The sequence below is a fragment of the Streptomyces sp. SID9727 genome (assembly GCF_010550605.1).
GTDB lineage: Bacteria > Actinomycetota > Actinomycetes > Streptomycetales > Streptomycetaceae > Streptomyces.
The window spans coordinates 1-40445 of the sequence record NZ_JAAGNI010000480.1 but is presented as its reverse complement, the minus strand read 5'-3'; the positions used below and the strand labels follow the sequence as shown (position 1 = coordinate 40445).

37 protein-coding genes, 1 pseudogene and 1 riboswitch are annotated in these 40445 nt (G+C 72.2%); of the genes and pseudogenes, 26 read left to right on the top strand and 12 right to left on the bottom strand.

The features are described from left to right. Positions 1-29: 29 nt before the first annotated feature. The gene (locus G3I41_RS33420; RefSeq protein ID WP_343242275.1) at positions 30-953 is read right to left on the bottom strand and encodes an FAD-dependent oxidoreductase; all 924 of its coding nucleotides are present in this window, start codon (positions 951-953) and stop codon (positions 30-32) included. A 73-nt stretch (positions 954-1026) separates the two neighbouring features. Between G3I41_RS33420 and G3I41_RS33415 the strand changes: the two genes are divergently transcribed. The 3 genes from G3I41_RS33415 (at position 1027) to G3I41_RS33405 (ending at position 4690) form a co-directional block, all read left to right on the top strand. Beyond that, complete coding sequence (locus G3I41_RS33415; RefSeq protein ID WP_164404277.1) at positions 1027-2664, top strand: ABC-F family ATP-binding cassette domain-containing protein; 1638 nt, start codon at positions 1027-1029, stop codon at positions 2662-2664. 101 nt (positions 2665-2765) lie between these two features. Then, complete coding sequence (locus G3I41_RS33410; protein ID WP_164404276.1) at positions 2766-3482, top strand: GntR family transcriptional regulator; 717 nt, start codon at positions 2766-2768, stop codon at positions 3480-3482. After that, positions 3476-4690, top strand: a complete 1215-nt coding sequence (locus tag G3I41_RS33405) for an amidohydrolase (protein ID WP_164404275.1) — start codon at positions 3476-3478, stop codon at positions 4688-4690. The genes G3I41_RS33410 and G3I41_RS33405 overlap by 7 nt, the downstream gene beginning before the upstream one ends. A 154-nt stretch (positions 4691-4844) precedes the next feature. Here the strand turns inward: G3I41_RS33405 and G3I41_RS33400 are convergent, their stop codons facing one another. After that, on the bottom strand, positions 4845-7202 hold the full coding sequence (locus G3I41_RS33400) for a Tex family protein (protein ID WP_164404274.1): 2358 nt from the start codon (positions 7200-7202) through the stop codon (positions 4845-4847). A gap of 153 nt (positions 7203-7355) precedes the next feature. Then, positions 7356-8213: a hypothetical protein gene (locus G3I41_RS33395; protein ID WP_164404273.1), complete on the bottom strand. Its 858-nt coding sequence runs from the start codon at positions 8211-8213 to the stop codon at positions 7356-7358. A gap of 134 nt (positions 8214-8347) precedes the next feature. On the opposite strand from G3I41_RS33395, the gene G3I41_RS33390 reads away from it, so the two are divergent. Next, positions 8348-9307: a GlxA family transcriptional regulator gene (locus tag G3I41_RS33390; protein WP_164404272.1), complete on the top strand. Its 960-nt coding sequence runs from the start codon at positions 8348-8350 to the stop codon at positions 9305-9307. Between the two features lie 30 nt (positions 9308-9337). Beyond that, a complete protein-coding gene (locus G3I41_RS33385) occupies positions 9338-9973 on the top strand; it encodes a DJ-1/PfpI family protein (protein WP_164404271.1) in 636 nt (211 codons plus the stop codon). On the opposite strand, the gene G3I41_RS33380 is transcribed toward G3I41_RS33385, so the two are convergent. Then, positions 9960-10721 (bottom strand): enoyl-CoA hydratase/isomerase family protein, encoded by a 762-nt coding sequence (locus tag G3I41_RS33380; RefSeq protein ID WP_164404270.1) that lies wholly within the window; start codon positions 10719-10721, stop codon positions 9960-9962. The two genes, G3I41_RS33385 and G3I41_RS33380, sit on opposite strands and share 14 nt — an antisense overlap. Positions 10722-11000: 279 nt before the next feature. Here G3I41_RS33380 and G3I41_RS33375 point away from each other — a divergent pair, with 279 nt between their 5' ends. Beyond that, positions 11001-11456 (top strand): ATP-binding protein, encoded by a 456-nt coding sequence (locus tag G3I41_RS33375; protein WP_164404269.1) that lies wholly within the window; start codon positions 11001-11003, stop codon positions 11454-11456. A gap of 13 nt (positions 11457-11469) precedes the next feature. Here the strand turns inward: G3I41_RS33375 and idi are convergent, their stop codons facing one another. The 3 genes from idi to G3I41_RS37755 form a co-directional block, all read right to left on the bottom strand. Further along, complete coding sequence (idi, locus tag G3I41_RS33370; RefSeq protein ID WP_164404268.1) at positions 11470-12063, bottom strand: isopentenyl-diphosphate Delta-isomerase; 594 nt, start codon at positions 12061-12063, stop codon at positions 11470-11472. Between the two features lie 157 nt (positions 12064-12220). Further along, on the bottom strand, positions 12221-13159 hold the full coding sequence (locus tag G3I41_RS33365; RefSeq protein ID WP_164404267.1) for a cation diffusion facilitator family transporter: 939 nt from the start codon (positions 13157-13159) through the stop codon (positions 12221-12223). A 406-nt stretch (positions 13160-13565) separates the two neighbouring features. Further along, positions 13566-13700: a hypothetical protein gene (locus G3I41_RS37755; RefSeq protein WP_343242274.1), complete on the bottom strand. Its 135-nt coding sequence runs from the start codon at positions 13698-13700 to the stop codon at positions 13566-13568. On the opposite strand from G3I41_RS37755, the gene G3I41_RS33360 reads away from it, so the two are divergent. The 18 genes from G3I41_RS33360 to G3I41_RS36570 all read left to right on the top strand — a co-directional run bounded on the left by G3I41_RS33360 (position 13638) and on the right by G3I41_RS36570 (position 33611). Further along, positions 13638-15347 (top strand): DUF5941 domain-containing protein, encoded by a 1710-nt coding sequence (locus tag G3I41_RS33360; RefSeq protein ID WP_343242276.1) that lies wholly within the window; start codon positions 13638-13640, stop codon positions 15345-15347. The genes G3I41_RS37755 and G3I41_RS33360 overlap by 63 nt on opposite strands. Continuing rightward, entirely contained in the window at positions 15344-16081 is a 738-nt protein-coding gene (locus tag G3I41_RS33355) for a phosphocholine cytidylyltransferase family protein (RefSeq protein WP_164404266.1), read from the top strand. The genes G3I41_RS33360 and G3I41_RS33355 overlap by 4 nt, the downstream gene beginning before the upstream one ends. Then, positions 16069-17130 (top strand): iron-containing alcohol dehydrogenase family protein, encoded by a 1062-nt coding sequence (locus G3I41_RS33350; protein ID WP_164404265.1) that lies wholly within the window; start codon positions 16069-16071, stop codon positions 17128-17130. Before G3I41_RS33355 ends, G3I41_RS33350 begins: the two co-directional genes overlap by 13 nt. Beyond that, entirely contained in the window at positions 17108-17887 is a 780-nt protein-coding gene (locus tag G3I41_RS33345; protein WP_164404264.1) for a CDP-alcohol phosphatidyltransferase family protein, read from the top strand. The genes G3I41_RS33350 and G3I41_RS33345 overlap by 23 nt, the downstream gene beginning before the upstream one ends. 8 nt (positions 17888-17895) lie before the next feature. After that, positions 17896-18768 carry a glycosyltransferase gene (locus tag G3I41_RS33340; RefSeq protein ID WP_203602028.1) on the top strand — a complete coding sequence of 291 codons (873 nt, stop codon included), beginning with the start codon at positions 17896-17898 and terminating at the stop codon, positions 18766-18768. Positions 18769-18874: 106 nt separating this feature from the next. Further along, complete coding sequence (locus G3I41_RS33335) at positions 18875-19804, top strand: ABC transporter permease (RefSeq protein WP_164404262.1); 930 nt, start codon at positions 18875-18877, stop codon at positions 19802-19804. Then, the gene (locus tag G3I41_RS33330) at positions 19797-20582 is read left to right on the top strand and encodes an ABC transporter ATP-binding protein (protein WP_164404261.1); all 786 of its coding nucleotides are present in this window, start codon (positions 19797-19799) and stop codon (positions 20580-20582) included. Before G3I41_RS33335 ends, G3I41_RS33330 begins: the two co-directional genes overlap by 8 nt. A gap of 439 nt (positions 20583-21021) precedes the next feature. Then, positions 21022-21942, top strand: coding sequence for a squalene synthase HpnC (gene hpnC / locus G3I41_RS33325; RefSeq protein WP_164404260.1), 921 nt, complete (start codon positions 21022-21024; stop codon positions 21940-21942). Between the two features lie 29 nt (positions 21943-21971). Further along, positions 21972-22892 carry a presqualene diphosphate synthase HpnD gene (gene hpnD / locus G3I41_RS33320; RefSeq protein WP_203602025.1) on the top strand — a complete coding sequence of 307 codons (921 nt, stop codon included), beginning with the start codon at positions 21972-21974 and terminating at the stop codon, positions 22890-22892. 149 nt (positions 22893-23041) lie between these two features. After that, positions 23042-24430 (top strand): hydroxysqualene dehydroxylase HpnE, encoded by a 1389-nt coding sequence (hpnE, locus tag G3I41_RS33315; RefSeq protein ID WP_164404258.1) that lies wholly within the window; start codon positions 23042-23044, stop codon positions 24428-24430. After that, entirely contained in the window at positions 24427-25530 is a 1104-nt protein-coding gene (locus G3I41_RS33310; RefSeq protein ID WP_203602021.1) for a polyprenyl synthetase family protein, read from the top strand. Before hpnE ends, G3I41_RS33310 begins: the two co-directional genes overlap by 4 nt. Positions 25531-25636: 106 nt before the next feature. Then, entirely contained in the window at positions 25637-27640 is a 2004-nt protein-coding gene (shc, locus tag G3I41_RS33305; protein ID WP_164404257.1) for a squalene--hopene cyclase, read from the top strand. Beyond that, the gene (locus G3I41_RS33300; protein WP_164404256.1) at positions 27640-28290 is read left to right on the top strand and encodes a 1-hydroxy-2-methyl-2-butenyl 4-diphosphate reductase; all 651 of its coding nucleotides are present in this window, start codon (positions 27640-27642) and stop codon (positions 28288-28290) included. Before shc ends, G3I41_RS33300 begins: the two co-directional genes overlap by 1 nt. A 5-nt stretch (positions 28291-28295) precedes the next feature. After that, the gene (gene hpnH / locus G3I41_RS33295) at positions 28296-29312 is read left to right on the top strand and encodes an adenosyl-hopene transferase HpnH (RefSeq protein ID WP_164404255.1); all 1017 of its coding nucleotides are present in this window, start codon (positions 28296-28298) and stop codon (positions 29310-29312) included. Between the two features lie 86 nt (positions 29313-29398). After that, entirely contained in the window at positions 29399-31327 is a 1929-nt protein-coding gene (gene dxs / locus G3I41_RS33290) for a 1-deoxy-D-xylulose-5-phosphate synthase (RefSeq protein ID WP_164404254.1), read from the top strand. Further along, positions 31324-32721 (top strand): aspartate aminotransferase family protein, encoded by a 1398-nt coding sequence (locus G3I41_RS33285; protein ID WP_164404253.1) that lies wholly within the window; start codon positions 31324-31326, stop codon positions 32719-32721. Before dxs ends, G3I41_RS33285 begins: the two co-directional genes overlap by 4 nt. Before the next feature lie 61 nt (positions 32722-32782). After that, on the top strand, positions 32783-33391 hold the full coding sequence (locus G3I41_RS33280; RefSeq protein ID WP_164404252.1) for an XRE family transcriptional regulator: 609 nt from the start codon (positions 32783-32785) through the stop codon (positions 33389-33391). Between the two features lie 43 nt (positions 33392-33434). Further along, positions 33435-33611, top strand: coding sequence for a DUF6126 family protein (locus tag G3I41_RS36570; protein WP_203602020.1), 177 nt, complete (start codon positions 33435-33437; stop codon positions 33609-33611). A gap of 11 nt (positions 33612-33622) precedes the next feature. Here G3I41_RS36570 and G3I41_RS33275 read toward each other — a convergent pair whose 3' ends face one another. Next, positions 33623-34435, bottom strand: a complete 813-nt coding sequence (locus G3I41_RS33275) for a tyrosine-protein phosphatase (protein WP_164404251.1) — start codon at positions 34433-34435, stop codon at positions 33623-33625. A gap of 467 nt (positions 34436-34902) precedes the next feature. Further along, positions 34903-35058: riboswitch (cyclic di-AMP (ydaO/yuaA leader) on the top strand. Between the two features lie 3 nt (positions 35059-35061). Between G3I41_RS33275 and G3I41_RS33270 the strand changes: the two genes are divergently transcribed. After that, a complete protein-coding gene (locus G3I41_RS33270) occupies positions 35062-35976 on the top strand; it encodes a LysM peptidoglycan-binding domain-containing M23 family metallopeptidase (RefSeq protein ID WP_164404250.1) in 915 nt (304 codons plus the stop codon). A 183-nt stretch (positions 35977-36159) separates the two neighbouring features. After that, positions 36160-37014, top strand: a complete 855-nt coding sequence (locus G3I41_RS33265; protein ID WP_164404249.1) for an SGNH/GDSL hydrolase family protein — start codon at positions 36160-36162, stop codon at positions 37012-37014. A gap of 25 nt (positions 37015-37039) precedes the next feature. Here G3I41_RS33265 and G3I41_RS33260 read toward each other — a convergent pair whose 3' ends face one another. From G3I41_RS33260 to G3I41_RS33245, 4 genes and pseudogenes are all read right to left on the bottom strand, one after another. Beyond that, on the bottom strand, positions 37040-37933 hold the full coding sequence (locus G3I41_RS33260) for an STM4011 family radical SAM protein (protein WP_164404248.1): 894 nt from the start codon (positions 37931-37933) through the stop codon (positions 37040-37042). A 7-nt stretch (positions 37934-37940) separates the two neighbouring features. Continuing rightward, the gene (locus G3I41_RS33255) at positions 37941-39296 is read right to left on the bottom strand and encodes an STM4012 family radical SAM protein (RefSeq protein WP_164404247.1); all 1356 of its coding nucleotides are present in this window, start codon (positions 39294-39296) and stop codon (positions 37941-37943) included. Continuing rightward, a complete protein-coding gene (locus G3I41_RS33250) occupies positions 39293-40105 on the bottom strand; it encodes an STM4013/SEN3800 family hydrolase (RefSeq protein WP_164404279.1) in 813 nt (270 codons plus the stop codon). The genes G3I41_RS33255 and G3I41_RS33250 overlap by 4 nt, the downstream gene beginning before the upstream one ends. A 19-nt stretch (positions 40106-40124) precedes the next feature. After that, positions 40125-40445, bottom strand: a pseudogene (locus G3I41_RS33245) (hypothetical protein); the annotation flags it as partial.

The following is a 40445-nucleotide window of genomic DNA, read 5'->3' as shown; positions in this document are numbered from 1 at the left end:
GCCGCACCGTGCCGTCGCGCGCCGGCCCCTCACCCCACCAGCCGGGCCGCCTCCCGCGCGCAGCCCAGCGCCACCGTCACACCCGCGCCCCCGTGCCCGTAGTTGTGCACCAGCCGCCCGCCCCCGGCCAGGGGCTCCGCCTCGATGCGGACCCCCGCGTCCCGGGCCGGGCGGAGGCCCACCCGGTGGCCGATCACCTTCGCGTCGGCGATCTCCGGACGTACCCGGGCGCAGCGCTCCACGATCTCCTCCGCCGTACGGGGATCGGGCCCCGCGGTCCAGTCGTCGGCCGTCGCCGTGCCGCCGAGCACCAGGCGGCCCGGTTGCGGGAAGAAGTACGTGGTCTCGCTCGACGCCGGGTCCGCCTCCGTGTACCACTCCCGTATCCCCGGGTTCTCCACCAGCACCAACTGCCCGCGCACCGGGCGCACCCCGGCATCCGGGACCAGGTCGCGGGCACCGAGCCCGGCGCAGTTGACCACCGTCCCCGCCTCCGCGGCGGCCTCGGCGAAGGAGGCGACCGTGCGGCGCTCGACCGCGCCCCCGGCCGCCCGTACCCGGTCCTCCAGCCACGACAGGTGCGCCGGCATGTCGATCAGCGGCAGCCGGCACCGCAGGCCCTCGGCCGTCTCCACGGCCTCCGCCAACTCCCCGGCCCACGGGCCGAGGTGCGCCAGGCGCTCGCCCCGGTGGAGCCCGTCGACCAGGCGTACGCCGGTCTCCTCCGGGCGGGCGGCCAGCTCCTCGTACCACCGCAGCGCGGCCAGCGACCAGCCGCCGACGCGGTCCAGCGGCTCGATCCGGTAGGGCCACCACAGGGCGCCCGCCACGGCCGAGGTCGTGTCGCCGGCCGGCTCCCGCGACCACACCCGCACCCGGTGCCCCCGTTCGGCCAGCACCTTCGCCGTGGTCAGTCCGCTGACCCCGCCGCCCACCACGATCACGTCCGCCACCACTGCCGCCTCCCGGTCCGCCTGCTTGCCCCGGACCCTAGACGGTGTCCCGCCGATTAGGATCGGCCCCCTGATGACTGCCACTCTCGTCGCCAAGGATCTCGCCGCCGGACACGGCGACCGCACGCTGTTCGCCGGGCTCGACCTCGTGGTCGCCCCCGGGGACGTGATCGGTCTCGTCGGAGTCAACGGCGCCGGAAAATCGTCCCTGCTCCGGCTGCTCGCCGGTCTCGACCAGCCGGAGGAGGGCGAGCTCCGGCTCTCCCCGCCCACCGCGACCGTCGGCCACCTGCCCCAGGAGCCCGAGCGGCGCCCCGGCGAGACCGTACGGGAGTTCCTGGCCCGCCGGACCGGCGTCGCCGACGCCCAGACCGCCATGGACGCCGCCACGGAGGCCCTGGTCGAGGGCGCTCCCGGCGCGGACGACGCGTACTCCGAGTCCCTGGAGCGCTGGCTCGCCCTCGGCGGCGCGGACCTGGACGACCGGGCCGAGGAGACCGCCGCCGAACTCGGCCTCACCGTCGGCCTCGACCTGCCGATGACCGCGCTCTCCGGCGGCCAGGCGGCCCGCGCCGGACTCGCCTCGCTCCTGCTGTCGCGCTACGACGTCTTCCTGCTCGACGAGCCCACGAACGACCTGGACCTGGACGGCCTGGAACGCCTGGAGAGGTACGTCTCCGGACTGCGCTCCGGCACCGTCGTCATCAGTCACGACCGCGAGTTCCTGATGCGGACGGTCACCAAGGTCCTCGAACTCGACCTGGCCCAGCAGCAGATCAACCTGTACGGAGGTGGCTACGCGGCCTACCTGGAGGAGCGCGAGCGGGCCCGGCGGCATGCCCGCGAGGAGTACGAGGAGTACGCCGACAAGCGCTCGGCGCTGGAGGGCCGCGCCCTGATGCAGCGCTCCTGGATGGACAAGGGCGTCAAGAACGCCCGCCGCAAGGCCACCGACTCCGACAAGATCGGCCGCAAGTTCCGCAGCGAGTCCAGCGAGAAGCAGGCCGCGAAGGCCCGGCAGACGCAGCGCATGATCGAACGGCTCGACGTGGTGGACGAGCCGCGCAAGGAGTGGGAACTGCGGATGGAGATCGCCTCCGCGCCGCGCTCCGGCTCGGTCGTCGCCACCCTCCGCGAGGCCCGCGTCGTGCGCGGCGACTTCGTGTTCGGCCCCGCCTCGCTCCAGATCGACTGGGCGGACCGGGTCGCCATCACGGGCGCCAACGGCTCCGGGAAGTCGACCCTGCTGGCCGCGCTCCTGGGCCGCCTGCCGCTGGACTCGGGGCACGCGAGCCTGGGCTCCGGCGTGGTCGTCGGCGAGGTGGACCAGGCGCGCAAGCTCTTCCACGGCTCGGAGACGCTCCTGGAGGCGTTCTGCGCGGCCGTCCCGGAGACGGAGCCCGCCGACGTGCGCACCCTGCTCGCCAAGTTCGGTCTGCGCGCCGACCACGTGATGCGCCCGGCGACCACCCTCTCGCCGGGCGAGCGCACCCGGGCGGCGCTCGCCCTTCTCCAGGGGCGGGGCGTCAATCTCCTGGTGCTGGACGAGCCCACGAACCACCTGGACCTCCCGGCGATCGAACAGCTGGAGTCGGCGCTCGACTCGTACACCGGAACGCTGCTCCTGGTGACGCACGACCGGCGGATGCTGGAGGCGGTGCGCACGACGCGCCGCGTCGAGGTGGCGGAAGGCAGAGTGACGGAGGTCTGAGGGTCCGCGTCTGGTATGCCAGACGCCCGATATTCGCCCCAGCCATCCGTATCGATGCCCGCGACCGTAGCGTTTGGCATACCAAGTGCTACGGTCGTCTGGTGACGACTCAAGCGGGCGACGACTCCGGCGCCTCGCACGCCGACCGGGCCGAGCGGACGATCCGCGCGGGCATCCTCTCCGGGGCGCACCCGCCCGGCTCACGGCTGCGCGAGCGCGAGCTCTCCGAGAACCTGGGCGTCTCGCGCATCCCGGTCCGCGAGGCGCTCACCCGGCTGGCCGGCGAGGGCCTGGTCGTCATGTCCCCGCGCCGGGGCGCCTCCGTACGCGACCTCTCGCTGCGGGACGTCGCCGAACTCTTCGACCTCCGCCTCAGCCTGGAGGTCTTCGCCGCCCGCCGGGCCGCCGAGGCCTGCGCGGCCGGGGGAGACGGGGAGCGGTTGCGGGCGGCGATGGAGGCGGCGGAGGCCGCCACCGCACGGGGCGACGCGGCGGAGATCCCGGCGGCCAACACCGCCCTGCACGCGGAGATCGTCGCGATGACCGGCAATCGGCTGCTCCGGGACGCGTGGCAGCCCTCGCTCGGACTGGTGCAGTGGCTGTTCAGCCTCACCGGTGGCCGCGACCCGCACGTGCAGTGCGCGGAACACCGGGACATCTGCGCCGCGATCCACGCGGGCAAGCCGGACCTGGCCGCGGCACTCGCGTACGCGCACATCGAACGGGGGAGGGAGCCGTCCCTGACGGCGTTGGCGGGAATCCTCCCGCCCGATGGAGAGAACCCCACACACCCGCACAGGAGAAGCACCGGATGCTGATCAGCGACGTCCGTCCATGGGGCGGAGAGCCCAGCGACCTCACCGTCGAGGACGGGGTGATCACCGCGATCACCCCGCACGACCCGGCCCGCGCAGCCGCGGAGGACACGGTGGCCGGGCGGGGACGGCTCGCCCTGCCGTCGTTCTCGGACGTCCACTGCCACCTGGACTCCACGCGCATGGGCCTGCCGTTCCGCCCGCACACGGGCGCCCCCGGCGTCTGGGGCATGATGATGAACGACCGCGAGCACTGGCGCGAGGACGAGTGGGACGTGGCCCGCCGGGCCACGTACACCCTGGGCCGCATGATCGAGCGCGGCACCACCCGCGTACGGAGTTACGCCCAGATCGACGCGGACTGCGGCCTCGAACGCTTCGAGGGCGTCCTCGCGGCGAAGGAGGCGCACGCCGGGCGGTGCGACGTCGAGATCATGGCGTTCCCGCAGGCGGGCCTGGTCCGCGAGAAGGGCGTGCCGGAGCTGATGGACCGGGCCCTGTCCTCCGGCGCCGCCGTGGTCGGCGGCATCGACCCGTGCACCCTGGACCGCGACCCCGTACGCCACCTCGACATCGTCTTCGGCCTCGCCGAGCGCCACCACGCGCCGGTCGACTTCCACCTCCACGAGCCGGGCGCGCTCGGCGTGTTCAGCGTCGACCTGATCCTGGAGCGCGTGCGCGCCCTGGACATGGCCGGCCGGGTGACGATCTCGCACGCCTACGACCTGGGCTCGGTGGACGAGGCGACGACGCGCCGCCTGACCGAGGAGTTCGCCGAACTGGACATCGCGATGGCGACCGTGGCACCCGCCCGGCACCACTCCCTCCCGCTGGCCGACCTGACCGCCGCGGGCGTCCGGGTGGGCCTGGGCGAGGACGGCCAGCGCGACTTCTGGTCCCCGTACGGCAACGGCGACATGCTGGACCGCACCTGGCAGCTGGCCTTCACGAACGGCTACCGCGCGGACGACCTGATCGAACACGCCGTGGCCGTGGCCACGGTGGGCGGGGCGTCCATCCTCCAGGGAGGACCGCCTCGTCTGGCCTCCACGACGGACCGCCCGGGCGTGACGGTGGGCGCGCGGGCGGACCTGCTCCTGCTCGCGGGCGAGACCGTGACATCGGCGGTGATGGACCGCGGGGAGGACCGCACGGTGCTGCACGAGGGCCGCGTGGTATCGGACGGTCTGACCCTCAGCCCTGCTGCGTAGAACCCACCCCGGCACGAAGTCCCGGCGCGAAACCAAGCCTCGCCGGCGTTCGAGGCGCGGGGTCCGGGGCAGAGCCCCGGTTTCGGGAAGGGGCGGGGTGGGGAACGGGCCCGCCGCAGGCGCAACGAACCCGCACCCCACCCCCGACCCCCATCTACTCGCCCTTCAGCAACCCCGCCCGCCGCAACGCGTCAGCCATCGCCCCGCTCGCCGGAGCCGCCGCCGGCGCGGACCGACCCCCGCCGCCACGGGACTGGCGGCCACCACCCCCGCCCCCTTGCCGAGGCCGAGGCGGCCGCCCACCCCGCTCACCCCCCGAAGAGGTCTCGCGGCCCCCGGCCGCCTCGTCGTCCAACCGCAGCGTCAACGAGATCCGCTTCCGCGGGATATCGACCTCCATCACCTTCACCCGCACCACGTCCCCCGGCTTGACCACGTCCCGGGGATCCTTCACGAACGACCGCGACATCGCCGACACGTGCACCAGCCCGTCCTGATGCACCCCGATGTCCACGAACGCCCCGAAGGCGGCGACGTTCGTCACGACGCCCTCCAGCACCATCCCGGACTCCAGGTCGCCGATCTTCTCGACGCCCTCCTTGAAGGTGGCGGTCTTGAAGGCGGGACGCGGGTCGCGGCCCGGCTTCTCCAGTTCCTTCAGGATGTCGCTCACCGTCGGCAGCCCGAACTTCTCTGAGACGAAGTCGTCGGCCCGCAACGACCGCAGGACACCCGTGTTGCCGATCAGCGCGGCCACGTCCCCGCCGGTCCTCTTCACCATCGCCCGCACCACCGGGTACGCCTCCGGGTGCACGCTCGACGCGTCGAGCGGGTCTTCGCCGCGGATCCGGAGGAAGCCCGCGCACTGCTCGTACGCCTTCGGGCCCAGCCGGGCCACGTCCTTCAGGCTCCTGCGGGACGCGAACGGCCCGTTCGCGTCGCGGTGCGCCACGATGTTCTCGGCGAGCCCCGAGCCGATGCCGGAGACCCGGGACAGCAGCGGAGCGGACGCGGTGTTGACGTCGACGCCGACCCCGTTCACGCAGTCCTCGACGACCGCGTCCAGCGACCGCGAGAGCTTCACCTCGGACAGGTCGTGCTGGTACTGCCCGACACCGATCGACTTCGGGTCGATCTTCACCAGTTCGGCCAGCGGGTCCTGGAGCCGCCGCGCGATCGAGACGGCACCACGCAGGGAGACGTCCATGTCGGGGAGTTCCTGCGAGGCGAACGCCGAGGCGGAGTACACGGAGGCACCCGCCTCCGAGACCATCACCTTGGTCAGTTTCAGCTCGGGATGCTTCGCGCACAGCTCACCGGCGAGCTTGTCCGTCTCCCGGGACGCCGTGCCGTTGCCGATGGCGATCAGCTCGACCCGGTGCTCCCGGGCCAGCCGTTCCAGCGTGGCGAGCGACTGGTCCCACTTGTTGGCCGGGACGTGCGGGTGGATGACGTCGGTCGCGACGACCTTGCCGGTCGCGTCCACGACGGCGACCTTCACTCCGGTACGGAAACCGGGGTCGAGGCCCAGCGTCGCCCGCGTCCCGGCCGGCGCGGCGAGCAGCAGATCCCGCAGGTTCGACGCGAAGACGCGTACCGCCTCGTCCTCCGCCGCCGTGCGCAGCCGCAGTCGCAGGTCGATGCCGAGGTGCACCAGGATGCGGGTCCGCCACGCCCACCGCACCGTGTCGGCCAGCCACTTGTCGCCGGGGCGTCCCCGGTCGCCCACGCCGAAGCGCCGGGCGACCATGTTCTCGTACGAGGAAGGACCGGGCGTCTCGGACGGCTCCTCCGGCTCCAGGACCAGGTCGAGCACGTCCTCCTTCTCGCCCCGGAGCATCGCCAGGACCCGGTGCGAGGGCAGCGCGGTGAACGGCTCGGCGAAGTCGAAGTAGTCGGCGAACTTGGCACCCGCCTCCTCCTTGCCGGCCCGTACCCGGGCCACCAGCCGCCCGCGCGTCCACATGCGCTCGCGCAGTTCGCCGATCAGGTCGGCGTCCTCCGAGAAGCGCTCGGTGAGGATGGCGCGGGCGCCCTCCAGCGCCGCCGCCGGGTCCGCGACCCCCTTGTCCGCGTCCACGAACGCCGCCGCGGCGGCGAGCGGATCGACCGTAGGGTCGTCGAGCAGGCCGGAGGCGAGCGGTTCGAGGCCGGCCTCCCGGGCGATCTGCGCCTTCGTCCTCCGCTTCGGCTTGAACGGGAGGTAGATGTCCTCCAGGCGCGCCTTCGTGTCGGCGGCCCGGATCCGCGCCTGCAGAGCCTCGTCCAGCTTGCCCTGCTCCCGTACGGATTCGAGGACCGCCGTCCGGCGCTCCTCAAGCTCCCGCAGGTACCGCAACCGTTCCTCGAGCGTGCGCAGCTGCGCGTCGTCGAGCATCTCGGTCGCTTCCTTGCGGTAGCGCGCGATGAACGGCACGGTGGACCCGCCGTCGAGCAGCTCGACGGCCGCCTTCACCTGCCGCTCGCGTACGCCGAGCTCCTCGGCGATCCTGCCTTCGATGGACGTCGTCACGGTTCTACCGACTCGCCTTCTCCTGCTGGCTGTGCTGGTCGGGCCCCCGGCCGCCGCTGGGACGGTCCCGGAGCCACACGTCCTGCATTGTGCCGGGTGGCCGGGTGCCGTGTCGCCCGGCCACCCCAGGGAGCGGTACGCCGTTTTCGCGGGTCAGCCCGTCGCGCTCGCCGGGAAGGCGCCAGCCGCCGCGGCCGTGGCGAGGAAGCCGCGCCCCAGCTCGGTCAGCCGGGCCACCCCCAGTCCGCCCAGGTGCTCGTACGGGCCGAGGTCCATCCGGTCCGTGGTCTCCTCCAGTTCCTTGCGCAGCGCGGCGCCCTCCTCTGTCAGCTCGCCCTCCGCGGTGAGCAGCCCGCGCCCCCGCAGCCGCTCCGACGCGTCCTCCCAGTCGGCGCGCCGCCAGCCCCGGCTGGACAGAAGCCAGCGGATCGCCATGCCCTTCCCGGTCGCGGTGTGGCTGACCAGCGCTTCGAGCGGGTCGAGCCCGGCGGTGAGGAGCGCGGCGAGGTGGGCGTCACCCCGGTGCTCGCGGAGCAGCGTCGCCGCGTGCCAGTACGCCAGGTGCGGTTCGTCGGGCACCGGCAGACCGGCGTGCGCGGCGTACAGCGGCCGGGCGTGCCGGGTGCAGCCCTCCGTGGCGCGCAGGGCGAGCCGCGCGGCCTCGGCCATCTCGGGGGAGGCGATGATCTCCTCGCCGAGCAGCCGGCGCAGCGTCGCGTCGGCGGCGCGCAGCCGCGCGTCCAGGACCTTCGCGGGCGGGGCGATGTCCCAGATCGCGGGCACGTGCCGGGCCACGAGCGCGTGGTTGAAGTTGTAGAAGGTCGCGGTCACGGTCTCCGCCCCGACCGCGCCCATCGCGGCGGCGCGGGTGGCGAAGTAGGCGGCGGAGGGGTCTTCTATCCCGATCCCGCCGAGCTCCTTGCCGAGGTCGGGGGAGAAGTAGAGCGACGAGTGCAGCGGGTTCAGGGCGTTGTGGCAACGCCGCCCGGCACGAGGCGGGAGAGTACTCATACCGGCACGTTACCGACTGGTTGGTACGGGCAGGAACCCCCTGGCGCACGTGAGCTGCGCCGCAGCCGGTGAGGGCAGAAAAGGTGGGGAACCCGTCATTGCGGCCATCGCGGGGGCCGCCCAGGATGGCGGACATGCAGCAGCGATCCGTGCTCGTCGTCCTCTTCGACGGCATCCAGAGCCTCGACGTCACCGGCCCCATGGAGGTCTTCGCCGGGGCCTCGCGCTTCCCGGGCGTCTCGTACGGGCTGCGCACCGCCTCGCCGGCCGGCGCCCCGGTCCGCACCTCCTGCGGCCTCACCCTCGTCCCCGACGGCAGCCTCGCCGACGCGCCGACACCCCACACCCTCCTCGTCCCCGGCGGTGCGGGCACCCGGGATCCCGACCCCGCGCTCGTCCACTGGCTGCGCGCGCACGGGCCGCTGCCCGAGCGGCTGGTCTCCGTGTGCAGCGGGGCGCTGCTGCTCGCGGCGGCCGGACAGCTGGACGGGCACCGGGCGACGACGCACTGGAACGTGTGCGAGAAGCTGGCCCGCGAGTACCCGGCCGTCGAGGTCGATCCCGAGCCGATCTTCGTACGGGACGGCAGGATCGCCACCTCCGCCGGGGTCACCGCGGGCATCGACCTCGCGCTGGCCCTGGTCGAGGAGGACCACGGGCGGGACGTCGCCCTGACGGTCGCCCGGCATCTGGTCGTCTTCCTGCGCAGGCCGGGCAGCCAGTCCCAGTTCAGCGCCCAGCTCAGCGCCCAGACGGCACGGCGGGAACCGCTGCGCGAGGTGCAGCACTGGATCACCGAGCACCCCGGCGCCGACCTCTCCGTCGAGGCCCTGGCAGCCCGCGCCCGCCTCTCGCCCCGCCACTTCGCCCGCGCCTTCCAGGCGGAGACGGGGACCACGCCCGGCCGGTACGTCGACCGGGTCCGCCTCGAACACGCCCGACGGCTCCTGGAGGACACCACCGACGGGGTCGCCGGGATCGCCCGCAGCTGCGGCTACGGCACGCCGGAGGCGATGCGGCGGGCCTTCGTCAAGGCGCTCGGCGCGGGCCCGGCCGAATACCGCCGCCGCTTCGGCACCGCCGACCACTCCTGACCACCCGTACGACAGACAGGGAGCAACCCCATGCAGATCGCCATCGCCCTCTTCGACCGCTTCACCGCGCTGGACGCCGTCGGCCCCTACGAGATCCTGTCCCGCGCCCCCGGCGCCGAGACGGTCTTCGTCGCCGAACGGGCGGGCGCGGTACGCAACGACAGCGGCACGCTCGAACTGGTCGCCCACCGCACCTTCGAGGAGACCCCCGCCCCCGACCTGGTGATCGTCCCCGGCGGCCCGGGGCAGCACCACCAGATGGAGAACGAGAACCTGCTCGGCTGGCTGCGCCGCGTGGACGAGACCACCACCTGGACGACTTCCGTGTGCAGCGGATCGCTGCTGCTGGCAGCCGCGGGACTCCTAAAGGGACGGCGCGCGACCTCGCACTGGCTGGCGCTCGACCAGCTCAGGGACCACGGCGCCGAGCCCACCGGCGAGCGCGTGGTCCTCGACGGCAAGTACGTCACCGCCGCCGGGGTCTCGTCCGGCATCGACATGGGCCTCACCCTCCTCGGCCGCATCGCCGGCGACCGCACCGCCCAGGCCGTACAGCTGCTGACGGAGTACGACCCCCAGCCGCCCTACGACGCCGGGTCGCCGGACAAGGCTCCGGCCGACCTCGTCGAGGAGTGGCGGGGCCGGAGCCGCTTCATCCTGCGGTAGGCGCCCAGCCGAAGCGGGGCGTGCGGCGTTCCAGGAAGGCGGCGACCCCCTCCGCGGTGTCGCCGCAGCCCCGCGCCTGCCCGGCCCAGTGCTCGTCCCGGTCCTCGCGCCCGGCCGCGAACTCCTTTGCGGCGGCCTGGGTCAGCCGGGACCGGGACACCAGGGTGCGTACGTAGGCGGCGACCCGCTCGTCCAGCCCGTCGGCCGGGAGCACCTCGTCCACCAGGCCCGTCCGCAACGCCCGCTCCGTGTCGATCAGCTCACCGGAGAACAGCAGGTGCTTGGCCGTCGCGGGCCCCGTGAGGGCGACCAGGCGGCGGGTGGACGACGCGGGGTAGACGATGCCCAGCTTGGCCGGGGTGACTCCGAACAGGGCGCCCTCGGCCGCGAAGCGCAGATCGCAGGCGGCGGCCAGCTGGCTCCCGCCGCCCACGCAGTGGCCGCGCACCGCCGCGAGGGTCGGCAGCGGAAACGCGGCCAGCGCCTCCTCGGCCGCGACGGCCAGCTTCTGCGGATCGCTCCCCGGGTCCCGGAGCGAGGAGATGTCGGCGCCCGCGCAGAAGGTGTCGCCCGCGCCTCTGAGGACCAGGGCCCCCACGGAAGGGTCGGCGGCCAGCTTGTCGAGCAGGACCGGCAGCGCCTCCCACATGGCGGCCGTCATCGCGTTGCGTTTGGCGGGGTTGCTGATGACGACGGTGGCGACACCGTCGGCGACGGTGTGCTCCACCCGGGGTTCCGTACGGTCCATGGCCGGATGCTATCCGTGGTGTCCGAACCTACGAGCAGCAAGGGGGCGCGCGACGGTCACGCACGAAGAGCCGGCCCCGGGTGGACGGTCCGGACACGAAGACGGACCCGCTCACCCAGGACGGGCAGAAGCGGTCTGAAAACCGACACATGTGCGCGATTGAAGTCGAGTTCGGTCAATAGGGCTCGACTTGTGTTCAGTAGCACAGGCCGAAGCAACCGCGCCCGCCACCCTGTACTCGATGTGAAGTCCCTACGAGTGGAGAGCGGGTGCCGGACTATGGAGAGCCGCGGGAGTGTCCCCGCCCGGCCCGTGCCGTACGAAGGGGTCTGGCGGTTCACCGCCCCGGCCTCGGACGTCTCCGTACCCCGGGCCCGGCACGCCGTGCGTGATCTGCTGAAGCGCCAGAACGTGCCGATCGAGGACGACATCACCCAGGGCCTGCTGCTCATCGTCTCCGAGCTGGTCACCAACGCCGTCAAGCACGCGGCGCTGCTCTCACCCGAGCTCGCCGTGGAGGTCGCCGTGGGCGCGGACTGGGTCAGGGTGTCCGTCGAGGACAACCACCCGTACCGCCCGACCGCGCTGGAGACCGACTACGCGCAGACCGGCGGCCGGGGGCTGCTGCTGGTCCGCGAGATCACCCGGGAGGCGGGCGGCACCTGCGACGTCGAGCACACCGCGGGCGGCGGCAAGGTCATCTGGGCGGCCCTGCCGCTGAGCACCGCCCTCTGACCGCTCCGCGGACCTACCAGCCGGCGCCGTCCCCGGTCAGCTCGCGGATCGCCGGACGCGCGGCGTCCAGCACGGTCATGAACCACGCGGAGAACGGCTCACGCCCGTGCCGCTCCGCCAGCTCCGCCGCCGTCACGAAGGCCGTCCCGCCGACCTCCTCCGGATCGGGCCGCAGCCGCGTCTGCGCGAGCCCCACGAAGAGGTGGTTGAACTCCTGCTCCACCAGGCCCGACGCCGGGTCCGGGTGGTTGTAGCGGACGGTGCCCGCCTCGGCCAGCAGCGAGGGCGAGATCCCCAGCTCCTCGTGCGTACGCCGGGCGGCGGCGGCGAACGGCGCCTCTCCCGGGTAGGGGTGGCCGCAGCACGTGTTGGACCAGACGCCGGGGGAGTGGTACTTGCCCAGGGCGCGCTGCTGGAGCAGCAGCCGGCCCTGCTCGTCGAAGAGGAACACGGAGAACGCGCGGTGCAGCCGGCCGGGTGCCTGATGGGCGGAGAGCTTCTCCGCCGTGCCGATGGTGGTGCCGTTCTCGTCGACCAGTTCGAGCATGATCGCTTCCGCTGTGCCGTTCGACGAGGTGTTCGCCGCGGTGACTGGTGTGGTCGGCATACCCATCCTTCGCTGTGGTCCCGGCCCCGTGCAGCCGGTCCCGTCGAGTCTGCTCAAGTCTGCCGTACAAAAGCAGCTTGTCCGTACTCGAGGGCCTGGCATGTCCGCCCGCACACGTCCGCGAAACCCTACACCTCGGGCCGCGCCGGACCGGTGCTCAGCGGCAGAGCCTCGCCTCGTGCTCCGCGTGCCCGCTGGGCTCCAGCTGGAAGGTGCAGTGCTCCACGTCGAAGTGGTCGCCGAGGCAGCCCTGGAGCTCGTGCAGCAGCTTCTCGTGGCCGATCGAGTCGAGCAGGTCCTGCTGCACCACTACATGCGCCGAGAGCACCGGCATCCCGGAGGTGATGGTCCAGGCGTGCAGATCGTGCACGTCCAGCACGCCGGGCAGCGCCGTGATGTGGTCGCGTACCTCGCCCATGTCGACGCCCGGGGGCGCCGCCTCCAGGAGCACGTTCAGCGTCTCGCGCAGCAGCCGCACCGTACGCGGGACGATCATGAGCCCGATGACCAGCGAGGCGATGGGGTCCGCGGCCTGCCACCCGGTCGCCATGACGACGCCCGCCGAGATCAGCACGGTCACCGAACCCAGCGTGTCCGCCAGCACCTCCAGATAGGCGCCGCGCACATTGAGGCTGTCCTGCTGCCCGCGCGTCAGCAGCGACAGCGACACCGCGTTCGCGACGAGACCCACCAGGGCGAAGGCGATCGTGAGCCCGCCCCGGGTCTCCGCCGGGTCGATGAAGCGCTCCACGGCCTCGAAGAGCAGATAGCCGCCCACCCCGAGCAGCAGGCAGCAGTTGGCCAGGGCGGCCAGGATCTCCGCCCGGGCGTAGCCGAAGGTGCGGTTCGGGCCGGCCGGCCGGTTGGCGAAATGGATCGCCAGCAGCGCCAGCCCCAGCCCCAGGGCGTCGGTCGCCATGTGGGCCGCGTCGGCGATCAGCGCCAGGGAGCCTGACAGCACACCGCCGACGATCTCCATGACCGTCACGGCCAGGGTGATGCAGAGCGCGATGCGCAGCCGCCCTCTGTGCGCGGCGGCGGCCGTGCCGGTGAGGGCCGGCCCGTGCGCGTGTCCGTGATCGTGCCCTGCCCCCATGGGGACGCCTCCCGGTCGTCTCGCGGACCCGGGCGTCCGGCCCGGGCCCTGCCAGTCAACTACGGGTGGGGGGTATCGGGCAACACGGCACTGAACACCGTTGTCATTGGCTCTGACCTGCGTAAACGCACGCAGGTCAGAGCCCTGGCGCGGTACGCAGGCGCCCGGTTTTGTCAGGCGGGGCGGCCATCGACGATGATGATCGCGGGCGGAGCGCGGGGACCGGCCCCGCCCGGAACGGAGCACGAACGGGCGGTGAACTCGCGCTTCCGTTCATCCGATAGCCTCTGCCGACATGCCGCCGGCCGCTTCTGGCCGCACTGTCGCGTGCCGATCCGTGTCAGCACCCAAGGAGTGAGTTCGTCTGTCGACCGCCATTCTCACAGGTGCTCCGCTGCCCGGATCGTCACTGGAGGACGATCTGCGGTCGCTGGGCTTCGACGTTCGGGCAGCCGCCGACGTCACCGAAGCGGCCACCCTGCTGGCCGCCGTCCCGGCGGCCCACCGCGTAGCCCTGGTCGACCCCCGCTTCGTCGGCCACCGCCACGCCCTGCGGCTCGCGCTGACCGACCCCCGCTTCCCCGCGGCGACCGTGCCCGGCGCCCTCACCGCACAGGCCGAGGCACGCCCCGCCCTGCTCGGAGCCTTGCGCGCCACCACCGACGCGGTCGGCGCCGGAGTGCCCGCGGGCGGCACCGCCACGGTCACCGACCGCACGGTGCCCGGCAGGCTCGCGGCGGCCATGGAGGCCGGGGGCACCCAGGTGCAGCGCCCCGAGCTGGGCTCACTCGTCGCCACCGTGCCCACCGACGAGACCGGCCGCGCCGCCGCCCGGTCGGACGTCGAGGCCGTGGACGACGAAGCGGTCCGGCTGCGCAGCGCGGTGAAGGCCCGCGACGGCTTCTTCACCACCCACTTCATCAGCCCGTACTCGCGCTACATCGCCCGCTGGTGCGCGCGCCGGGGACTCACCCCGAACCAGGTCACCACCGCCTCCCTGCTGACCGCGCTGATAGCGGCCGGCTGTGCGGCCACCGGCACCCGGGGCGGGTACGTCGCGGCGGGCCTCCTGCTCCTGTTCTCCTTCGTACTGGACTGCACCGACGGGCAGCTCGCCCGCTACTCGCTCCAGTACTCCACGATGGGCGCCTGGCTGGACGCCACCTTCGACCGCGCCAAGGAGTACGCCTACTACGCGGGCCTCGCCCTCGGCGCCGCCCGCAACGGCGACGACGTCTGGGCGCTGGCGCTCGGCGCGATGGTCCTCCAGTCCTGCCGCCACATCATCGACTTCTCGTTCAACGAGGCCAACCACGACGCGGTGGCGAACAGCAGCCCCACGGCCGCCCTCTCCGACAAGCTCGACAGCGTCGGCTGGACGGTCTGGCTGCGGCGCATGATCGTGCTCCCGATCGGCGAGCGCTGGGCGATGATCGCCGTGCTCACCGCCGTCACCACCCCGCGCGTCGTCTTCTACGCCCTGCTCATCGGCTGCGCATTCGCCGCCTGCTACACCACCGCGGGCCGTCTCCTGCGCTCCCTGACCCGCAAGGCCCGACGCACCGACCGCGCCGCCCAGGCCCTCGCCGACCTCGCGGACTCCGGCCCGATCGCCCAGCTGATCGCCGCCCGGGGGCCCAGGATCGGCGGCGCCTGGACCGCCCCCGTGGTGGCCCTCGTCGGCACCGGCGCGCTGATCGCCGCCGCGCTCCAGCAGCCCTTCGGCAGCCGCCAGACGGTCATCGCCGCCGCGTTCTACGCCATCTGCTCCGGCATAGCCGTGGCCCGCCCCCTCAAGGGCGCCCTCGACTGGCTCGTGCCCCCGGTCTTCCGGGCCGCCGAGTACTGCACGGTCCTGATCCTGGCCGCCCGAAGCGACATCGACGGGGCGCTCCCCGCGGCCTTCGGACTGGTCTCGGCGGTCGCCTACCATCACTACGACACGGTGTACCGCATCCGAGGCGGCACCGGCGCCCCGCCCCAGTGGCTGGTGCGCACGATCGGCGGACACGAGGGCCGGACCCTGGTCGTGGCCGTGCTCGCCGCCGCACTCACCGGAGCCTCCGGTTTCACCACGGCGCTCACCGCGCTCGCCGTGGCCGTGGCAGTGATCGTGCTGGTGGAGTCCATCCGCTTCTGGGTGTCCTCCGGGGCGCCCGCCGTTCACGACGAAGGAGAACCCGCATGATCGGCCTCGTACTGGCAGCCGGCGCAGGACGGCGCCTGCGCCCCTACACCGACACGCTGCCCAAGGCGCTCGTGCCGGTGGACGGCGAGAAGACGATCCTCGACCTCACGCTGGCCAACTTCGCCGAGATCGGGCTCACCGAGGCCGCGATCGTCGTCGGCTACCGCAAGGAGGCCGTCTACGCCCGCAAGGAGGAGCTGGAGGCCGCCTACGGCCTGAAGCTGACCCTTGTGGACAACGACAAGGCCGAGGAGTGGAACAACGCCTACTCCCTGTGGTGCGCCCGTGACGTGCTGAAGCGCGGCGTGCTTCTCGCCAACGGCGACACCGTGCACCCGGTCTCCGTCGAGAAGACGCTGCTGGCCGCCCGCGGCGACGGCAAGAAGATCATCCTCGCCCTCGACACGGTGAAGTCCCTCGCCGACGAGGAGATGAAGGTCGTCGTGGAGGACGGCAGGGGCGTCCGGCGGATCACCAAGCTGATGGACCCGGCCGAGGCCACCGGTGAGTACATCGGCCTCACCCTCATCGAGGCCGAGGCGGCCGAGGAGCTGGCCGACGCGCTGAAGGCCACCTTCGAGCGCGACCCGGACCTCTACTACGAGGACGGCTACCAGGAGCTCGTCAACCGCGGCTTCACCGTGGACGTCGCCCCCATCGGTGACGTGAGCTGGGTCGAGATCGACAACCACGACGACCTCGCGAAGGGCCGGGAGATCGCGTGCCGGTACTGACCCGACTCATCCCGTCCCCGGTCTTCGTCGACATCAGCCGGGGTGCCATGCACGATCTGGCCGGGCTCCTCGCCGACCAGCGGATCTCCGCCTCCGGCAAGCTCGCCATCGCGATCAGCGGCGGCTCCGGGCTGGCCCTGCGCGAGAAGCTGGCCCCGGCCCTGCCGGGCGCCGACTGGTACTGCGTCTCCGGCGGCAACATCGACGCCGCGGTGCAGCTGGCCGACGACATCAAGGGCAAGCGCTACGACGCCGTGGTCGGCCTCGGCGGCGGCAAGATCATCGACGTGGCGAAGTACGCCGCGGCCCGGGTCGGCCTGCCGCTGGTCTCGGTCGCCACGAACCTCGCCCACGACGGCCTCTGCTCGCCGGTCGCCACCCTGGACAACGACAACGGCCGGGGCTCCTACGGCGTGCCCATGCCCATCGCCATGGTGATCGACCTGTCGGTGATCCGTACCGCCCCCGACCGCTTCGTGCGGTCCGGCATCGGCGACGCGATCTCCAACATCTCCGCCATCGCCGACTGGGAACTCTCGCACCAGGTCAACGGTGAACAGATCGACGGACTCGCCGCCGCCATGGCCCGTACCGCCGGCGAGGCCGTCCTGCGCCACCCCGGCACCGTCGCCGACGACGAGTTCCTCACCGTCCTCGCCGAGTCGCTGGTGCTCTCCGGCATCGCCATCTCGATCAGCGGCGACACCCGGCCCTCGTCCGGCGCCTGCCACGAGATCAGCCACGCGTTCGACCTGCTCTTCCCGAAGCGGGCCGCCAGCCACGGCGAGCAGGTCGGCCTCGGCGCCGCCTTCGCCATGCACCTGCGCGGCGCCGTGGACGAGTCGGGCCTCTTCGCCGACGTACTGCGCAGGCACGGCCTGCCGGTCACGCCCGAGGAGATCGGCTTCACCGCCGACGAATTCGTCCAGGCCGTCGAGTACGCCCCCCAGACCCGCCCGGGACGCTTCACGGTCCTGGAACACCTCAGCCTCTCCACCGACCAGATCAGGGACGCGTACGCCGACTATGCCAAGACCATCAGTAGCTGAACTCCGCCCGGTCGTTCACCCGCCGGGCGTCAAGGACCGGCGCAGCGGTGAACACTGGGCGGGCCGGATATACATGCGCGAGGTCTCCCTGCGCATCGACCGGTACCTGGTGAACACCAAGGTCACGCCCAACCAGCTGACCTACCTGATGACGCTGGCCGGTGTGCTGGCCGCGCCCGCCCTGCTCGTCCCGGGCATCTGGGGCGCGGTGCTCGGCGTCGTGATGGTCCAGCTGTACCTGCTGCTCGACTGCGTGGACGGCGAGGTCGCGCGCTGGAAGAAGCAGTTCTCGCTCGGCGGCGTCTACCTCGACCGGGTCGGCGCCTACCTGTGCGACGCGGCCGTGCTCGTCGGCTTCGGCCTGCGCGCCGCCGACCTGTGGGGCACCGGCCGCATCGACTGGCTGTGGGCCTTCCTCGGCACGCTCGCCGCGCTCGGCGCGATCCTGATCAAGGCCGAGACGGACCTGGTCGGCGTCGCCCGCCACCAGGGCGGACTGCCGCCGGTCAAGGAGTCCGCCTCCGAGCCGCGCTCCTCCGGCATGGCGTTCGCCCGCCGGGCCGCCGGCGCGCTCAAGTTCCACCGGCTCATCCTCTGCGTCGAGGCGTCCCTGGTCATCCTGGTCGCGGCCGTCCTGGACGAGGTGCGGGACGACTTCTTCTTCAGCCGCCTCGCGGTCGCGGTCCTGGCGGGCATCGCCCTGCTCCAGACCCTGCTGCACCTCGTGTCGGTCCTGGCATCGAGCAGGCTGAAGTGAGCACACCCATGAAACTCGGCGCGGTCATCATCACCATGGGCAACCGCCCGGCCGAGCTGCGCGCCCTGCTCGACTCGGTCGCCGCCCAGGAGGGCGACCGGATCGAGGTGGTCGTCGTCGGCAACGGCTCGCCCGTACCCGACGTCCCCCCGGGGGTCCGCACCGTCGAGCTGCCCGAGAACCTCGGCATCCCCGGCGGACGGAACGTCGGCATCGAGGCGTTCGGGCCCTCCGGCGCCGACGTGGACGCCCTGCTCTTCCTGGACGACGACGGGCTGCTGCCCCTCACCGACACCGCGGAACTGTGCCGGCAGGCGTTCGCGGACGACCCCCGGCTCGGCATCATCAGCTTCCGCATCGCGGACCCGGAGACCGGGGTCACCCAGCGCCGGCACGTGCCGAGGCTGCGCGCCGCCGACCCGATGCGCTCGTCCCGCGTGACCACGTTCCTGGGCGGCGCCAACGCGGTGCGCACCCGGGTGCTGGCCGAGGTCGGCCCGCTGCCGGGCGACTTCTTCTACGCGCACGAGGAGACGGACCTCGCCTGGCGGGCGCTGGACGCCGGCTGGCTGATCGACTACCGCGCGGACATGGTGCTGCACCACCCCACCACGGCCCCGTCCCGCCATGCCGTCTACCACCGCATGGTGGCCCGCAACCGGGTCTGGCTGGCCCGGCGCAACCTCCCCGCGCCCCTCGTGCCGGTGTACCTCGGGGTGTGGATGCTGCTGACCCTGCTGCGCCGGCCGTCCGGCGAGGCGCTCAAGGCGTGGTTCGGCGGCTTCCGGGAGGGCTGGCGGACTCCCTGCGGACCGCGCCGCCCGATGAAGTGGCGTACGGTGTGGCGACTGACCAGGCTGGGCCGCCCTCCGGTCATCTGAGAGGCTCCCCTCTGGGAGCATGAGGCGTATTTTTCTTGTCGGGACCTGTCCGCCCTGAGCCGCGCCCGCGACTGGCTGCGCATTTCGAATACGAGAGTTTCTTCTGGTGAGTGACACAACCCATGGTGGCGCGGTTGCGGTGAGCAGCCCGCCATCGGCCGACGACGGTCTGAGCGCGGCCGAGCTGGCCGCGAAGTACGGCCTTGCGGTCAGCGGTGCCCGGCCCGGACTCCTCGAGTACGTGCGCCAGCTCCAGGGGCGACGCCATTTCATCCTGGCGTTCTCCCGGGCCAAGCTGACCGCCCAGTACAGCCAGGCGAAGCTGGGCCAGCTGTGGCAGGTGGCGACCCCCCTCCTGAACGCGGCGGTCTACTTCCTCATCTTCGGGCTGATCCTCGGCACGAAGAAGGGGATACCGCAGGAGGTCTTCATCCCGTTCCTGGTGACCGGGGTGTTCGTCTTCACCTTCACGCAGAGCTCCGTGATGGCCGGCGTACGCGCGATCTCCGGGAACCTCGGCCTGGTGAGGGCCCTGCACTTCCCGCGCGCCTCGCTGCCCATCTCCTTCTCGCTCCAGCAGCTCCAGCAGCTGCTGTACTCGATGATCGTGCTGATCGCGGTCACGGTCGGATTCGGCAGCTACCCCCGGCTCTCCTGGCTGCTGGTGATCCCCGCCCTGGTGATGCAGTTCTTCTTCAACACCGGACTGGCCCTCGCCATGGCCAGGATGGGGGCCAAGACCCCCGACCTGGCACAGCTGATGCCGTTCGTCATGCGCACCTGGATGTACGCGTCCGGGGTCATGTTCTCCATCCCGGTGATGCTCGCGGACAAGCCGGCCTGGATCACCGATGTGCTCCAGTACAACCCGGCGGCCATCTACATGGACCTGGTCAGGTTCGCCCTGATCGACGGATACGGCTCCGAGAACCTGCCGGACCACGTCTGGGTGGTCGCCCTCGCCTGGTCGATCGTGGTGGGCATCGTGGGCTTCGTGTACTTCTGGAAGGCAGAGGAACGGTACGGCCGTGGCTGACGACAACACCGCGGGGCGCGTCCCCACCGTGATCGCCGACGACGTGCACATCGTGTACCGCGTCAACGGCGGCGGCGGTGGCAAGGGCAGCGCCACCGCCGCACTGAGCCGGATCATGCGCCGCGAGAAGGGCGCGGAGCGCGGGGTGCGCAAGGTGCACGCCGTGCGCGGGGTGACCTTCACCGCCTACCGGGGCGAGGCGATCGGACTCATCGGGACGAACGGCTCCGGCAAGTCGACGCTGCTCCGCGCCATCGCGGGACTCCTGCCGACGGAGAGCGGCAGCGTCTACACGGACGGCCAGCCCTCGCTGCTCGGCGTCAACGCCGCGCTGATGAGCGACCTGACCGGCGAGCGCAACGTGGTGCTCGGCGGTCTCGCGATGGGCATGAGCCGCGAGGAGATCCGCGAGCGCTACGACGACATCGTGGAGTTCTCGGGCATCAACGACAAGGGCGACTTCATCACCCTGCCGATGCGCACCTACTCCTCCGGTATGGCCGCCCGCCTCCGCTTCTCCATCGCGGCCGCCAAGAACCACGACGTCCTCATGATCGACGAGGCGCTGGCGACCGGTGACCGCAAGTTCCAGATCCGCTCCGAGGCGCGGATCCGGGAGCTGCGCAAGGAGGCCGGGACGGTCTTCCTGGTCAGCCACAGCAACAAGTCGATCCGGGACACCTGCAACCGGGTGCTGTGGCTGGAGAAGGGCGAGCTCCTGATGGACGGGCCGACCGAGGAGGTCCTGCGGGCCTACGAACGGGAGACCGGCAAGTAGGGCGCCCAGCGTCGCACGGCTCGCGGCCTCCGCCGGACCTCTCCGGCGGAGGCCGCGCCATGTCCGGACCGCGGAGCGGAGTCCGGAGATCCGCGCCTCGTCGTACGGCGGCCGTCGCGATCTCCTACCGCCGGATGACGTGAACGCGCTCCGGCGGGGGGAAAGTTGACGCGGGCCTCGGGTCCGGTCCCGCACGGCCCGGACCCCGGCGTTTGGATGAGCGTTGTACAACGTAAGCTGTACCGGTGCTGATTCGCCGCAAGTGGGGCGATACCGCCCGGGGGACGGTCGGGAGCCGTCCCCGACACTCGGAAGGGCGGGCGGCGTGTCCGGAATGGGGTATTTTGGGTCAGCAGTGTAGAACGGGAGTTGTGACGGCTATGACGGAAGATCTCCCGCTCCGAGGTGCTCACGCCGTCCCCGCGCAGGGCGGTCCGCAGTGACCCGTACCCGGCAGACGCGGCCCGACACCGCCGCATCCGGAACCCTCGACAAGGCAGCCCACGAGAACTTTCCGGTCGCCCCCTTCTTCCTGCCGCGCGCCTGGCGCGACGACCTCATGGCCGTCTACGGCTTCGCCCGGCTCGTGGACGACATCGGCGACGGTGACCTCGCCCCAGGCGGCGCCGACGCGGTGCACCTCGGCCTGGACCCGGCCCAGAGCGACGACAGGCTCGCGATGCTCGACGCGCTCGAGAGCGATCTGCGCCGCGTCTTCGCGACCACCGGCGAGACCCCGCACCACCCGTTGATGCGGGCGCTCCGGCCGACCGCCCGGCGCCGCGCGCTCACCCCCGAACCGTTCATCGGTCTCATCGAGGCCAACCGGCAGGACCAGAAGGTCCGCCGCTACGGCACGTACGAGGAACTCCTCGCTTACTGCGAGCTCTCCGCCAACCCCGTCGGCCGCCTCGTCCTCCAGCTCACCGGCACCGCGAGCCCCGAGCGCCTGCGCCGCTCCGACGCCGTGTGCACCGCACTGCAGATCGTGGAGCACCTCCAGGACGTCGCCGAGGACCTCGGCCGCGACCGCGTCTACCTTCCGGCCGAGGACATGGCCCGGTTCCACGTCGGCGAGAGCGACCTCGCGGCGCCCACCGCGAACGCGTCGGTCCGCTCCCTGATCGCGTACGAAGCGGAACGCGCCCGGGATCTGCTGAATGAAGGCACCCCCCTGGTGGGTAGCGTCCACGGCAGGCTCAGACTGCTTCTCGCCGGATTCGTGGGAGGAGGACGCGCCGCCCTCACCGCGATCGCGGCCGCCGGATTCGACGTACTGCCCGGACCACCCGGACCCACCAAGCCCAGCCTGCTGCGCGAAGTGGGAGTTGTCTTGCGAAAAGCGCGTAGAGAGGGGTGAGCCGGACCGTGGAGGGACAGACGACGTACATGTCGGCACCGGTGCAGGCCGCATACAGTTACTGCGAGGCGGTCACCGGACAGCAGGCGCGTAACTTCGCGTACGGCATCAGGCTGCTGCCGGCCGAGAAGCGGCAGGCCATGTCGGCCCTGTACGCATTCTCCCGTCGCGTGGACGACATCGGTGACGGCGAACTGGAGCCGGAGTCCAAGCGCGTCCGCCTGGAGAGCACCCGCACCCTGCTCGACCGGGTCCGCACCGGCAAGGTCGAGGAGGACGACACCGACCCGGTCGCCGTCGCCCTCGCCGACGCCGCCCGCAGGTTCCCGCTGCCGCTCGAAGGGCTCGACGAGCTCATCGACGGCGTCCTGATGGACGTGGACGGAGCCGTCTACGAGACCTGGGACGACCTCAAGGTCTACTGTCGGTGCGTCGCGGGCGCCATCGGGCGCCTCAGCCTCGGCGTGTTCGGTACGGAGCCGGGCGCCCCCGGCGCCGAGCGCGCCCCCGAGTACGCCGACACGCTCGGCCTCGCCCTCCAGCTGACGAACATCCTGCGCGACGTCCGCGAGGACGCGGGCAACGGCCGCACCTACCTGCCCGCCGACGACCTCGCCAAGTTCGGCTGCTCCGCGGGCTTCCAGCGGGCCACCCCGCCGCCCGGCTCCGACTTCGCGGGCCTCGTCCACTTCGAGGTCCGGCGCGCCCGCGCCCTGTTCGCCGAGGGCTACCGGCTGCTGCCGATGCTCGACCGGCGCAGCGGCGCCTGCGTGGCGGCCATGGCCGGCATCTACCGCAGGCTCCTCGACCGCATCGAGCGCGACCCCGAGGCGGTGCTGCGCGGCCGGGTCTCGCTCCCGGGACACGAGAAGGCGTACGTCGCGGTGCGCGGCCTGTCCGGTCTCGACGCCCGGCACATCTCGCGGCGCACGGCCCGAGGGCGTGTCTGAATGCGCCTCAGGTACATCTCGCGCACCATGTGCATCAAGGAAGAACGCGGCGGACGGCGGGCAACCCCCGGCCGGGCGGCCGCGTCCCTGTCTGGGCAGGACCGATCCGAGCAGGGCCGATGGGCGAACTGCCGGCGAGAGGGGAACGCGTGAACGACGACGTGCTGGGCCCTTCCCGCGCGGTCGTGATCGGCGGCGGACTCGCCGGTGTCACGGCGGCGCTCCGCCTGGCCGATGCCGGGCTTGACGTGACCCTGCTCGAAGGGCGGCCCCGGCTCGGCGGGCTCGCCTTCTCCTTCCGCCGGGGCGAGCTGACCGTCGACAACGGCCAGCACGTCTACCTGCGGTGCTGCACGGCCTACCGCTGGTTCCTCGACCGGGTCGACGGCGCCCGCCTGGCACCGCTGCAAAACCGTTTGGACGTGCCGGTGCTGGACGTCGGGCGACCCGCGGGCCCCCGGCTCGGACGGCTGCGCCGCAACGCGCTCCCGGTCCCGCTGCACCTCGCCGCCGGTCTCGCCGGATACCCGCACCTGTCGCTCGCCGAACGCACCGGCGTCGCCCGTGCCGCGCTCGCCCTCGGCCGGCTCGACCCGGACGACCCCGCCCTCGACGCCGAGGACTTCGGCAGCTGGCTCGCCCGGCACGGCCAGTCGCCGCGCACCATCGAGGCGCTGTGGGACCTCGTCGGCGTCGCCACCCTCAACGCCACCGCCCCCAACGCCTCGCTCGGACTCGCCGCGAAGGTCTTCAAGACCGGGCTGCTCTCCGACCCGGGCGCGGCCGACATCGGCTGGGCCGCCGTACCGCTCGGGGACATCCACGACACGATGAGCCGCAAGGCCCTGGACTCCGCAGGTGTCCGTACCGAACTGCGCACCAAGGCCCAGGGCCTCGCCCGCGCCGAGGACGGGCACTGGGTGGTGGACACCGGCGCCGAACGGATCGAGGCGGACACGGTCGTCCTGGCCGTACCGCAGCGCGAGACCCACGCCCTGCTGCCCGAGGGCGCGCTCGACGCACCGGACAAGCTCCTGGAGATCGGTACGTCCCCGATCCTCAACGTGCACGTCGTCTACGACCGCAAGGTGCTGAGGCGGCCCTTCTTCGCCGCGCTCGGCTCCCCGGTCCAGTGGGTCTTCGACCGCACCGAGGCGTCCGGCCTCACCGGACCCGGGCAGTACCTCGCGGTCTCCCAGTCCGCGGCCGGCGACGAGATCGACCTGCCCGTCGCCGAACTGCGCGCCCGCTACCTGCCCGAACTGGAACGGCTGCTGCCCGCCGCCCGAGGCGCCGGCATCCGGGACTTCTTCGTCACCCGCGAGCGCACCGCGACCTTCGCGCCCGCGCCCGGCGTCGGCCGGCTGCGCCCCGGGACGCTCACCCGCGCCCCCGGACTCTTCCTGGCAGGCGCCTGGACCGCCACCGGCTGGCCCGCCACGATGGAGGGCGCGGTCCGCAGTGGCGCGAGTGCCGCCGACGCCGCGCTCCTGGCGCTCGGCCGCCCCCATGAACATCCGCTGCAGGAGGCGGCATGAGCAGTACCACCGGAACAAGAGGAGAGTCAGTGACCCCGGCGAATCCGGCTTCCGACACCGTGGCGGAGACCACGGACGTCACCGCGCTTCTGGAGCGCGGACGGGCCCTTTCCGCGCCGGTGCTCCGGGCCGCCGTCGACCGGCTCGCACCGCCCATGGACACCGTGGCCGCCTACCACTTCGGCTGGATCGACGCCCAGGGCAGGCCCGCCGACGGCGACGGCGGCAAGGCCGTCCGCCCGGCGCTGGCGCTGCTGTCCGCCGAGGCGGCCGGCGCCGCGGCGGAGGCCGGTATCCCCGGTGCCGTCGCCGTCGAACTCGTGCACAACTTCTCGCTGCTGCACGACGACCTGATGGACGGCGACGAGCAGCGGCGCCACCGCGACACCGTGTGGAAGGTGCACGGCCCCGCCCAGGCCATCCTGGTCGGCGACGGCCTGTTCGCCCTGGCCTACGACATACTGCTGGAGCTCGGCACGGCCGAGGCGGGCCGCGCGGCCCGGCGGCTGACCACGGCGACCCGCAAGCTCATCGACGGGCAGGCCCAGGACATCTCCTACGAGCACCGCGAGAGCGTCACCGTCGAGGAGTGCCTGGAGATGGAGGGCAACAAGACCGGCGCCCTCCTCGCCTGCGCCTGCTCCATCGGCGCGGTGCTCGGTGGTGCCGACGACCGCACGGCCGACGTCCTGGAGGCGTACGGCCACCACCTCGGCCTCGCCTTCCAGGCGGTCGACGACCTCCTCGGCATCTGGGGCGACCCCGAGTCCACCGGCAAGCAGACCTGGAGCGATCTGCGCCAGCGCAAGAAGTCCCTGCCGGTCGTCGCCGCGCTCGCCGCGGGCGGACCGGCCTCCGAGCGCCTCGGCGAACTGCTCGCCGCCGACGCCAAGAGCAGCGACTTCGACAGCTTCTCCGAGGAGGAGTTCGCCGCCCGTGCGGCGCTCATCGAGGAGGCGGGCGGTCGCGAGTGGACCGCCCAGGAGGCGCGTCGTCAGCATGCGGTCGCCATAGAGGTGCTGCACGGTGTCGACATGCCGGAACCCGTGCGGGCGCAGCTCACGGCGCTCGCGGACTTCGTCGTCGTACGAAAGAGATGATCACTATCTGGTCCATATGACTCGCAGTCGCCGGCCGGCGCCCCCACGGGCGCCGGCCGACGGAGACCCCAGCACAGCAGAGGACCACCTGCACGAAGGGGAAGCCATGACAGCGACGACCGACGGAAGCACCGGGGCCGTTGACCCCCGCGCAGCCTCGGCCAGCAGAAAGACAACCGAATCAACCATCGCCGCGGACGGTGTACAGGCCGCCGCGCGGCGGGCCGCGGAGCGCTCGGTGGAGCATCTCCTCGGCAGGCAGGACGAACAGGGCTGGTGGAAGGGCGACCTCGCCACCAACGTCACGATGGACGCCGAGGACCTTCTGCTCCGCCAGTTCCTCGGCATCCAGGACCCCGCCACGGTCCGGGCCGCCGCCGGGTTCATCCGCGGCGAACAGCTCGGCGACGGGACGTGGGCGACCTTCCACGGCGGCCCCGCGGACCTCTCCACCACCATCGAGGCGTACGTCGCGCTGCGGCTGGCCGGCGACCGGCCCGAGGACCCGCACATGGCCCGGGCCGCGGGCTGGGTCAGGGAGCAGGGCGGCATCGCCGCGAGCCGGGTCTTCACCCGGATCTGGCTGGCCCTCTTCGGCTGGTGGAAGTGGGACGACCTGCCGGAGCTCCCTCCGGAGCTGATGTTCTTCCCGAAGTGGGTCCCGCTCAACATCTACGACTTCGGATGCTGGGCCCGTCAGACCATCGTGCCGCTCACCATCGTGTCGGCGAAGCGGCCGGTGCGGCCCGCCCCCTTCGCCCTGGACGAGCTGCACACCGACCCGGAGCACCCGAATCCGCCCAAGCGCCCCGCACCGGCGCGGAGTTGGGACGGGTTCTTCCAGCGGCTCGACAAGGCGCTGCACGTCTACCACCGCTTCGCGCCGCGCCGACTGCGCCGGGTCGCCATGAACGCCGCCGCCCGCTGGATCATCGAACGCCAGGAGAACGACGGCTGCTGGGGCGGCATCCAGCCGCCCGCCGTCTACTCGGTCATCGCGCTGCACCTCCTCGGCTACGACCTCGAACACCCGGTGATGCGGGCGGGACTCGAATCGCTCGACCGCTTCGCCGTGTGGCGCGAGGACGGCACCCGCATGATCGAGGCGTGCCAGTCCCCGGTCTGGGACACCTGCCTGGCCACCATCGCGCTCGTCGACGCCGGGGTCGCCCCCGACCACCCGGCGCTCGTGAAGGCGGCGGACTGGATGCTCGCGGAGGAGATCGTCCGGCCGGGCGACTGGGCGGTGCGCCGGCCCGGACTGGAGCCCGGAGGCTGGGCGTTCGAGTTCCACAACGACAACTACCCCGACATCGACGACACCGCGGAGGTGGTCCTCGCCCTGCGCCGGGTCCGCCACCCCGACCAGGCCCGGGTGGACGCCGCGATCGAACGCGGGGTGCGCTGGAACGTCGGCATGCGGTCCCGCAACGGCGCCTGGGGCGCGTTCGACGCGGACAACACCAGCCCCTTCCCCAACCGGCTGCCCTTCTGCGACTTCGGTGAGGTCATCGACCCGCCGTCCGCCGACGTCACCGGGCACGTGGTGGAGATGCTGGCCGTCGAGGGGCGTGCCGCGCACCCCGTCACCCGGCGCGGCGTCGAATGGCTGCTGTCCGAACAGGACGCGGGCGGCGGCTGGTTCGGGCGCTGGGGCGTCAACTACGTGTACGGGACGGGGTCGGTGGTCCCCGCGCTGACCGCCGCCGGGCTGCCACCGTCGCACCCGGCGATCCGGCGCGCGGTCGAGTGGCTGGAGTCCGTCCAGAACGACGACGGCGGCTGGGGCGAGGACCTGCGCTCCTACACCGAGGAGAAGTGGATCGGCCAGGGGGCTTCCACCGCCTCCCAGACCGCCTGGGCGCTCCTCGCGCTGCTCGCCGCGGGGCGGCGGGACACCGTCGCCGTGACCCGGGGCATCGCCTGGCTGACCGAGACCCAGCAGGCCGACGGCTCCTGGGACGAGCCCTACTTCACGGGCACCGGTTTCCCCTGGGACTTCTCCATCAACTACCACCTCTACCGTCAGGTCTTCCCGCTCACCGCCCTCGGGCGGTACGTGCACGGCGATCCGTTCGCGGGCCGCACACCGACGCACGAGGGGGCCTGATGGGGGAGTCCGGGCCGGCCGCCCCGCTGCTGATCGCCTGCGCGCTCGGCATCGAACAGCTCGCCCTGCGCACCGGCAGGGGGAGGGCGGTGGACGCCCCGGCGCGGGTCACCGTGCTCCGCACCGGCATGGGCCCCAGGGCGGCCGAGACCGCCGTGGCGCGCGCGCTCGGGCGGGACGGCGCGGCGGCGGACACCGCCGTCATCGCCTCCGGGTTCTGCGCCGGCCTCGCGCCCGGGATGCACCCGGGCGACCTGGTGGTGGCCGAGGAGACCCGGGCCGCCGGGGACTCCGTCCCGTGCACCGGAGCGGACCTGCTGGCCGAAGCGCTGGCCAGGGCCGTACCGGGGCGCACCGTACACACCGGCCCGCTGACCGGGTCCGACCATGTCGTCCGGGGACATGAGCGGTCCGAACTGCGGGCCACCGGGGCGATCGCGGTGGACATGGAGTCCGCCGCGACCCTGCGTACCGCCCTGCGGTCCGGGCCACGCCCGGTTGCCGCCGTACGGGTGGTCGTGGACGCTCCGGAGCATGAGCTCGTCCGCATCGGCACGTTCCGCGGTGGAATATCGGCTTTCCGCGTTCTCCGTGCCGTCCTGCCGGCTTTCTATGAATGGCACCGATCTTTGCTGCTCCCCAGGAGGTGAGCCAGATGGCCATGCCGCTTCGTCAGTCCATCAAGGTTGCGACGTATCTCATTGAACAGAAGCTCCGCAAGCGGGACAAATTCCCGCTGATTGTCGAGCTGGAGCCGTTGTACGCCTGCAACCTCGCCTGCGAGGGCTGCGGGAAGATCCAGCACCCGGCCGGAGTCCTCAAACAGCGCATGCCCGTGGCCCAGGCCGTCGGCGCCGTGCTCGAATCGGGCGCCCCGATGGTCTCCATCGCCGGCGGCGAACCACTGATGCACCCTCAGATCGACGAGATCGTGCGCCAGCTGGTGGCGAGGAGGAAGTACGTCTTCCTCTGCACCAACGCGATGCTGCTGCGCAAGAAGATCGAGAAGTTCACGCCCTCGCCCTACTTCGCGTTCGCCGTGCACATCGACGGGCTCCGGGAGCGGCACGACGAGTCGGTCGCCAAGGAAGGGGTGTTCGACGAGGCGGTGGCGGCGATCAAGGAGGCCAAGCGGCGCGGCTTCCGGGTCACCACCAACTCCACCTTCTTCAACACCGACACCCCGCAGACCATCATCGAGGTGCTCAACTTCCTCAACGACGACCTCAAGGTGGACGAGATGATGATCTCGCCCGCCTACGCGTACGAGAAGGCGCCCGACCAGGAGCACTTCCTGGGCGTCGAGCAGACCCGGGAGCTGTTCAAGAAGTCCTTCGCCGGCGGCAACCGCAGCCGGTGGCGGCTCAACCACTCGCCGCTCTTCCTGGACTTCCTGGAGGGCAAGGCCGACTTCCCGTGCACCGCCTGGGCCATCCCCAACTACTCCCTGTTCGGCTGGCAGCGGCCCTGCTACCTGATGAGCGACGGCTACGTGCCGACGTACCGGCAGCTCATCGAGGAGACCGACTGGGACAAGTACGGCCGGGGCAAGGACCCGCGCTGCGCCAACTGCATGGCGCACTGCGGCTACGAACCCACCGCCGTCCTCGCCACCATGGGTTCCCTGAAGGAGTCCCTGCGCGCGATGCGCGAGACCGTCAGCGGCAACTGATCCGCGTCACCCGGCCGGGCTCCCGCGCGGAGCCCGGCCGTCACCTTGGGCAGGAAACAGGACCACAGAGAGAGGGGGCCCGGGGCATGACGCTGCTGCAGAGCATCCGGGGGCCGCACGATCTGAAGGCACTGAACGCGTCACAGCTCGGCGGACTCGCCGAAGAGATCCGTACGTTCCTGGTGCAGGCCGTGGCCAGGACCGGGGGCCATCTCGGCCCCAACCTCGGGGTGGTGGAGCTGACCATCGCCCTGCACCGGGTCTTCGACTCGCCCGTCGACCGCATCCTGTGGGACACCGGGCACCAGACCTACGTGCACAAACTGCTCACCGGACGCCAGGACTTCTCCAAGCTGCGCGGCAAGGGCGGGCTCTCCGGCTACCCGTCCCGCGAGGAGTCCGCGCACGACGTCATCGAGAACTCGCACGCCTCGACCGTCCTCGGCTGGGCCGACGGCCTCGCCAAGGCAGGCGAGGTACGCGCCCGCGGCAGCCACGTCGTCGCCGTCATCGGGGACGGGGCCCTCACCGGCGGCATGGCCTGGGAGGCCCTGAACAACATCGCCGCCGCCGGGGACCGCCCGCTGATCGTCGTCGTCAACGACAACGAGCGCTCCTACGCGCCCACCATCGGCGGCCTCGCCCGCCACCTGTCCATCCTGCGCACCACCGACGGCTACGAGCGCTTCCTGTCCTGGGGCAAGGGGCTCCTGGAACGCACCCCCGTCATCGGGCAGCCGCTGTACGGGTCGCTGCACGGAGCCAAGAAGGGCTTCAAGGACTTCGTCGCCCCGCAGGGCATGTTCGAGGACCTGGGGCTGAAGTACATCGGCCCGGTCGACGGACACGACACCGCCGCCGTCGAGGCCGCCCTGCACCGCGCCAAGGGTTACCGGGGCCCGGTCCTCGTCCACTGCATCACCGAGAAGGGGCGCGGGTACGCCCCCGCCCTGCGCGACGAGGCCGACCGCTTCCACACCGTCGGCGCGATGGACCCCCTGACCTGCGCCCCGCTCGTACCCGCCGCCGGCCCGTCCTGGACCTCCGTGTTCGCGGACGAGATCGCGGCGATCGGGGCGGAGCGCCCGGACGTCGTCGCGCTCACCGCCGCGATGCTCGACCCGGTCGGGCTGACGAAGTTCGCCGAGGCGTTCCCGGACCGCGTCTGGGACGTGGGCATCGCGGAGCAGCACGCGGCGGTCAGCGCCGCCGGGCTCGCCACGGGCGGGCTGCACCCGGTCGTCGCCGTCTACGCCACCTTCCTCAACCGGGCGTTCGACCAGCTCCTGATGGACGTCGCCCTGCACCGGTGCGGGGTCACCTTCGTCCTGGACCGGGCCGGGGTCACCGGGCCCGACGGGGCCTCGCACAACGGCATGTGGGACCTGTCCGTGCTCCAGGTCGTGCCGGGACTGCGCATCGCCGCCCCGCGCGACGCGGACCGGCTGCGCGAGGAGCTGCGCGAGGCGGTCGCCGTGGACGACGCGCCGACCGTCGTGCGGTTCCCGAAGGAGTCGGTGGGGGACGCGATCGAGGCGGTCGGCCGGATCGGGGGGATGGACGTGCTGCGACGCGACGAGGACGCCGACGTGCTCCTGGTCGCCGTCGGCGTGATGGCCTCCGTCTGCCTGCGCACCGCCGAACTGCTGTCGGGCGCCGGCGTCCGCTGCACCGTGGTGGACCCCCGCTGGGTCAAACCGGTCGACGCGGCGCTGCCGCCGCTCGCCGCCGCGCACCGGCTCGTCGCGGTGGTCGAGGACAACGTCCGGGCCGGGGGCGTCGGTTCGGCGGTCGGGCAGGCGCTGCGGGACGCGGGCGTCGACGTACCGCTGCGCACCTTCGGCATTCCCGAGCAGTTCCTCGCGCACGGCAAGCGGTCCGAGGTGCTGGCCGACATCGGACTCACACCGGTCGAGATCGCCGGCCGGATCAGCGCCGTCACGGCCGCCCGGAAGGCGGCCGGCGGCACGGGGCACGACGCCCGGGGCAACGGGCACAAGGAGAGCGGGGCATGAAGGACGACGAGCCCAAGGGCTTCGATCTGGCGCGGCTTCTCGCCGAGCGCGGCGCCGAACGCTACGAGCTGCACACCAGGCACCTCAACCACCAGCTCCCGCGCATGCTGCACACCATCGGCTTCGACAAGGTCTACGAACGGGCCGAGGGCGTGCACTTCTGGGACGCGGACGGCAACGACTACCTGGACATGCTCGCCGGATTCGGTGTCATGGGCCTGGGCCGCCACCACCCCGTCGTACGCAAGGCGCTGCACGACGTCCTCGACGCCTCGCTCGCCGACCTGACCCGGTTCGACTGCCAGCCGCTGCCCGGCCTGCTCGCCGAGAAGCTGCTGAGCCACAGCCCGCACCTGGACCGGGTGTTCTTCGGCAACAGCGGCACCGAGGCCGTCGAGACGGCCCTCAAGTTCGCCCGGTACGCCACCGGCCGGCCCCGCGTCCTGTACTGCGAGCACGCCTTCCACGGGCTGACCACCGGCTCCCTCTCGGTCAACGGCGAGGGCGGGTTCCGGGACGGCTTCGCCCCGCTGCTGCCCGACACCGCGATCCCGCTCGGCGACCTCGGCGCGCTGCGGCGGGAGCTGAAGCGGGGCGATGTGGCCGCCCTGGTGGTGGAGCCGATCCAGGGCAAGGGGGTGCACGCGGCGCCGCCCGGCTACCTCCGCGAGGCCCAGGAGCTGCTGCGCAGGCACAAGGCCCTGCTCATCGCCGACGAGGTGCAGACCGGCCTCGGCAGGACCGGTGACTTCTACGCGTACCAGCACGAGGAGGGGGTGGAACCGGACCTCGTCTGCGTTGCCAAGGCGCTCTCCGGCGGCTACGTGCCGGTCGGGGCGACGCTCGGCAGGGACTGGATCTTCAAGCGCGTCTACTCCTCGATGGACCGGGTCCTCGTCCACTCCGCGAGCTTCGGTTCCAACGCCCAGGCGATGGCGGCAGGGCTCGCGGTGCTGTCGGTGATGGAGGACGAGGAGACCGTCGCGCACGCGCGCCGCACCGGCGACCTGCTCCGCGAGCGGCTGTCCGCGCTCGTCGGGCGCTACGAGCTGCTGCACGAGGTGCGGGGGCGCGGACTGATGATCGGCATCGAGTTCGGCCGCCCCACGTCGCTGAAGCTGCGCAGCCGGTGGACCATGCTCCAGGCGGCCCGCAAGGGCCTCTTCGCGCAGATGGTGGTGGTGCCCCTGCTCCAGAAGCACCGCATCCTCACGCAGGTCTCAGGGGACCACCTCGAAGTGATCAAGCTGATCCCGCCGCTGGTCATCGATGACGCGGACGTCGACCGGTTCGTGGAGGCGTTCACCGCCGTCATGGACGACGCGCACAGCGGCGGGGGACTGATGTGGGACTTCGGACGGACCCTGGTGAAGCAGGCCGTCGCCAACCGCTGAGGGTTTTTGCCCCTGAGGCAAGAAATTTGCCTCAGGGGAAAGAATTTGGCCCAATGGAGGCATGAACCCTCCGGACGACCTGGCGGCCGACGAGCTGCCCGGTGTCGCGCCACGCCTGCGCGATCTGCGCCGAGGCCGTGGTCTCACCCTGGAGACCGCGGCCCAGCGGGCCGGGCTCTCGCCCGCCCACCTCTCCCGGCTCGAAACGGGCCGGCGCCAGCCCTCGCTGCCGATGCTGCTCCAGCTGGCCAGGATCTACGGTACGACGGTCTCCGAACTCCTGGGCGAGATGCCCCCGGAACGTGACGCGATCGTCCGCGGCCGCCCCTTCGAGGGCGCGGCGGCCGACGGCTGGATGTACCAGCAGGCCGGCGGCTCCGGCCGGGCCATGCAGGCGCTGCGCGTCCGCGTGCCGTACGGCGCCCAGGGCGACCTGGTCCGCGTCCACCCCGGCGAGGAGTGGCTGTACCTCCTGACCGGCCGTCTCCGGGTGACGCTCGGCGAGACGGTGCACGACCTCGCGCCCGGGGACGGCGCGCACTTCGACTCGCTCACCCCGCACCGGATCGCGGCCCCCGAACCCGAGGGCTCCGAACTGCTCTTCGTCCACACCCTGTTGCAGAGCCCTGCCGCCGACCTGTGCCTCGGCGGCCCGGTCCACCGCGGCTGAGACGTTTCCGCCGCCCCATTCCCGGCAGCCAGAGAGGCCAGTCATGTCCGATTCAGAGCACTACGACCCGCTCACCCCGGCCCCGCGCCCCGGTGCCGACACCCAGGAGAAGAAGATGCCGCGCGGACTCGTCATCCGGCTCTTCGCCTATCTCGTGGTCGGACACGTCATCGCCGCGTTCCTGTACCTGCTCTTCGCGGTGGGCATGCACAACCAGTAGGCCCGGTCGTCTCAGCTCTCGTCGAGGAGGCGTTCGCGCAGCCGCTCCCGGGTGGCGGGCGCGAGCTTCAGGCCGTCGGTGAGATAGCGGTCGGTGCCGCCCCAGGTCTCGTCGATGGCGGTGAAGGCCGCGGCGAGGTAGTCGGGCTGGGCGCCGAAGAGCGGGTTCAGCAGCTCCAGCACCTCCGGGGACATCCCGGCCGCCGAGGTGTCGCTGCGCCGGATGCGGTAGCGGCGGTGCGCGTCGTTCGACTTGAGGTAGTCGGCCTCGATGGTGTCCCGCCCGACGCCCACCGCCAGCAGCGTCACCGCGATCGAGAGCCCGGCCCGGTCCTTGCCGGCCGCGCAGTGCATCAGGGCGGGCACGCTGTCCTCGGCCAGGGCGTGCAGCACCCGGCTGTGCTCGGCGGTGCGCTCCAGGATGATCGAGCGGTACGAGGCGACCATGCGGCGGGTCCCCTTGCCGTCGGCCAGGATCGAGCGCAGGTCCGCCAGGTCGCCATCGCGGACCATCCGCCAGAACTGCGCCCCGTCCGCCGGGTCGCTGAGCGGGATGCTCACGTTCCGTACGCCCGGCAGCTCGATGTCCAGGCCGTCCAGCTTGTGGTCCGCCGCGTTGCGGAAGTCGAAGACCGTGTGCAGGCCGAGCCCGCCGAGGAAGGCCGCGTCCTCGGCCGTGGCGTGCGCCAGGTGGCCGCTGCGGTAGAGGCGGCCGTGCCGTACCCGGCGGCCGTCGGTGGTGGGCAGCCCGCCCAGGTCGCGGAAGTTGCGAACGCCGGTGAGCACGGGCTCCGTCGGCGGGATCTGCGGCAGCTGCTGCGTCACGGTCACTCCTGGAGGCTCTGCCCCGGCGCGTGTCGCCGACGGGTCCACGACCGCGACGATACGACATCGGTTCCTGGTGCAGGTATCTCGCCCGCGACCGGGGTTCTCGCGCACGAGCCGTTGTCCTGGGTGGCGGTGCACCACGGCTCGGTGACCCGGTGCCGTGCCTGACGGCCATGATGTGTCCGTAATGGTGCGTTATGGCCAAACTGTCCCGATTGAACGGGAGATGATCACCCGCTCGTGAGCGGGATCATATCCGTGACGGTGTGTGGTGACGCCCCGGCTGGGTATTCCCCGCGCCGCGCGGAAAGCCAAGATCCGTAATCCACGGAGTGTGACCGGAATTCCGCGCCGCATTTCCGCGGCGGAATCCGGTGCCGAACCCGCGGCTTGTTTCCGTCGTCCCGGCTCGCTTACGTTCCATGTCCATCCGGATGGAACGCCCAATCCTGCCGCCGTCCGGAATTTCGCATCCACTCACCGTGTGGCAGGAGCGGGGGAACCAGGTAAGCCGCCGACCGGGACGACCGGACGGCTAGGGGTGAAGTCGCGCCAGGCGCGGCCGGGCATCTCCAGCCCGAACCCGACAGCTCACCTCGCAGGCGCCGGAGAGGAAATTCTTCATGCCCAACTCGGGTAAGCACCGCCGTCCCAAGTCCAGCGCCATCGCCCGCGGCGTCGTCGCCGCGAGCGCCGGCGGCGCCGTCATCGCGCTTCCGCTGCTCGGCGCCACCGGTGCCCACGCCGCGGAGCAGTCCGCCCCGGCCACGTCGAAGTCGGCCGCCGCGCACACCGCCCCGGCCAAGCCCGCGAAGAGCACCGGCACCACCACCTACTCCGTGGTCTCCGGCGACTACCTGTCGAAGATCGCGGCCCAGCACCACCTCAAGGGCGGCTGGCAGAAGCTGTACCAGGACAACCGCGAGGTCGTCGGCGGGAACCCGAGCCTGATCTTCCCCGGCATGAAGCTGACCCTCGGCGCCAAGGCGGCCCCGGCCGCCGCCACTCCGTCCGAGGCGCCCGCCAAGACGGCGGAGAAGACCGAGGCGAAGGCCGCGCCCAAGACCGAGACGAAGACCGAGGCTCAGGCCGAGGCCAAGACCGAGGCGGCCCCGGCCGCCCAGGACAACGCCTCCGGCTACGTCCACCCGGTCCCGGGCAACCACACCACCGCCTACCGGGCCTCCGGTGCCAACTGGTCCAGCGGCAGCCACACCGGCATCGACTTCCCCGTCTCCACCGGCACCAGCGTGAAGGCGATCACCTCCGGCACCGTCGTCACCGCGGGCTGGGGCGGCGCCTACGGCAACCAGGTCGTCATCAAGCACGCCGACGGCCGCTACTCCCAGTACGGCCACATGTCCTCGCTCTCCGTCTCGGCGGGCCAGACCGTGACCGCGGGCCAGCAGGTCGGCCTCTCCGGCTCCACCGGCAACGCCACCGGCCCGCACCTCCACTTCGAGGTCCGCACCGGCCCGGAGTACGGCTCGGACGTCGACCCGATCGCCTACCTGGCGTCGCACGGGATCTACGTCTGATCCAGGTGGTACCGGCCCGGTGATCCGGGTCACTGAACAGCGGAGAGGGACGGAGTGCCGCGGCACTCCGTCCCTCTCCTTATTCCCTCTTTACCGAAAACTGACCGGGTGGCTTATCTCACCCTCCGTCAACCCCTTATTACGGTCGCGTAGGTCACATTCCGGGGTGCAGGATATGCGTTTGTGGCAGACGATTCGAACAACATCCAGCAGGGCGTCATCGACCGACAGGGCGCCATCGGGTCGTACGCGGCGATTGGCGACAGCTTCACCGAGGGAGTCGGCGACCCCGGCCCGGACGGAACATTCGTCGGGTGGGCCGACCGGCTCGCGGTACTCCTCGCGGACCGGCTTCCCGAGCCCGGCACACCGGTGGGCCTCGTGGGCCCACCCGTTCCCGCGCACGGGCACTTCCGGTACGCCAATCTCGCCGTACGAGGACGCCTCCTCGACCAGATAGTCGAGGAGCAGGTGCCCCGCGCCAAGGAGCTCGCCCCCGATCTGGTGAGCTTCTGCGCAGGCGGCAACGACATCATCCGGCCGGGCACCGACCCGGACGACGTGGCCGAACGCTTCGAGCGGGCGGTCGCCGACCTCACGCGGTCGGTCGGCACCGTCATGGTCACCACCGGCTTCGACACCCGTGGCGTCCCCGTGCTGCGCCATCTGCGCGGCAAGATCGCCACCTACACCGCCCACGTCCGGGCCATCGCCGACCGCTACGACTGCCCGGTCCTCGACCTCTGGTCGCTGCGCTCGGTGCAGGACCGGCGCGCCTGGGACGGCGACCGGCTCCACCTGTCGCCCGAGGGCCACACCCGGGTCGCGCTCCGCGCCGCCCAGGTCCTCGGCCTCGACGTGCCGGCCGACCCGGACCAGCCGTGGCCGCCGCAGCCCCCGCGCGGCACGCTGGAGATCCGCCGGGACGACATCCACTGGGCGCGCGAATACCTGGTCCCGTGGATCGGGCGGCGGCTGCGCGGCGAGTCCTCCGGGGACCACGTCGAGCCGAAGCGGCCGGACCTGCTGCCGCTCTGACAGCCCCCTCCGCCGTCCTCTGTCCTCAGTCGCCCCGCGACCGCGTCGCGGCGACCGGGGGCAGCGGCAGCGCCGCCGGGATCCGCTCCAGGACCCCGCCCGCGAAGACGTCGTACAGCGGCAGCGTCTCCAGGTGCACGTAGCCGATGTGGCAGTCGCAGACGGCGAGCGGGCAGGCCCGCGGCCCCAGCGCCCGCCGATAGCTCCCGTCGTACAGATTGCCCAGCTCCGCCCGGACGAAGTGGCAGCGGCGCACCGTGCCGTCCCCGTCCACCGAGATCACCGACTCACCGGTCCGGCAGGGCAGCCCCGCCGAGCGGTGCGGATGGCGGCTGTACGGGAACAACGGGTCGATCGCCGTCCACCGCTCCGCCTCCTCGTCCGTGTAGGTGTGCCCCTCGGCGGCGTTGACCCAGAGGTACACCTCGTCCGCGAGCGCCGCGCGCAGCCGCCGCGCCTCGCCGAGATGCGCGTCGAACCCCACGACACCCACGCTGTGCCGGACCCCGAGGTCCCTCAGCTCCGCGCACCGGCCGAGGAAGCGCTCGTACGGCGTCTGCCCCGGGTGGTACGTGCACCAGAGCGCGATCCGTTCCCTGACCACCTCCGGCGCCTCGGCCAGCCACCGCGTCCGGCCGCTCAGATTCGTCTGGATCGCGACCCGGCGTACGTGTGGCAGGCCCGCCAGCTCCACGATCGCCCGGCGGTACCAGGAGCGCACCAGGCCCTCGCCCCACGGCGTGAACAGCACCGAGATCCGGTCACCGCTCTGCGCCGCCACCCACGCGGTGAACCGTTCGAGCGCCGCCCGGTCCGCCCGCAGCTGCCCGGGGGTGTCGCGCCGCTTGGCGAACGGGCAGTACGGGCAGTCGTAGTCGCAGGAGGCGAGCGGGCCCCGGTAGAGAATCGTCAGGTCCACGGGTCGCTCACTTCAGCTCGTACGCGGCCATCGCGGCCCGCACGGCGGGGGAGAAGAGCTCCGGCCCCAGCGCGTCGGAGTACGCCAGCCCTTCCGGCGACAGCCGCAGCAGCCCCTCGGCCGGGGCCCCGTCGTCGAGCCAGCCCCGGGCCTCGAACCGGGCCAGCTCCGCAGGGAAGTCCTCGTACGGCGAGCTGCCGAACCGCTCGCGGTATTCGGCCACGGGCATGCCCCGCGCCTGGAGCACCGACTGGAGGAGATGGCGGCGGCGCGCCTCCTCCCCGTCGGCGTACCGCCCGACCTCGGCGCGCGAGAAGTCCTCGGTGGCGGTGTAGGCGTCGATGATGCCCCGGACCTCGTTCGTCCGGACCGCGTAGTCGAAGGAGTAGTGCAGCCGCGAGGTGTAGGAACGGGCACCGCAGCCCAGGCCGATCATGCCGTCCGTCTGACACGCGTAGTCGTCGGGCCCCTCCGCGCGCGGGACGCCGGCGCGGCGGAACATCCGCATCGACACCTGCTCGTAGCCGTGGGCCAGGAGATGGTCGCGGCCGGCCCGGTACAGGCGCAGGCGCTGCTCGTCCCAGGCCGCGTCGGACTCACCGGGGGAGCGCCGGCCGAGGGCGGTCAGCGGGCGCACGTACAGCGGGTAGAGGTACAGCTCCTCCGGCCGCCAGCGCAGCGCGGCGTCCAGCGATGTCCGCCAGGTGCGCTCGGTCTGGCCGTCTATGCCGTAGATCAGATCGATGTTGAGCACGGGTATGGAGGTGTCCCGGATGAGTCCGAGCGCCCGCTCCACGTCGGCCGCGTGCTGCGGGCGCACCGCCGCGCGCGCCTCGGCCTCCACGAAGGACTGCACCCCGATGCTGATCCGGGTCGCGCCCCGCTCGGCGAGCACGGCCAGCCGGTCGGCCGTCGTGGTGGACGGGGACGTCTCCACGGACAGCGGAACGGACCGCAGATCGGCGCCCATCCGCTTCTCCGCGATGTCGCACAGCCGCTCCAGCTCGCCCGCCGTCAGAAAGGTGGGCGTGCCCCCGCCGAACGCCGCCGCCGCGAACCGTACCGGCTCCGCGTCGCCCAGCGCCTCCCGCACGGCGCTCGCCTGCCGGTCCAGCGCGTCCAGATAGCGCGAGGCCAGCTCGTCGGGGGCGCCGATCCGGGTGAAGAGGTTGCAGAAGCCGCAGCGGACCTCGCAGAACGGGATGTGCAGATAGAGGGAGAGCGCGTCCTTGCGTTCCCCCGCCCACAGCTCGCGCAGCGAGGGCCGCCCGCCGGGCTGCCCGGCGAGCGGGCGGTACGCCGTCTTGTGCGGGTAGGCGTACACGTAGCTCTCGTACGGACGGACGGTGTGCGTCAGGGTCATCGGACGGCCCCCGGTTCCAGGAAGAAGTGGGCGTACGGGACGGTCCAGACGGACTCGTGGCCGAGCCGGTGACCGGTGTAGCCGTCGTCGCCGTAGGCCGTGCCGTGGTCGGAGCAGACGATGGCGAAGGCGCGGCGGCGGCTGCTCGCGGCGGCGAAGAGCCGGCCGATGTGGGCGTCCACGTACTCCAGGGCGGCGGCGTGCGTCGCACGGCTGTCACCGGCGTCGCGGGTCGCCCCGGCCGTGTGGAACCAGTTCGGCTGGTGGAGCGCGGAGACGTTGACGAAGAGGAAGAGCCGCTGCTCGGACGGCAGGGCGGCGACCACCTCCTCGGCGCGCGCCACCTGCGCCTCGAACGAGGTGGGCGAGGCCACACCGAACTCCGGCTCCCAGTGCGCCTCCTGGAACATCCCGGGGAGCACCGAGCCCAGCGGACCCCGGAGGTTGAAGAAGCCGACACCGCCGACGCACACCGTGCGGTACCCCTCCTTCGCGAGCCCCGACACCAGGTCCGGGGTGTCGAACACGAAGGTGCGCTCCGCCGTCGTCTCACTGCCGGCGAACCGGGCGGCGAACAGCCGGGGATGCGGCCCGGGCGCGGCCGGGGTGGGCAGGAACCCCGCGAACATCGCCTGGTGGGAGGCGTACGTGAAGCTCCCCGGGGCGTGCCGTTCCTCCCAGGCGCCGCCGGGCAGATGGCGGGCCAGGTTCGGGATGCGTCCGGCGGCGGCCAGTTCGGCCGCGACGTCGTACCGCAGGGTGTCCAGGGTGACGAACAGCAGGTCGTGGCTGCCCACGACCTCGCTCATGTCGGGGTCGGGGCAGTGTTCAGGGGGTGGTGCTGACACGGTTGTTCCTTGCTCGTTCCAGTACGGCGGCGATCTGCGCCGCGTAGGTGTCCAGGCCCTCGGCACCGCTGCCGGGCAGGCCGGTGAGCCTGGGCAGAAGGTCCCCGAAGGCGTTGACCTCACCGACGGCGAACCGCCGCCAGCCGGCCAGGGGCAGCAGGTCGACGCCGACGCACAGGGTGTCCGGGAAGGCGGCGGCGGCCCGCTCGCAGATCGCCAGGGCCTCGCCCCAGCTGCCGCCCGCCGCCTCGACGGCCGCCCGCACCGCGGCCAGGTCGCCGCGCGCCCCGCCCAGGTGCAG

Bases quoted from the DNA above. Each gene is read 5' to 3' on its own strand.
- G3I41_RS33300 (WP_164404256.1), top strand. From the start codon at position 27,640: ATGGGGGAGTCCGGGCCGGCCGCCCCGCTGCTGATCGCCTGCGCGCTC.
- G3I41_RS33310 (WP_203602021.1), top strand. From the start codon at position 24,427: ATGAGCAGTACCACCGGAACAAGAGGAGAGTCAGTGACCCCGGCGAAT.
- idi (WP_164404268.1), bottom strand. From the start codon at position 12,063: ATGCCGACCACACCAGTCACCGCGGCGAACACCTCGTCGAACGGCACA.
- G3I41_RS33250 (WP_164404279.1), bottom strand. From the start codon at position 40,105: ATGAGCGAGGTCGTGGGCAGCCACGACCTGCTGTTCGTCACCCTGGAC.
- G3I41_RS33365 (WP_164404267.1), bottom strand. From the start codon at position 13,159: ATGGGGGCAGGGCACGATCACGGACACGCGCACGGGCCGGCCCTCACC.
- G3I41_RS36570 (WP_203602020.1), top strand. From the start codon at position 33,435: ATGTCCGATTCAGAGCACTACGACCCGCTCACCCCGGCCCCGCGCCCC.
- G3I41_RS33355 (WP_164404266.1), top strand. From the start codon at position 15,344: ATGATCGGCCTCGTACTGGCAGCCGGCGCAGGACGGCGCCTGCGCCCC.
- G3I41_RS33405 (WP_164404275.1), top strand. From the start codon at position 3,476: ATGCTGATCAGCGACGTCCGTCCATGGGGCGGAGAGCCCAGCGACCTC.
- G3I41_RS33285 (WP_164404253.1), top strand. From the start codon at position 31,324: ATGAAGGACGACGAGCCCAAGGGCTTCGATCTGGCGCGGCTTCTCGCC.
- G3I41_RS33375 (WP_164404269.1), top strand. From the start codon at position 11,001: ATGGAGAGCCGCGGGAGTGTCCCCGCCCGGCCCGTGCCGTACGAAGGG.
- G3I41_RS33385 (WP_164404271.1), top strand. From the start codon at position 9,338: ATGCAGATCGCCATCGCCCTCTTCGACCGCTTCACCGCGCTGGACGCC.
- G3I41_RS33395 (WP_164404273.1), bottom strand. From the start codon at position 8,213: ATGAGTACTCTCCCGCCTCGTGCCGGGCGGCGTTGCCACAACGCCCTG.
- hpnD (WP_203602025.1), top strand. From the start codon at position 21,972: ATGTCGGCACCGGTGCAGGCCGCATACAGTTACTGCGAGGCGGTCACC.
- G3I41_RS33415 (WP_164404277.1), top strand. From the start codon at position 1,027: ATGACTGCCACTCTCGTCGCCAAGGATCTCGCCGCCGGACACGGCGAC.
- G3I41_RS33340 (WP_203602028.1), top strand. From the start codon at position 17,896: ATGAAACTCGGCGCGGTCATCATCACCATGGGCAACCGCCCGGCCGAG.
- hpnH (WP_164404255.1), top strand. From the start codon at position 28,296: ATGGCCATGCCGCTTCGTCAGTCCATCAAGGTTGCGACGTATCTCATT.
- dxs (WP_164404254.1), top strand. From the start codon at position 29,399: ATGACGCTGCTGCAGAGCATCCGGGGGCCGCACGATCTGAAGGCACTG.
- G3I41_RS33280 (WP_164404252.1), top strand. From the start codon at position 32,783: ATGAACCCTCCGGACGACCTGGCGGCCGACGAGCTGCCCGGTGTCGCG.
- G3I41_RS33345 (WP_164404264.1), top strand. From the start codon at position 17,108: ATGCCAAGACCATCAGTAGCTGAACTCCGCCCGGTCGTTCACCCGCCG.
- G3I41_RS33390 (WP_164404272.1), top strand. From the start codon at position 8,348: ATGCAGCAGCGATCCGTGCTCGTCGTCCTCTTCGACGGCATCCAGAGC.
- shc (WP_164404257.1), top strand. From the start codon at position 25,637: ATGACAGCGACGACCGACGGAAGCACCGGGGCCGTTGACCCCCGCGCA.
- G3I41_RS33380 (WP_164404270.1), bottom strand. From the start codon at position 10,721: ATGGACCGTACGGAACCCCGGGTGGAGCACACCGTCGCCGACGGTGTC.
- G3I41_RS33255 (WP_164404247.1), bottom strand. From the start codon at position 39,296: ATGACCCTGACGCACACCGTCCGTCCGTACGAGAGCTACGTGTACGCC.
- G3I41_RS33270 (WP_164404250.1), top strand. From the start codon at position 35,062: ATGCCCAACTCGGGTAAGCACCGCCGTCCCAAGTCCAGCGCCATCGCC.